The sequence below is a fragment of the Streptomyces melanogenes genome, from assembly GCF_014649795.1.
GTDB classification, from domain to species: domain Bacteria; phylum Actinomycetota; class Actinomycetes; order Streptomycetales; family Streptomycetaceae; genus Streptomyces; species Streptomyces noboritoensis.
The window spans coordinates 1-55,707 of the sequence record NZ_BMTS01000006.1; the positions used below are offsets into that span (position 1 = coordinate 1).

56 protein-coding genes (1 of these 56 only partly in view) are annotated in these 55,707 nt (G+C 71.5%); 30 read left to right on the plus strand and 26 right to left on the minus strand.

Annotated features, from left to right (window positions below):
* The coding region (locus IE252_RS43950; RefSeq protein WP_184742946.1) for a biotin carboxylase N-terminal domain-containing protein at window positions 1-102 on the minus strand (102 nt) is incomplete at its 3' end.
* A gap of 404 nt (window positions 103-506) precedes the next feature.
* Here IE252_RS43950 and IE252_RS14635 point away from each other — a divergent pair.
* Window positions 507-956 (plus strand): hypothetical protein, encoded by a 450-nt coding sequence (locus IE252_RS14635; RefSeq protein ID WP_229848363.1) that lies wholly within the window; start codon window positions 507-509, stop codon window positions 954-956.
* A gap of 91 nt (window positions 957-1,047) precedes the next feature.
* Here IE252_RS14635 and IE252_RS14640 read toward each other — a convergent pair whose 3' ends face one another.
* The 4 genes from IE252_RS14640 to IE252_RS14650 all read right to left on the minus strand — a co-directional run bounded on the left by IE252_RS14640 (window position 1,048) and on the right by IE252_RS14650 (window position 3,708).
* Complete coding sequence (locus IE252_RS14640; protein ID WP_190089837.1) at window positions 1,048-1,653, minus strand: Maf family protein; 606 nt, start codon at window positions 1,651-1,653, stop codon at window positions 1,048-1,050.
* Window positions 1,654-1,700: 47 nt separating this feature from the next.
* A complete protein-coding gene (mmpB, locus tag IE252_RS43955; protein WP_257583798.1) occupies window positions 1,701-1,829 on the minus strand; it encodes a morphogenic membrane protein MmpB in 129 nt (42 codons plus the stop codon).
* 70 nt (window positions 1,830-1,899) lie between these two features.
* A complete protein-coding gene (locus tag IE252_RS14645; RefSeq protein WP_190089838.1) occupies window positions 1,900-2,106 on the minus strand; it encodes an acyl-CoA carboxylase epsilon subunit in 207 nt (68 codons plus the stop codon).
* A 9-nt stretch (window positions 2,107-2,115) separates the two neighbouring features.
* Window positions 2,116-3,708 (minus strand): acyl-CoA carboxylase subunit beta, encoded by a 1,593-nt coding sequence (locus IE252_RS14650; protein ID WP_190089839.1) that lies wholly within the window; start codon window positions 3,706-3,708, stop codon window positions 2,116-2,118.
* Between the two features lie 135 nt (window positions 3,709-3,843).
* On the opposite strand from IE252_RS14650, the gene IE252_RS14655 reads away from it, so the two are divergent.
* From IE252_RS14655 to hutH, 5 genes are all read left to right on the plus strand, one after another.
* On the plus strand, window positions 3,844-4,704 hold the full coding sequence (locus IE252_RS14655; RefSeq protein ID WP_190089840.1) for a biotin--[acetyl-CoA-carboxylase] ligase: 861 nt from the start codon (window positions 3,844-3,846) through the stop codon (window positions 4,702-4,704).
* Between the two features lie 165 nt (window positions 4,705-4,869).
* Entirely contained in the window at window positions 4,870-6,027 is a 1,158-nt protein-coding gene (locus tag IE252_RS14660) for an adenylate/guanylate cyclase domain-containing protein (RefSeq protein WP_101389772.1), read from the plus strand.
* A gap of 163 nt (window positions 6,028-6,190) precedes the next feature.
* A complete protein-coding gene (locus tag IE252_RS14665; RefSeq protein WP_190089841.1) occupies window positions 6,191-6,991 on the plus strand; it encodes an enoyl-CoA hydratase/isomerase family protein in 801 nt (266 codons plus the stop codon).
* 69 nt (window positions 6,992-7,060) lie between these two features.
* A complete protein-coding gene (locus IE252_RS14670) occupies window positions 7,061-8,215 on the plus strand; it encodes a GGDEF domain-containing protein (protein WP_190089842.1) in 1,155 nt (384 codons plus the stop codon).
* A gap of 272 nt (window positions 8,216-8,487) precedes the next feature.
* Window positions 8,488-10,029 (plus strand): histidine ammonia-lyase, encoded by a 1,542-nt coding sequence (gene hutH, locus IE252_RS14675; RefSeq protein WP_190090166.1) that lies wholly within the window; start codon window positions 8,488-8,490, stop codon window positions 10,027-10,029.
* Window positions 10,030-10,114: 85 nt separating this feature from the next.
* Here hutH and IE252_RS14680 read toward each other — a convergent pair whose 3' ends face one another.
* Window positions 10,115-10,390, minus strand: coding sequence for a hypothetical protein (locus IE252_RS14680; protein WP_190089843.1), 276 nt, complete (start codon window positions 10,388-10,390; stop codon window positions 10,115-10,117).
* A 109-nt stretch (window positions 10,391-10,499) separates the two neighbouring features.
* Here IE252_RS14680 and IE252_RS14685 point away from each other — a divergent pair, with 109 nt between their 5' ends.
* From IE252_RS14685 to IE252_RS14700, 4 genes are all read left to right on the plus strand, one after another.
* A complete protein-coding gene (locus tag IE252_RS14685) occupies window positions 10,500-10,850 on the plus strand; it encodes a hypothetical protein (protein WP_190089844.1) in 351 nt (116 codons plus the stop codon).
* Window positions 10,851-10,973: 123 nt separating this feature from the next.
* Window positions 10,974-12,239 (plus strand): L,D-transpeptidase, encoded by a 1,266-nt coding sequence (locus tag IE252_RS14690; protein ID WP_190089845.1) that lies wholly within the window; start codon window positions 10,974-10,976, stop codon window positions 12,237-12,239.
* A 201-nt stretch (window positions 12,240-12,440) separates the two neighbouring features.
* The gene (locus IE252_RS14695; protein ID WP_190089846.1) at window positions 12,441-13,895 is read left to right on the plus strand and encodes an ABC transporter permease; all 1,455 of its coding nucleotides are present in this window, start codon (window positions 12,441-12,443) and stop codon (window positions 13,893-13,895) included.
* A gap of 51 nt (window positions 13,896-13,946) precedes the next feature.
* Window positions 13,947-14,633 carry an ABC transporter ATP-binding protein gene (locus tag IE252_RS14700; protein WP_190089847.1) on the plus strand — a complete coding sequence of 229 codons (687 nt, stop codon included), beginning with the start codon at window positions 13,947-13,949 and terminating at the stop codon, window positions 14,631-14,633.
* On the opposite strand, the gene IE252_RS14705 is transcribed toward IE252_RS14700, so the two are convergent.
* Complete coding sequence (locus tag IE252_RS14705; RefSeq protein WP_190089848.1) at window positions 14,608-15,510, minus strand: helix-turn-helix domain-containing protein; 903 nt, start codon at window positions 15,508-15,510, stop codon at window positions 14,608-14,610. The genes IE252_RS14700 and IE252_RS14705 overlap by 26 nt on opposite strands.
* Window positions 15,511-15,673: 163 nt before the next feature.
* Here IE252_RS14705 and IE252_RS14710 point away from each other — a divergent pair, with 163 nt between their 5' ends.
* Together IE252_RS14710 and IE252_RS14715 are read left to right on the plus strand one after the other, a co-directional pair.
* On the plus strand, window positions 15,674-16,711 hold the full coding sequence (locus IE252_RS14710; RefSeq protein ID WP_190089849.1) for an NAD(P)-dependent alcohol dehydrogenase: 1,038 nt from the start codon (window positions 15,674-15,676) through the stop codon (window positions 16,709-16,711).
* Window positions 16,712-16,821: 110 nt separating this feature from the next.
* A complete protein-coding gene (locus IE252_RS14715; protein WP_190089850.1) occupies window positions 16,822-17,175 on the plus strand; it encodes a DUF1330 domain-containing protein in 354 nt (117 codons plus the stop codon).
* A 194-nt stretch (window positions 17,176-17,369) separates the two neighbouring features.
* Here the strand turns inward: IE252_RS14715 and IE252_RS14720 are convergent, their stop codons facing one another.
* Complete coding sequence (locus IE252_RS14720; protein ID WP_190090167.1) at window positions 17,370-18,983, minus strand: DUF8823 domain-containing protein; 1,614 nt, start codon at window positions 18,981-18,983, stop codon at window positions 17,370-17,372.
* A gap of 187 nt (window positions 18,984-19,170) precedes the next feature.
* On the opposite strand from IE252_RS14720, the gene IE252_RS14725 reads away from it, so the two are divergent.
* Window positions 19,171-20,340: an AAA family ATPase gene (locus tag IE252_RS14725; RefSeq protein ID WP_190089851.1), complete on the plus strand. Its 1,170-nt coding sequence runs from the start codon at window positions 19,171-19,173 to the stop codon at window positions 20,338-20,340.
* Window positions 20,341-20,719: 379 nt separating this feature from the next.
* On the opposite strand, the gene IE252_RS44145 is transcribed toward IE252_RS14725, so the two are convergent.
* From IE252_RS44145 to IE252_RS14750, 6 genes are all read right to left on the minus strand, one after another.
* Window positions 20,720-21,169, minus strand: a complete 450-nt coding sequence (locus IE252_RS44145) for a Scr1 family TA system antitoxin-like transcriptional regulator (RefSeq protein WP_308434541.1) — start codon at window positions 21,167-21,169, stop codon at window positions 20,720-20,722.
* Window positions 21,052-21,561, minus strand: a complete 510-nt coding sequence (locus tag IE252_RS44150) for a Scr1 family TA system antitoxin-like transcriptional regulator (protein WP_308434537.1) — start codon at window positions 21,559-21,561, stop codon at window positions 21,052-21,054. Before IE252_RS44150 ends, IE252_RS44145 begins: the two co-directional genes overlap by 118 nt.
* Window positions 21,558-22,073 (minus strand): DUF6879 family protein, encoded by a 516-nt coding sequence (locus IE252_RS14735; RefSeq protein WP_190089852.1) that lies wholly within the window; start codon window positions 22,071-22,073, stop codon window positions 21,558-21,560. Before IE252_RS14735 ends, IE252_RS44150 begins: the two co-directional genes overlap by 4 nt.
* Window positions 22,057-22,266, minus strand: a complete 210-nt coding sequence (locus IE252_RS14740) for a hypothetical protein (protein WP_190089853.1) — start codon at window positions 22,264-22,266, stop codon at window positions 22,057-22,059. The genes IE252_RS14735 and IE252_RS14740 overlap by 17 nt, the downstream gene beginning before the upstream one ends.
* Before the next feature lie 158 nt (window positions 22,267-22,424).
* Window positions 22,425-23,090 carry a peptide-methionine (S)-S-oxide reductase MsrA gene (gene msrA, locus IE252_RS14745; RefSeq protein ID WP_190089854.1) on the minus strand — a complete coding sequence of 222 codons (666 nt, stop codon included), beginning with the start codon at window positions 23,088-23,090 and terminating at the stop codon, window positions 22,425-22,427.
* Between the two features lie 130 nt (window positions 23,091-23,220).
* Complete coding sequence (locus tag IE252_RS14750; RefSeq protein ID WP_190089855.1) at window positions 23,221-24,327, minus strand: hypothetical protein; 1,107 nt, start codon at window positions 24,325-24,327, stop codon at window positions 23,221-23,223.
* A gap of 209 nt (window positions 24,328-24,536) precedes the next feature.
* On the opposite strand from IE252_RS14750, the gene IE252_RS14755 reads away from it, so the two are divergent.
* On the plus strand, window positions 24,537-25,691 hold the full coding sequence (locus IE252_RS14755; RefSeq protein ID WP_190089856.1) for a cystathionine gamma-synthase: 1,155 nt from the start codon (window positions 24,537-24,539) through the stop codon (window positions 25,689-25,691).
* Window positions 25,692-25,760: 69 nt separating this feature from the next.
* Here the strand turns inward: IE252_RS14755 and IE252_RS14760 are convergent, their stop codons facing one another.
* The 3 genes from IE252_RS14760 to IE252_RS14770 are packed head-to-tail and all read right to left on the minus strand — an operon-like array spanning window position 25,761 to window position 27,038.
* Window positions 25,761-26,012 carry a hypothetical protein gene (locus tag IE252_RS14760; protein WP_190089857.1) on the minus strand — a complete coding sequence of 84 codons (252 nt, stop codon included), beginning with the start codon at window positions 26,010-26,012 and terminating at the stop codon, window positions 25,761-25,763.
* Entirely contained in the window at window positions 26,009-26,503 is a 495-nt protein-coding gene (locus tag IE252_RS14765; RefSeq protein ID WP_190089858.1) for a sigma factor-like helix-turn-helix DNA-binding protein, read from the minus strand. Before IE252_RS14765 ends, IE252_RS14760 begins: the two co-directional genes overlap by 4 nt.
* 31 nt (window positions 26,504-26,534) lie before the next feature.
* Window positions 26,535-27,038, minus strand: coding sequence for a MarR family winged helix-turn-helix transcriptional regulator (locus IE252_RS14770; RefSeq protein ID WP_101389790.1), 504 nt, complete (start codon window positions 27,036-27,038; stop codon window positions 26,535-26,537).
* Window positions 27,039-27,193: 155 nt separating this feature from the next.
* Here IE252_RS14770 and ilvA point away from each other — a divergent pair, with 155 nt between their 5' ends.
* The 3 genes from ilvA to IE252_RS14785 all read left to right on the plus strand — a co-directional run bounded on the left by ilvA (window position 27,194) and on the right by IE252_RS14785 (window position 30,456).
* A complete protein-coding gene (gene ilvA, locus IE252_RS14775; RefSeq protein WP_190089859.1) occupies window positions 27,194-28,423 on the plus strand; it encodes a threonine ammonia-lyase in 1,230 nt (409 codons plus the stop codon).
* Window positions 28,424-28,627: 204 nt separating this feature from the next.
* The gene (locus tag IE252_RS14780) at window positions 28,628-29,608 is read left to right on the plus strand and encodes an ATP-binding cassette domain-containing protein (protein ID WP_190089860.1); all 981 of its coding nucleotides are present in this window, start codon (window positions 28,628-28,630) and stop codon (window positions 29,606-29,608) included.
* A complete protein-coding gene (locus tag IE252_RS14785) occupies window positions 29,605-30,456 on the plus strand; it encodes an ABC transporter permease (RefSeq protein ID WP_190089861.1) in 852 nt (283 codons plus the stop codon). The genes IE252_RS14780 and IE252_RS14785 overlap by 4 nt, the downstream gene beginning before the upstream one ends.
* Window positions 30,457-30,526: 70 nt before the next feature.
* Here the strand turns inward: IE252_RS14785 and greA are convergent, their stop codons facing one another.
* Both greA and IE252_RS14795 read right to left on the minus strand, forming a co-directional pair.
* Entirely contained in the window at window positions 30,527-31,024 is a 498-nt protein-coding gene (greA, locus tag IE252_RS14790) for a transcription elongation factor GreA (RefSeq protein ID WP_190089862.1), read from the minus strand.
* Between the two features lie 236 nt (window positions 31,025-31,260).
* Window positions 31,261-31,662, minus strand: coding sequence for a DUF4307 domain-containing protein (locus tag IE252_RS14795; protein WP_190089863.1), 402 nt, complete (start codon window positions 31,660-31,662; stop codon window positions 31,261-31,263).
* A gap of 126 nt (window positions 31,663-31,788) precedes the next feature.
* On the opposite strand from IE252_RS14795, the gene mca reads away from it, so the two are divergent.
* Together mca and IE252_RS14805 are read left to right on the plus strand one after the other, a co-directional pair.
* On the plus strand, window positions 31,789-32,670 hold the full coding sequence (gene mca, locus IE252_RS14800; RefSeq protein WP_190089864.1) for a mycothiol conjugate amidase Mca: 882 nt from the start codon (window positions 31,789-31,791) through the stop codon (window positions 32,668-32,670).
* 1 nt (window position 32,671) lies between these two features.
* Entirely contained in the window at window positions 32,672-32,917 is a 246-nt protein-coding gene (locus IE252_RS14805; protein ID WP_190089865.1) for a hypothetical protein, read from the plus strand.
* Window positions 32,918-33,018: 101 nt separating this feature from the next.
* Here the strand turns inward: IE252_RS14805 and IE252_RS14810 are convergent, their stop codons facing one another.
* Complete coding sequence (locus IE252_RS14810) at window positions 33,019-36,231, minus strand: tetratricopeptide repeat protein (protein WP_190089866.1); 3,213 nt, start codon at window positions 36,229-36,231, stop codon at window positions 33,019-33,021.
* Between the two features lie 135 nt (window positions 36,232-36,366).
* Here IE252_RS14810 and IE252_RS14815 point away from each other — a divergent pair, with 135 nt between their 5' ends.
* Window positions 36,367-38,370, plus strand: a complete 2,004-nt coding sequence (locus IE252_RS14815; RefSeq protein WP_190089867.1) for a thioredoxin domain-containing protein — start codon at window positions 36,367-36,369, stop codon at window positions 38,368-38,370.
* Between the two features lie 72 nt (window positions 38,371-38,442).
* Here the strand turns inward: IE252_RS14815 and IE252_RS14820 are convergent, their stop codons facing one another.
* Entirely contained in the window at window positions 38,443-38,832 is a 390-nt protein-coding gene (locus IE252_RS14820; protein WP_190089868.1) for a hypothetical protein, read from the minus strand.
* A 299-nt stretch (window positions 38,833-39,131) separates the two neighbouring features.
* Between IE252_RS14820 and IE252_RS14825 the strand changes: the two genes are divergently transcribed.
* Window positions 39,132-41,510, plus strand: a complete 2,379-nt coding sequence (locus IE252_RS14825; protein ID WP_190089869.1) for a glycoside hydrolase domain-containing protein — start codon at window positions 39,132-39,134, stop codon at window positions 41,508-41,510.
* A 31-nt stretch (window positions 41,511-41,541) separates the two neighbouring features.
* Window positions 41,542-42,249: a hypothetical protein gene (locus tag IE252_RS14830; RefSeq protein WP_190089870.1), complete on the plus strand. Its 708-nt coding sequence runs from the start codon at window positions 41,542-41,544 to the stop codon at window positions 42,247-42,249.
* A 194-nt stretch (window positions 42,250-42,443) separates the two neighbouring features.
* Here the strand turns inward: IE252_RS14830 and IE252_RS14835 are convergent, their stop codons facing one another.
* The 3 genes from IE252_RS14835 to trhA are packed head-to-tail and all read right to left on the minus strand — an operon-like array spanning window position 42,444 to window position 45,382.
* Complete coding sequence (locus tag IE252_RS14835) at window positions 42,444-43,079, minus strand: TetR/AcrR family transcriptional regulator (protein WP_229848365.1); 636 nt, start codon at window positions 43,077-43,079, stop codon at window positions 42,444-42,446.
* 10 nt (window positions 43,080-43,089) lie between these two features.
* Entirely contained in the window at window positions 43,090-44,643 is a 1,554-nt protein-coding gene (locus tag IE252_RS14840) for an MFS transporter (RefSeq protein ID WP_190089871.1), read from the minus strand.
* A 58-nt stretch (window positions 44,644-44,701) separates the two neighbouring features.
* Complete coding sequence (gene trhA, locus IE252_RS14845; RefSeq protein WP_190089872.1) at window positions 44,702-45,382, minus strand: PAQR family membrane homeostasis protein TrhA; 681 nt, start codon at window positions 45,380-45,382, stop codon at window positions 44,702-44,704.
* 271 nt (window positions 45,383-45,653) lie between these two features.
* Between trhA and IE252_RS14850 the strand changes: the two genes are divergently transcribed.
* From IE252_RS14850 to IE252_RS14880, 7 genes are all read left to right on the plus strand, one after another.
* Window positions 45,654-47,489: a phosphoenolpyruvate carboxykinase (GTP) gene (locus tag IE252_RS14850; protein WP_190089873.1), complete on the plus strand. Its 1,836-nt coding sequence runs from the start codon at window positions 45,654-45,656 to the stop codon at window positions 47,487-47,489.
* Between the two features lie 215 nt (window positions 47,490-47,704).
* A complete protein-coding gene (locus tag IE252_RS43165) occupies window positions 47,705-48,700 on the plus strand; it encodes a serine/threonine-protein kinase (RefSeq protein WP_308434538.1) in 996 nt (331 codons plus the stop codon).
* On the plus strand, window positions 48,687-49,145 hold the full coding sequence (locus IE252_RS14860; protein ID WP_190089875.1) for a hypothetical protein: 459 nt from the start codon (window positions 48,687-48,689) through the stop codon (window positions 49,143-49,145). Before IE252_RS43165 ends, IE252_RS14860 begins: the two co-directional genes overlap by 14 nt.
* Window positions 49,146-49,252: 107 nt before the next feature.
* Complete coding sequence (locus IE252_RS14865; protein ID WP_190089876.1) at window positions 49,253-50,254, plus strand: hypothetical protein; 1,002 nt, start codon at window positions 49,253-49,255, stop codon at window positions 50,252-50,254.
* Window positions 50,255-50,291: 37 nt separating this feature from the next.
* Window positions 50,292-51,056, plus strand: coding sequence for a vWA domain-containing protein (locus tag IE252_RS14870; RefSeq protein ID WP_190089877.1), 765 nt, complete (start codon window positions 50,292-50,294; stop codon window positions 51,054-51,056).
* Window positions 51,057-51,063: 7 nt separating this feature from the next.
* Window positions 51,064-51,867, plus strand: a complete 804-nt coding sequence (locus tag IE252_RS14875) for a PP2C family serine/threonine-protein phosphatase (protein WP_190089878.1) — start codon at window positions 51,064-51,066, stop codon at window positions 51,865-51,867.
* Window positions 51,864-53,003 (plus strand): hypothetical protein, encoded by a 1,140-nt coding sequence (locus IE252_RS14880; RefSeq protein WP_190089879.1) that lies wholly within the window; start codon window positions 51,864-51,866, stop codon window positions 53,001-53,003. The genes IE252_RS14875 and IE252_RS14880 overlap by 4 nt, the downstream gene beginning before the upstream one ends.
* Window positions 53,004-53,278: 275 nt before the next feature.
* On the opposite strand, the gene IE252_RS14885 is transcribed toward IE252_RS14880, so the two are convergent.
* Window positions 53,279-53,650 carry an SCO4983 family protein gene (locus tag IE252_RS14885; RefSeq protein WP_190089880.1) on the minus strand — a complete coding sequence of 124 codons (372 nt, stop codon included), beginning with the start codon at window positions 53,648-53,650 and terminating at the stop codon, window positions 53,279-53,281.
* Window positions 53,651-53,735: 85 nt separating this feature from the next.
* Window positions 53,736-54,947, minus strand: coding sequence for a pyridoxal phosphate-dependent aminotransferase (locus IE252_RS14890; RefSeq protein WP_101389812.1), 1,212 nt, complete (start codon window positions 54,945-54,947; stop codon window positions 53,736-53,738).
* Window positions 54,948-55,473: 526 nt separating this feature from the next.
* Between IE252_RS14890 and IE252_RS14895 the strand changes: the two genes are divergently transcribed.
* Window positions 55,474-55,707 carry the start of an alkyl sulfatase dimerization domain-containing protein gene (locus IE252_RS14895; protein WP_190089881.1) on the plus strand. The gene runs 1,644 nt beyond the window's last position, so only the first 234 of its 1,878 coding nucleotides appear in the window; it begins with the start codon at window positions 55,474-55,476; its stop codon lies off the right edge, out of view.

Consider the following 55,707-nt stretch of genomic DNA (forward strand, 5'->3'; position numbering starts at 1 on the left):
CGGATCGGCGTAGACGGCTACGCTCCCGATCCCGGCGTCCCGGCAGGCACGGGCGACACGGACAGCGATTTCGCCACGGTTGGCGATGAGCACCTTGCGCACGATGGCTCCCTCCTTGAAAACAAGCTGAGTTTAGGGAAGCCGTACACCGGCCCACGACCCGTCCCCCGTGGTGAGCTTGCCCACACGGAGTGTGACCCGCGGCTCGCTCATGTCGCGAAATCCCTTGTCGCACCACGGTACGCCGGGTCCCTGCTCGGCACATTAGCGTTCTGGTGTGGTCAAGGTCTCTGTCCCCGAGGCCAGCGGGTCCCTCACATTCTTTGTGGAGTCCCTACGAATGGCGGAATGATTCTTTGCGAGTGGAAGATCCTGCTCACCGTGTCGTCGGGACCCTTGCCCAAGGGTTTACCCGTTAGTAGCGTTCGGGATGTCAGACGTACTACCGGTAACAGGGGCTGGGTGTAAGCAGGGGGTGGTGCGCCGTGGCGCGCAGACCGGTGGCTGTGGTGGCCGCGATCGTTCTTCTGGCCGAAGCCGTCGGCATCGTCCTGATCAACTGGTTCTTCGGGCACGCCGTCCATCGGCAGAACATGTCCCTCGGCGGGGTCGACTCCGACACGATGTCCAACACGACGTACGCGATGGGTGGCGTCTTCGGGTTCTACCTGGCGGTCTGCGGGGTCGTGCTGCTGCTCGCGGGCGTACGGGACCGGGCGCCCGGGCGGTTCGGGCGGATCGTGCTCATCACGTGTGCGGTGACGCATGGGGTGCTGGGGGCGTTGACGGTGGGGCTTGTGGGGTGGGTCGCGTTCGCGTTCATGATGGTGGTGCTGGCGCTGATCGTGCTGGTGCTGCTGATGTATGCCCCGCGTTTGCCGGCGGAGCCGGCGGATGGGGAGCCTGTCGAAGCCCCGCCGGGCAATGGCACCCCGCCTGAGCCTGCTGCCGCCTGAGCGATTTCGTCTGCGGGCCGTGGGTGGCTGGGCGCGCAGTTCCCCGCGCCCCTAAAGGGGCGCTGTGGCGCACGGGGATGCCAAGCTCAGCTCAGTCCCACAGGTCCGTGATCCCGATTCCCAGCTCCGCCAGCAGCGTGCGCAGCAGCGGCAGCGACAGGCCGATCACGTTGCCCGGGTCGCCGTCGATGCCGTTCACGAACGGGGCCGAGCGGCCGTCCAGGGTGAACGCGCCCGCCACGTGGAGGGGTTCGCCGCTCGCCACGTACGCGGCGATCTCCGCGTCGCTCGGCTCGCCGAAGCGGACCGTGGTGGACGCCGTCGCCGAGGCGCGGCGGCCGTTCGCCGTGTCGATCACGCAGTGGCCGGTGCGCAGCACCCCGGCGCGGCCGCGCATGGACTTCCAGCGGGCCGTGGCCTCCTCGGCGTCGGCGGGCTTGCCCAGCGCCTCGCCGTCGAGCTCCAGGACGGAGTCGCAGCCGATCAGCAGGGCCCCGGCGGCCTCGGGGCGGGCGGCGACCGCGTCGGCCTTGGCCTCGGCCAGGACGAGGGCGAGCTCGCCGGGGGTGGGGGCGGTGAGGGCGTCCTCGTCGACCCCGCTGACGATGACCTCGGGGGCGAGGCCGGCCTGGCGCAGCAGACCGAGCCGGGCGGGCGAGGCGGAGGCGAGGACGAGGCGGCGAGCGGCGGCAGTCATACGGGTCATCGTAGACAGCGCGGGGCGCCGCCCGGCCGGGGCGTACGTCAGTGCAGGCTGACCACGAACATCCCCAGCACCATGAGCAGCGCCAGCACCAGGCCCGCGCGCCGCATCATCGCCTGGGCGTCGCGCAGTTCCTTCGGCGGCTCGTTCTTCGGGTCGGACCACAGCATGCCTTCGATACTGCGGCCGTCGCGGTCCCGGCGCCTGAGTACCCGTACTCAAGCGCCGGGGGCCCGGGGACTACGCCGGCCAGTACGTCCGCGCCCAGGCCCGCGGCCCCGGCCGCGGCACCGGATGCCGTGCGATGCGGGCCGGGGTCGACCACTCCTCGGGGGGCAGTGGCGCACCGGACGACGTGGAGGCCGTCGCCGCGGCGCGCGCCTGGACCACCGCCAGTGCGGCGGCCAGCTCCTCGGGGGTCGGGTTGCCCCGTACGACCTTGATCACAGCGGCTCCTTACAGGGGGATGTTGCCGTGCTTCTTCGGGGGGAGGGATTCCCGCTTCGTCCGCAGCTGACGCAGGCCCCGGACGATGTGCGCACGGGTCTCGGACGGCATGATCACGGCGTCCACGTAGCCGCGCTCGGCCGCGATGTACGGGTTGAGGAGCGTGTCCTCGTAGTCCGCGATCAGCTCGGCGCGCGTCGCCTCGACGTCCTCCGCGGCCGCGATCGTGCGGCGGTGCAGGATGTTCACCGCGCCCTGCGCGCCCATCACCGCGATCTGCGCGGTCGGCCAGGCCACGTTGAGGTCGGCGCCCAGGTGCTTGGAGCCCATGACGTCGTACGCGCCGCCGAACGCCTTGCGGGTGATGACCGTGATCAGCGGGACGGTCGCCTCCGCGTACGCGTAGATCAGCTTGGCGCCGCGCCGGATGATGCCGCCGTACTCCTGGTCCACGCCCGGCAGGAAGCCCGGCACGTCCACGAAGGTGATGACGGGGACGTTGAAGGCGTCGCAGGTGCGCACGAAGCGCGCGGCCTTCTCGGAGGCGTTGATGTCCAGGCACCCGGCGAACTGCATCGGCTGGTTGGCGACGATGCCGACCGGGAAGCCCTCGACGCGGCCGAAGCCGGTGATGATGTTCGGCGCGAACAGCGCCTGGGTCTCCAGGAACTCGCCGTCGTCCAGGACGTGCTCGATCGCCGTGTGCATGTCGTACGGCTGGTTCGCGGAGTCCGGGATGAGCGTGTCCAGCTCCCGGTCGGAGTCCGAGGGCTCCAGGTCGGCCTCCTCGGGGAAGGCCGGGGGCTCGCTCAGGTTGTTCGAAGGCAGGTACGACAGCAGGGACTTGACGTACTCGATCGCGTCCTTCTCGTCGCCCGCCATGTGGTGCGCCACGCCCGAGGTGGTGTTGTGGGTGCGCGCGCCGCCCAGCTCCTCGAAGCCGACGTCCTCGCCGGTGACCGTCTTGATGACGTCCGGGCCGGTGATGAACATGTGCGAGGTCTGGTCGACCATCACCGTGAAGTCCGTGATGGCGGGGGAGTAGACCGCGCCGCCCGCGCACGGCCCGACGATCAGCGAGATCTGCGGGACCACGCCCGAGGCGTGCACGTTGCGGCGGAAGATCTCGGCGAACAGGCCGAGCGCGACCACGCCCTCCTGGATGCGGGCGCCGCCGCCGTCGTTGATGCCGATGACCGGGCAGCCGGTCTTCAGCGCGAAGTCCATGACCTTGACGATCTTCTCGCCGTAGACCTCGCCGAGTGAGCCGCCGAAGATGGTGAAGTCCTGGGAGTAGACGCACACCGGGCGCCCGTCGACCGTGCCGTAACCGGTGACGACACCGTCTCCGTACGGGCGGTTCTTCTCGATCCCGAAGTTGGTCGAGCGGTGCCGGGCGAACTCGTCGAGCTCGACGAACGACCCCTCGTCGAGGAGCAGGTCGACCCGCTCACGGGCGGTCAACTTGCCCTTGGCGTGCTGCTTTTCCACAGCCCGCTCGGAGCCGGCGTGCGTCGCCTCCTCGATGCGGCGCTGCAGATCCGCGAGCTTTCCCGCGGTCGTGTGGATGTCAGTCACGTCTTGCTGCTCCGGCTCGGACATCGGGATGCGGCTCCCTGCCTGGTCACGGGTTTCGGCTGGCTACTGACTCGTAGGGTAGTGGCGCGGATACCGTTCGGCAGTGCGTCGTTTGCCACACCGGGGTGCGCTTGCGCCCGCGCGCCTAACCTGGCTCGTATGACGCCCCAGGACGCATCCGAAAGCCGCTGGTCCGACCTCGGCCGGCCCCCTCTCAACGCCTCCGCCCTGCGCCACGCCCTGGTGCGGCCGGGCGCCCTGTGGACCTCCCTGGACGTGGTCCAGGAGACCGGTTCGACCAACTCCGACCTCACCGCCCGGGCCAAGGAGCTCCCCGAGGGCGCGGTCCTGGTGGCCGAGGAGCAGACCGCCGGGCGCGGCCGCCTCGACCGCAGCTGGTCGGCGCCGGCCCGCTCCGGCCTCTTCTTCTCCGTGCTGCTGCGGCCCGGCGCGGGCGTCCCGGTGGACCGCTGGGGCTGGCTGCCGCTGCTCACCGGGGTGGCCGTCGCCACCGGACTGTCCCGCGCGGCGGGCGTCGACACGTCGCTGAAGTGGCCCAACGACCTGCTGGTCACGGTCGGCGGCGAGGAGCGCAAGGCAGGCGGGATCCTGGCCGAGCGGGCGGGCGAGGACGCCGTGGTGGTCGGCATCGGCCTCAACGTCACCCTGCGCGCCGACGAACTGCCGGTGCCCGCCGCCGGTTCGCTGCTGCTGGCCGACGCGATCTCGACCGACCGCGAGACGCTGCTGCGGGCCGTGCTGCGCTCCCTGGAGCAGTGGTACGTGGACTGGCGCGAGGCGGGCGGCGACCCGGCGGCGTCCCGGCTCCAGGAGACGTACGCGGCGGGCTGCGCCACGCTCGGCCGGACCGTGCGCGCCGAACTCCCCGGCGACCGCTCGCTGACCGGCGAGGCGGTCGCGGTGGACGCGGACGGACGGCTCGTCCTCGCCACCGAGGGGGGCGGACGGGAGCCCGTGGCGGCGGGCGACATCGTCCACCTGCGCCCGGCGGCCGACTGAGCCGGTGGCTTCGCCCGCGCACCGCCTCCGAGTGACTTCGCGCGACGTCGAGCGACAAGGCAACGGGTGCGAGGACGTGAGCTACGGCACACCTGCCGTATCGTGGAGCCCGATCCAGCGACAGATCGGCAGGGAAGTGCGCAGGGAACGGGCAGGAGGCGGCTGGTGACCGTCGACGACACGCAGTCCGGTGAGGGTGCCGGCCCCCCCTCGGAGCCGGCGCCCTCCGCGTACCCGACCCCGCACCACGTCGTGGACCACACCGCCGAGCCCACCGCCGATCCGCTCGCCATCCGCCTGGAGCAGCTGATCCTGGGCGCGGACCGCCGGTACACGCCGTTCCAGGCGGCCCGGACCGCGGGCGTCTCCATGGAGCTGGCCTCGCGGTTCTGGCGGGCCATGGGGTTCGCGGACATCGGGCAGGCCAAGGCGCTCACCGAGGCCGACGTGCTGGCGCTGCGGCGCCTGGCCGGTCTGGTCGAGGCGGGGCTGCTCAGCGAGCCGATGGCGGTGCAGGTGGCCCGCTCCACCGGGCAGACCACCGCCCGGCTGGCCGAATGGCAGATCGATTCCTTCCTGGAGGGCCTGACCGAGCCGCCCGAGCCCGGCATGACCCGCACGGAGGTCACGTACCCGCTGGTGGAGCTGCTCCTGCCGGAGCTGGAGGAGTTCCTGGTGTACGTGTGGCGGCGCCAGCTGGCCGCCGCGACCGGGCGCGTGGTGCAGGCGGCCGACGACGAGGAGATGGTCGACCGGCGGCTCGCCGTCGGCTTCGCCGACCTCGTCGGGTTCACCCGGCTCACCCGGCGCCTGGAGGAGGAGGAGCTCGGCGAGCTCGTCGAGGCCTTCGAGACGACCGCGGCCGACCTGGTCGCGGCGCACGGCGGCCGCCTCATCAAGACCCTCGGCGACGAGGTCCTGTTCGCCGCCGACGACGCCGGTACGGCCGCCGAGATATCGCTCCGGCTGATCGAGACCATGGGCCACGACGAGACGATGCCCGCGCTGCGCGTGGGCATCGCCTTCGGCACGGTCACCACCCGGATGGGCGATGTCTTCGGCACGACCGTGAACCTCGCCAGCCGACTCACCTCGATAGCGCCCAAGGACTCGGTCCTGGTGGACGGCGCCTTCGCGGAGGAGCTGGCGCGTACGGGCGACGCACCGGTGTCGGAGACGCAGGCCGCCGAGGAGGCGGCGAAGGCGGAGAAGGAGGGCGAGGAGCCCCCCAAGTACCGCTTCGCACTGCAACCGATGTGGCAGCGGCCGGTGCGCGGCCTTGGCGTGGTGGAGCCCTGGATGCTGCACCGTAGAGGAGCCTGAGCGCTCCGCTTTGGGGGCCGCGATTCGTCTGCGGGTCGTGGTGGGCTGGTCGCGCCCACGCGGCGGAGCCGCAGGTGTCACAGCCCCGCGCCCCTTACGGGCGCTGACGCGCCCACCTAGGATCTCCCGACGTAACGTTCGTTAACGTCGTCGGGAGGGTCTCATGGGTACGGGTGAGCAGCGGTACGGGGAGTTCGTCGGCGTCAAGCGGCACGGGTACGTCGCCGAGCTGGTGCTCGATCGGCCCAAGGCGATGAACGCCGTGTCCACCGAGATGGCCCGCTCGATCGCCGCCGCCTGCGACGCGCTCGCAGCCGACCCCTCGACGCGGGCGGTCGTGGTGACCTCCACGCACGAGCGGGCCTTCTGCGTGGGCGCCGACCTCAAGGAGCGCAACTCCTTCACCGACGCCGAGCTGGTGCGCCAGCGGCCCACCGCACGAGCCTGCTACACCGGCGTCCTGGAGCTGCCCATGCCGACCGTGGCCGCCGTGCACGGCTTCGCGCTCGGGGGCGGGTTCGAGCTGGCGCTCGCCTGCGACCTGATCGTGGCGGACGCGACGGCCGTCGTCGGGCTGCCGGAGGTCTCGGTCGGCGTCATCCCCGGCGGCGGCGGTACGCAGCTGCTGCCCCGGCGCGTGGGCGCGGCCCGGGCGGCCGAACTGGTCTTCACCGCACGGCGGGTGGAGGCGGGCGAGGCGCGCGAGCTCGGCCTGGTCGACGTGCTCGTGGGCGAGGGCGAGGACCGTGACGAGGCGTTGGCGCTGGCCGCGCGGATCGCCGCGAACTCGCCGGTCGGGCTGCGCGCGGCCAAGCGGGCCATGCGGCTGGGGCACGGGCTCGACCTGCGGGCGGGCCTGGAGGTCGAGGACGCGGCGTGGCGGTCGGTGGCGTTCTCGGGGGACCGGGCGGAGGGCGTCGCGGCGTTCAACGAGAAGCGGAAGCCGCAGTGGCCGGGCGAGTGAGCTGATCTTGTAGTCGGTCCGGGCCCGGCCAACTGATCAAAACGGGGCAAACCTCCCTAAGCTGGAGGGATGCGCGGTGAGGGTGAGGGTGTCGGCGGGACCGAGGACGTACGGCTGCGGGCCGTGGTGTCGCTGGCACAGGCCATGGCGGCGGCCCACACCCCGCGCGAGTCCTGGCGGGCGGCGGCGCTCGGCGCGCGGGACGCGCTCGCCGGGAACTTCGCCGCGCTCTCCACGTGGGAGCGGGAGCTGGGGCGGCTGCGGGTCCTGGTGAACGCGGGCGAACGGGCCGAGGGGGAGGAGGAGTTCCCGGAGGACGAGACGTATCCGGTGCACCAGTTCCCCGAGATCACCGAGTTCCTGCACGAGCGGTGGGCGGGCGGGGGTGAGCCCAACGCCTGGGTGGAGACGGCCGCCGGGCCCGGGGATACGGCGGGCTACTGCCACGAGCGGGTCACCGCGCTGCGGCGGCGCGGGCGCGGCTGCTGCGTGGTCGCGCCGATCGTGCTGCACGGGCGGGCGTGGGGCGAGCTGTACGTGGCCCGGCCGGTGGGCGCGCCCGTCTTCGACGCGGCGGACGCGGACTTCGCGACAGTGCTGGCGTCGGTGGCGGCGGCCGGGATCGCCCAGACCGAACGCCTGGAGGAGGTCCGCCGCCTCGCCTTCACCGACCCGCTGACGGGTCTGGCCAACCGCCGGGCGGTGGACGTACGGCTCGACGAGGCGGTCGAGAGCCACCGCCGGGACGGGGCGGTGGTGAGCCTGGTGGTGTGCGACCTGAACGGGCTCAAGCGGGTCAACGACACGCGGGGCCATGCGGTGGGGGACCGGCTGTTGGAGCGCTTCGGCTCGGTTCTCTCCCTTTGCGGGGCGAAGCTGCCGGGGGCGCTGGCGGCGCGGCTGGGCGGGGACGAGTTCTGTCTGCTGTCGGTGGGGCCGCCGCCGGACGACGTCGTCGAGGTCGCGTCCGAACTGTGTCTGCGGGCGGGGGAGTTGGAGCTGGGGGAGGGGGTCGCCTGCGGGGTGGCCTCCACGGGCGACCCCATCGGTCCGGTGCGCTCGGCCCGCCGCCTGTTCCGCCTCGCGGACGCCGCGCAGTACCGGGCGAAGGCGGCGCGCTCGACCACGCCGGTGGTGGCGGGGCGGGACGGGGCGGTGGTCCAACTCGCGGACATGCCGCAGCCGGAGCGGGCGGAGCGGCGGCGGTTCCGGGGCCGGGGGTAATCACCCCGCCCCGCCCCTTCCCGAAAGCCTCCGGCGGTAGTCGTTCGCCCGCGGACCGTGGATGGCTGCTCGCGCAGTTCCCCGCGCCCCTAGGTATTTAGGGGCGCGGGGAACTGCGCGAGCAACCCACCACGGTCCGCAGGCGACGCACCCGGCCGCCCGCCCAGGCCACGCGGCGGAGCCGCACAGTGTCACAGCCGGGAAGGGGCGGGGTGGGGGAACTCCGGCTAGTGACACACGCCGATTCAATCCGTACGCTGCTGAATATGGATATGCACACTGTCGTGGTGGGGACGTCCGGGACGACCCCGGAGGACGTCGTCGCCGTCGCCCGCCAGGGCGCCCGCGTCGAACTCTCGCCCGAAGCCCGGGACGCCCTCGCCAGAGCCCGCGAGATCGTCGACGCCCTCGCCGCCAAGCCGGAGCCCGTGTACGGCGTCTCCACCGGCTTCGGCGCCCTCGCCACCCGGCACATCAGCCCGGACCTGCGCGCCCAGCTCCAGCGCAACATCGTGCGCTCGCACGCGGCCGGCATGGGCCCGCGCGTGGAGCGCGAGGTCGTGCGCGCGCTGATGTTCCTGCGGCTGAAGACCGTCGCCTCCGGCCACACCGGCGTACGCCCCTCCGTGGCCCAGACGATGGCGGACATCCTGAACGCCGGCATCACCCCGGTCGTCCACGAGTACGGCTCGCTCGGCTGCTCCGGCGACCTCGCCCCGCTCTCGCACTGTGCGATGACCCTGATGGGCGAGGGCGACGCCGAGGGCCCCGACGGCGTCGTCCGGCCCGCCGGCGAGCTCCTCGCCGAGGCCGGCATCGAGCCCGTCGAGCTGCGCGAGAAGGAGGGCCTGGCCCTCCTCAACGGCACCGACGGCATGCTCGGCATGCTGGTCATGGCCCTCGCGGACCTGAAGAAGCTCTACACCTCCGCCGACATCACGGCCGCGCTCTCCCTGGAGGCGCTGCTCGGCACCGCCAAGGTCCTCGCGCCCGAGCTGCACGCCATCCGCCCGCACCCGGGCCAGGGCGCCTCCGCCGCGAACATGCTGGCCGTGCTGAAGGGTTCCGGCCTGACCGGGCACTTCCAGCAGGACGAGGCCCCGCGCGTCCAGGACGCGTACTCGGTGCGCTGCGCCCCGCAGGTCGCGGGCGCCGGCCGTGACACCATCGCGTACGCTCTCACCGTCGCCGAGCGCGAGCTCGCCTCGGCCGTCGACAACCCGGTCGTTCTGCCGGACGGCCGCGTGGAGTCCAACGGCAACTTCCACGGCGCCCCGGTCGCCTACGTCCTGGACTTCCTGGCGATCGCCGCCGCCGACCTCGGCTCCATCGCCGAGCGCCGCACCGACCGCCTGCTCGACAAGAACCGCTCGCACGGCCTGCCGCCGTTCCTCGCGGACGACGCCGGCGTCGACTCCGGCCTGATGATCGCCCAGTACACCCAGGCCGCCCTGGTGAGTGAGATGAAGCGGCTGGCCGTCCCGGCCTCCGCCGACTCGATCCCGTCCTCCGCCATGCAGGAGGACCACGTCTCCATGGGCTGGTCGGCCGCCCGCAAGCTGCGGACCGCGATCGACAACCTGACCCGGATCATCGCCGTCGAGCTGTACGCGGCGACCCGCGGCATCGAGCTGCGCCACGGCCTCACCCCCGCGCCCGCCTCCCAGGCCGCCATCAAGGCCGCCCGGGAAGCCGGTGTCGGCGGCCCCGGCCCGGACCGCTTCCTCGCCCCCGACCTGGCCGCCGCCGACGCGTTCGTGCGCAGCGGGCAGCTGGTCGCGGCGGTGGAGCCGGTGACCGGCCCGCTGGCCTGACACCCGTACGCGGTACGTGAAGGGGCGCCCGGGAACCTCCCGGGCGCCCCTTCACGTACGAGCGCTTCAGTACTTCCGCAAAGCTTCAGTACTGCTGGCGCGCCCTGCGCACCGAGAAGGCGACGAAACCGGCGCCCAGGCCCAGGAACAGCGTGCCGCCGAAGAGGTACGGGGACGTGTCCACGGTGCCCGTGTCGGCGAGCGCGAGATCCGCCTCCGTGCCCGCCGTGGCGGCCGTCGAACGGGCCGGGGCCGACGGTGGCTTCCCGTCCGTGGCGTTGGCCGATGGGACGAACCACAGAGCGCAGAGCAGCGAGCCCGCCGCGGTGGCGGTGAGCAGAGGCCGGCGAGCGACGGACACCTAGTCGATCCCCCTTGTGGATACGGCGAATTGGTGGTGTGGACCGATGCTAGTGAAAGCAGCGGGTCGCAGGAAAGTCGCGGCGGCCTTGAGCCCTACGCTCCGTCGCATGACGACAGAAGAGACACCACGCTATGTCCGCCTCCGGGTGGATTTGGTACTGGAGATCGATGACCCGGAGGCGCTGACCGGCGCGGCTCTGGAGCGCATCGCGGCGGACGAGCTCCTTCCGGACCAGGAACGCGCGCATGCCCGGTCGGCGGTGCGGGAAGACGAGGCGGAGGCCCTGGCGTATCTGGTCGACCCCTTCGACCTGGTCGCCGAGGTGCCGGGGGTCGAGCTCGCACAGGCCTCCTGGAGCAGCGAGGAGATCGAGTACGACCCCGACGACGAGGACTGGGACCTCGACGAGGAAGATGAGGGCGACGAGGAGGACGGAGACGACGGCCCGAGGCCGTGACGTCCGAGGAGCCACGGGGCCGGTTTGTCCGGCCCGGGTGGTGTTTCCCACACCTCCTCCGCAAAAGGAACCACAGCCTCAGTGGCTATGTTGTTCAGTCGATGGCTTGGGGGACCGGCAACGATGGAGAAGCGTGTGATAACGGAGAGTAAGCGCCGCAAGGGTCTCGTGGCCGCGTCCGCGGTGCTCGGCGGCGTACTGCTGCTGTCGGCATGCAACGACGACGGCAAGGACAAGGGCGGCGCCGACGCATCGAAGACGTCGCAGTCCCAGGTCGACAAGGCGGCCGAGAAGGACACCTCCGACGCGAAGATCACCATCACGCCCAAGAACGGCGCCGACAACGTCGGCATCAACAACGACACCAAGGTCTCCGTCGCCGACGGCAAGCTGACCTCCGTCGTCATGACGTCCGCCGAGGGCACCCCGGTCGCGGGCAAGATCTCCGCGGACGGCCTGAGCTGGGTGCCGGACAAGGCGCTGAAGCGCTCCGCCAAGTACAAGATCACGGCGACCGCGCAGGACGCGAAGGGCCGCGAGGCCCACGAGAACGCCTCGTTCGCGACGGTCTCGCCCGCCAACAGCTTCATCGGCAACTTCACGCCGGAGTCCGGCTCCACGGTCGGCGTGGGCATGCCGGTGTCGGTGACCTTCGACAAGGCGATCGCCAACAAGAAGGACGTCCAGTCCCACATCACGGTGACGTCCAGCAGCGGCCAGGAAGTCGTCGGGCACTGGTTCGGCGCCCAGCGCCTGGACTTCCGCCCGCAGGACTACTGGAAGTCCGGCTCGACCGTCACCATGAAGCTCGACCTGGACGGCGTCGAGGGCAAGCCGGGCGTCACCGGCGTGCAGGAGAAGACGGTCACCTTCAAGATCGGCCGCAACCAGGTCTCCACGGTGGACGCGCAGACCCACCAGATGACGGTCACTCAGGACGGCAAGACCGTCAAGACGATCCCGATCTCGGCGGGCGCGCCCGACCACAAGACGTACAACGGCACCATGGTGATCTCCGAGAAGTTCAAGGAGACCCGGATGAACGGTGCGACGGTCGGTTTCACCGACGGTGACGGCAAGGGCGAGTACGACATCAAGGACGTCCCGCACGCGATGCGGCTCTCCGCGTCCGGCACGTTCATCCATGGCAACTACTGGGGTGCGAAGTCCATCTTCGGCACCGCCAACACCAGCCACGGGTGTGTGGGGCTTTCCGACACGAAGGGCGCGGGGGACTCGGGGACCGCGGGGGCGTGGTTCTACGAGCACTCGATCGTGGGTGATGTTGTCGTCGTGAAGAACACCGGTGACAAGACCATTGCGCCTGACAATGGGTTCAGTGACTGGAACATGAGCTGGGCGGCCTGGAAGGCCGGGTCTGCGGTCTGAGGTTTCGGTCGTCGGCCGACTGCGGGTTGTTCGTGGCTGGTCGCGCCCACGCGGCGGAGCCGCAAATGTCACAGCCCCGCGCCCCTAAGGGCTCGGCACCACGAAGGGGGCGTCCCATAACGGGGCGCCCCCTTTCGCGTTCTCATTCGCCTCTCATCGTCGCCTTAACCCACCATCACCGCGCCCCCCTACCTTCGCGCCATGTTCTTCACCTACCTCCGGCGCGAGCTGCGCCGCCGCAGAAAGGCGGCGCTGGTCGTCGCCTCGGGGCTGGCCCTGGGTATCGCGCTGGTCATCGTGGTCAGCTCGGTGTCGACCGGGATGACCCGGGCGCAGGGCAAGGTCCTGCAGTCGCTGTACGGGCTCGGCACCGACATGACCGTCACCAAGGCCGCCGCCCCGCCCGGCAGTTCGGACGAGGGGCGGCCGCGCTTCAAGTTCGACGCCAAGGGCAGCGGCGACAGCACCAGCCAGTCCAGCGACCGGGTGATGGTGCAGGGCTTCCAGACCCTCGCCTCCTCCACCGTCGACCAGGTCGGCAAGCAGAGCGGGGTGGCGGACGCCGTCGGCGGGCTGAACCTGACCGTACTGAAGGTCAACGGGCAGTTCACCCGCGGCGAGTTCAAGCAGTTCCGGCAGGAGCAGCGCGCCAAGGGCGGCGGGGGCGGTGGCGGTCCGCAGGGTGAGGTCCAGGGCGGCGGCGCCTCCTTCGACGTCAACTCCTTCACGGTGTACGGCACGGACGTCGCCAAGCAGCAGCTCGGCCCGCTGACCTCCTCCAAGATCACCTCGGGCCGTACCTTCCGTACCGACGAGGGCGCCGCCAAGGTCGCGGTCCTCGACAGCGCGTACGCCAAGGAGAAGAAGCTGGCGACCGGCGGCAGCATCACCGTCTCCAACATCGCGTACACGGTCATCGGGGTCGCCACCGCCGACAGCGGGGACGCCGCCGCCAACGTCTATCTGCCGCTCGCGCAGGCGCAGACGCTCGCCGGTGCCAAGGACAAGATCACCACGGTCTACGTCAAGGCCGCCGACTCGCAGCAGATCTCCGGGGTGAAGTCCGCGATCCAGAAGAACGTCTCGGGGACGACGGTGACCACCTCGGCCGATCTCGCCGACACCGTATCGGGCTCCCTCTCCACCGCCTCCGACCTGGCCTCCAGCGTCGGCAAGTGGCTCTCGATCGTCGTGCTGGCCGCCGCCTTCCTGGTGGCCGGGCTGCTCACCTCGTCGGCGGTCAGCCGCCGGGTGCGGGAGTTCGGCACGCTCAAGGCGCTCGGCTGGAAGAGCGGCCGGGTCACCCGCCAGGTCGTCGGAGAAGCGCTGGTCAACGGGCTGATGGGCGGGGTGCTCGGCATCGGCCTGGGCCTCGCGGGCGCGTACGCCGTCACCGCGATCAGCCCCACGCTCACCGCCAAGCTGGGCGGCGGGGGCGGCGGGGGCGGCGGCAACGGTGGCTTTGGCGGGGGCGGTGGCTTCGGGCGGCGTACCGCGGCCAAGGCCGTCGACATCGCCCTCACCGCGCCGGTGTCCGTCACCACCATCGGCCTCGCAGTGGCCCTGGCCGTCGCGGGCGGTCTCGTCGCGGGCGGCTTCGGCGGCTGGCGCGCCTCCCGGCTGCGCCCGGCCGACGCCCTGCGCCGCGTCGAATAGCCGCCGCGCACCGCTCACTCACGTACGTACGAAAGGAACCGACCCCGAGTCATGTATGAACTCAGCGGCGTCACCAAGCGGTACCGGCGGGGCAAGGACACCATCGACGCGCTCGCCGGAGTTGATCTGACCATCGAGGACGGCGGCCGCCTGGTCATCCAGGGCCCCACCGGCGGCGGCAAGTCCACCCTGCTCCAGATGCTCGGCGGGCTCGACCGGCCCACCGAGGGCAGCGTCGTCCTGGACGGCGTCGACCTGGCGAGCCTGCCCGAGGCGCGGCTCACCAAGGTGCGGGCCGAGTCCATCGGCTTCGTCTTCCAGAGCTTCAACCTGATCCCGACGCTCACCGCCCAGGAGAACGTCGAGACCGCCCTCGTCCCGCTCGGCCTCAAGGCCGCCGACCGGCGCGAGCGCGCCGCCGAGGCGCTGGCCTCGGTGGGCCTCGGCGAGCGCCTGGCCCATCTGCCCGGCGAGATGTCCGGCGGTCAGCAGCAGCGCGTCGCCATCGCCCGCGCGGTCGTCAAGCGCCCCAAGGTCCTGCTCGCCGACGAGCCCACCGGCAACCTCGACGAGGGCATGCGCGACGAGATCATGGAGGTGCTCGAAGGCCTGTGGAAGGAGCACGGGTTGACCTTCGTCATGGTCACCCACGACACCGCCCTGGCCCGCCGCGCCCCGCGCATCGCCGTCATCCGCAAGGGGAGGGTGACGATCACGGAGAACGCGTCGGCGGCGTGACGGGAGCCGGGCGGTCGCCGGGGCCCGAGAGGTCCGGGGCGGCCGCCCAGCTCGCGAGGAGCCGCAGCGAGTCCGCCGACGGCGAGCCCGGCTCCGCGTAGTACGTCACCAGCGACAGGTCGTGCTCCTCGGGCAGCTTCAGCGTCTCGTACGACAGCGTCAGCTCGCCCACCACCGGGTGGTGGAGCCGCTTGGTGCCGTGGCCCTTCTGGCGCACGGTGTGGGCGGCCCACAGCGTACGGAACTCGTCGCTCTTGACCGAGAGTTCACCCACCAGGGCCGTCAGCAGCGGGTCGTCCGGATAGCAGCCCGCGCACAGCCGCAGCACGCCCACCACCTCGACCGCCTTGTCCTGCCAGTCCACGTACAGCTCGCGGGCGGTCGGGTCGAGGAAGATATGGCGGGCGAGGTTCCGCTCCTCCGCCGGGAGGTCGACGAAGTCGCCGATGAGGGCGGCGGCCATCCGGTTCCAGGCCACCAGGTCGAGCCGGCGGCCCAGGATGTACGCCGGGACCGCCTCCATCGAGTCGATCAGATGGTGCAGCTGCGGCCGCACCGCTGCCTGCCGCCCGCCGCCGGACTTCTTCTTCTTGGTGGCGGTCGGCTTGGCCAGGTGGGTGAGGTGCTGCTGCTCGGCGTCGGTCAGCCGCAGCGCCCGGGCGATCGCGTCGAGCACCTCGGCCGACACGTTGTGCCCGTTCCCCTGCTCGAGCCGGGTGTAGTACGCGACCGACACCCCGGCCAGCTGGGCCAGCTCCTCCCGGCGCAGCCCCGGCACCCGGCGGTGCCGCCCGAAGTCGGGCAGGCCCACGTCCCCGGGCTTGAGCCGGGCCCGGCGGGAGCGGAGGAATTCGCTGAGTTCGGCACGCTGGTCCATGACAACCCAGTATCCGCCGTCGTACGACCGCGAGCCTGACCCTGCCAGTAGTACGCACGCCAGGCGTACGTACGGCGGACGTACGCGGAACAGGGGGCTGGGTGGCGGGCGGCGGCTGCGGCACCGTGGACGGCGTACCCGAGAATCCCGAGGAGTCAAGGCAATGACCACCGTCGCCGCCTACGCAGCCCCCGCCGCCAAGGCCCCGCTGGAGCGCACCACCATTGAGCGCCGCGCCGTCGGCACGCACGACATCCTGATCGAGATCAAGTACGCCGGCATCTGCCACTCCGACATCCACCAGGCCCGCGAGGGCTGGGGCGAGGCCATCTTCCCGATGGTCCCGGGCCACGAGATCGCCGGTGTGGTCACCGAGGTGGGCCCCGGCGTCACCAAGTACGCCGTCGGCGACCGCGTCGGCGTCGGCTGCTTCGTCGACTCCTGCGGCGAGTGCGCGCAGTGCGCGGCAGGGCAGGAGCAGTTCTGCGCCCAGGCAGTCGGCACGTACAACGCCATCGGCCGCGACGGCGAGCCCACCTACGGCGGCTACTCCACCCACGTCGTCGTCTCCGAGCGCTTCGCGGTCCGCGTCCCCGACGCCCTGTCGCTGGACGTCGCCGCGCCGCTGCTGTGCGCGGGCATCACCCTCTACTCGCCGCTCAAGCGGTGGCAGGCGGGCCCCGGCAAGAAGGTCGCGATCCTGGGCCTGGGCGGCCTCGGCCACATGGGCGTCAAGATCGCGCACGCGCTCGGCGCCGAGGTGACCGTGCTCAGCCAGACGCTGCGCAAGCAGGAGGACGGGCTGAAGCTGGGCGCCGACCACTTCCACGCCACCAGCGACCCGAAGACGTTCGAGCAGCTCGCGGGCTCCCTCGACCTGATCGTCTCCACGGTCTCGGCCCCGCTGGACCTGGGCGCGTACCTCGGGCTCCTGAAGCCGGGCGGCGCGCTGGTGAACGTGGGCGCCCCCGAGGAGCCCAACCAGCTCAACATGTTCGGCCTCATCGGCGGCAACAAGATCCTCGCCGGTTCGATGATCGGCGGCATCGCGGAGACCCAGGAGATGCTGGACTTCTGCGCGGAGCACGGCCTGGGCGCGGAGATCGAGCTGATCCGCGCGGACGAGGTGAACGAGGCGTACGAGCGGGTGCTGGTGAGTGATGTGCGGTACCGGTTCGTGATCGACGCGGCGACGATCTGAGGGTCGGGTTGTTGTTGGGGGGGGGCGCTTACCTGCCAGGTAATCGACCCCCCTCCCCGCCCCCGGCAGGATCAGGTCATCCGAACGGCATCACTGACCCGGAGGCCGCCATGACTGCCTACGCCATAGCCCACCTGCGCCCCACCGACGGCCCCGTCCCCGAGGAGGTCTTCGTCTACATGGAGCGCATCCAGGAGACCTTCACCCCCTTCGGCGGCCGCTTCCTGGTACACGGGACGACGGTGGAGGTACGCGAGGGAGAGTGGCCGGGAGCCCTGGTCATGATCGGCTTCCCGAGCATGCCGGAGGCCCGATCTTGGTACGACTCCCCGTCCTACCAGGCCCTCCTCCCCTTCCGTACGAACCACATCCCGGGCGACTTGGTGTTGGTGGAGGGGGTGGGGCCGGATTACGACGCGGGGGAGACGGCGAGGGGGTACAGGGAGGCGCAGGCGGGGGCGTGAGGGGGTGCCCCGTAGGGGCGCGAGGAACTGCGCGCCCAGCCACGCACGGTCCGCAGACGACCGGTGGTTTTGGGGGCGCGGGGAACTGCGCGACCAGCCCCCACCGGGCCCGCAGACGAAAACCCGCCCCCCCGGAGGGCTACGCGGGGAACTGCGCGACCAGCCACACTCAACCCGCACTCGAAGTGACCGCCTCAACACCCGCCCCCACGGGGCCACCGGTAAGGCGAGTCCAACCGGTACACCCCAGCACGCGGCACCGTGACCCGCGTCCACTCCCCATCCCGCCCCACACACGCCCCCTCCACCCGCAACCACGGCGAATAAGCAACCCGCACCGTCACCGCCCCCGCCCCCGGCATCCGAACGACCAGCGTCGCATCATCCCCCCGCACCACCACCCCCGGCGCCGACACCAACGGCACAGCCCCCCGCACCCGGTACACGCTCCAGTGCGCATCCCCCCACACCCGCTCCAACCACGGCACCCCGCCCCGCACGAGCGCCGCCTCGGCCGTCGCGGGCCCGTCCGGCAGCCCGTCGTGGAGTACGACGAACCCGACGGCCCACCGGTCGAGCCACGCCCGGTACGCCGACGCCGAGAACGACCCGTCGTAGAACAGACGCCCCCGCTCGACGTCCAACTGCCGGTTCCACCCCCGCGCGTTGTTGACGTACGCGCCGAGCACCGCCGCCTCGCGGTGGTTGCGCGCGGGCACCACCTCCACCCGCGTCCGGTCGGCCCCAAGTCGGCGCAGCTCGTCGACGAGCCCGTCGGCGTGCGACGCCCACGCGGGCGTGACCGTGGACACGTCGGTGTCGTCGAGCGTCTTGTCCCGCAGCCAGTTGACGGAGATGAGCAGCACCACGGCGAGCACGACCCGCCGCGTACGGTCGAGCCCGGGCGCGAGCAGCGCGGCGAGCAGCACGGGCGGCCCGGCAAGCCCCACGAGCCGCTCCACGTTCGACCCGATCGGCGAGGCGACGACGTACGTGAGGACGACCCCCACCGCGTACACGGCCGCCCCGGCGCGAACGACCCGCCACGTACGGGACGGCGGCGCGGCGACCAGCAGCGCGGCGCAGACGCCGAGCGGCATCCACAACTTGCCCAACTGCATGGGCTGTTCGCCCTCGAAGGGGAAGAGGAGGGTGGTGGCGCCGACGATCACGCACGGCGGCACGCACAGGATGGCGGCCTTGCGCCACTGCCGATCGAGCCCGTACGCGGCCCCGACGACGAGCAGGAAGAGCCCGGCGACGGGGCTGGCCATGGTGGCGAGAGCACTGCTCACGAAGGCGAGCGGCAGCCCGATTCGAGAGCGCCGGACCGAACCAAGAGCGGTGCTCTCGACGAGCGGGGCGGTGGCCGACCCCACACGCCCCTGCACCACCCCACACGCCACCAGCGCGAAAACGATCCCCACCGCGAATGTCGTCCGCCCCGACACGACGTTGCACCACAGCGCCGCCGCAGCGAGCAGCGCGGGCCACACGCCCCGCCAGGGCCCGTCCCCCCGCGCGCCCTCCGCCCGTACGAAGAGGAGGGCCATCAGCCACGTACTGGCGACACCCGCCGCCACCGACACCGTGCGGACCCCGAACGCCGCCATCAGCCACGGCGTCAGCAGGCTGTAGTTGGCGGTGTGCGCGCCGCCGTACCAGGACAGGTTGTACGCGGACCCCGGGTGCCGGGACGCGAACCCGGCCCAGGCGAGCTGGGCCGCGAGGTCGCCGCCGCCGGTGGCGAGGACGAGCGCCCACACCGCGTACAGCGGAAGGACCGCCAGCGTCACGACGGCGGGCACGCGCAACTCGGGCCGCAGCCACCTCCGACGCAGTGGCGAGACGGCTGTGCCGTCGGCGGTATCGGTCCCGTCGGTCCCCAGGACCTGGCTGCTGATGCCCACGCGCCAACCCTACGATCGCCGAACGACGGGCAGACAGAGGACCGTCAGAGGGCGATTGTCAGACCCCTTCCCTACGCTCGAAGGCATGATCACCACACTCGCCGTCGAGAACTACCGGTCACTGCGGCACCTCGTCGTGCCCCTCGACCGCCTGAACGTGGTGACGGGCGCCAACGGCACCGGCAAATCGTCCCTGTACCGCGCATTGCGGCTGCTCGCGGACTCCGCGCGCGGCGGCGCGGTCGCCGCCCTCGCGCGCGAGGGCGGGCTGCCGTCGACACTGTGGGCGGGCCCGGAGAAGACGAGCCGCGCGGTCCGCGAGGGCCTGCGCCCGCTCCAGGGCACGGTCCGCACCGAACCGGTGAGCCTGCGGCTGGGCTTCGCGGGGGACGAGTTCGGTTACGCGGTCGACTTCGGGCACCCCGGAGGCGCGGCGGGCGACCCGGCCTCCCTCTTCACGCTCGACCCGGAGATCAAGCGCGAGGCGATCTGGAGCGGCCCGGTGCTGCGCCCGGCGTCGGCGCTCTCCGAGCGGTCGGGCCCGGCGGTGAAGGTGCGCGCGGCGGACGGCACGTGGCACCGCTCGTCGGGCGAGATCAGGCCGTACGACTCGATGCTGGGCGAGCTCGCGGACCCGCAGCGGGCGCCGGACGTGCTGGCGGTGCGCGAGCAGATCCGCGCCTGGCGCTTCTACGACCACGTACGCACCGACGCGCACGCGCCCGCGCGGGGGACGCACGTCGGCACGCGTACCCCGGTCCTGAGCGGGGACGGCGCGGACCTCGCCGCCGCGCTCCAGACGATCCGGGAGATCGGAGATCGGGAGGCGCTGGACGAGGCGGTGGACGCGGCGTTCCCCGGCAGCCGGGTGGAGATCGACCTGGTGGGCGGCCGCCTCGAACTCCGCCTCCGCCAGCACGGCTTGCTGCGCCCCCTGACGGCGGCGGAACTCTCCGACGGCACCCTGCGCTACCTGCTCTGGGTGGCCGCGCTGCTGACCCCGCGCCCTCCCGCCCTGATGGTCCTGAACGAGCCGGAAACAAGCCTCCACCCGGACCTCCTGGCCCCCCTGGCCGACCTGATCCGCACGGCGACGACCCACACCCAAATGGTGGTAGTCACTCACGCCCGCCCCCTGGCCCAGGCCCTGTCGCGCCGGGCCAACGTCATAGAACTGGTGAAGGAGTTCGGCCGCACGGTGGTGGAGGGCCAGGGAATGCTGGACGAGCCGCTGTGGCATTGGCCGAAGAGGTGAGGGGGGCTGGGCGGAAGGAACTCAACGCGCCCCAGCCACCACGGCCTCCGCGATCCGCACGGCAACGTGCGCCGGAACCATCCCGACATCCACCCAGGGCATCCCCCGCCCACTAACAGTGGGCCGCAACCGACCAGCCTGCCCCTCAGGCACCCCGAGCCCTTCAAGGGCCACCTTCAACGCCTGGGTGGCTTCCTGGGCCCGATCCCAGCCGCCGCGCCATTCGTGCATCTCCATCAGTGGGCCGCCTTTCGATGCTGGCGCAACAGTCTGTATTCCAGTGGTTGTTGCGTCTTCAATGTGGCCTCCTGTCATTGGCCCTGACACGGCAATGATTCCCCCAGCCATGACGGCAGCCCAGCCACATTCACGTTGTGGACTAAAGATCATCACGGCAGGACGACGACCACTCCCGTAGCTTCTCCCGGGCTGCTTCATCGAACAGGGCCTGCTCTTCGTATCCGTCGAACTCGTCCAGATAGGCCCTGATGTCCCGCGCATCTCTGAACACTATTGATCCAGTGGTCAGCTCGGCCGTGGCCATCCTGTCGTCATAGATGGTGAACGTATTCAGCGGGAGTCCCGGCGTGCGTGTACCGACGGGGATGACTCCGAGCCGTACGTTCGGCAGGTGCGTAAGTGACGCCAGTCGGTCGATCTGTACGGCCATGGCGTGAGGGCCGACGAGGGGGAACCGTACGGCTTGCTCGGTCAGGATGAACGTGAACCGTTTCGACGTGTCATAGAGAACCTGCTGGCCCGCTCCAGTTTTCCCGCTACGGCCTTGCTGGTGTCGGCCGGTGAATGCGTCAAGCTGGCCCGGACGTATTCCGGAGTGGCGAGCAGGCCGGTGATCAGCGAGAGCAGGAAGTACCGCAGATGCCCGGAGGAGGCTTCCAGGGCCTTCAACTCCGCCTGCCGAGTCCCCAGCCCCGCGCGTCGCAGACTTCGCAGGTTCCGCCACTCGGTGTTCGCGAGCCGGGCCAGGGACATGACCCGGTCGATTGCTTCCGGTGGAGCGTCAACGCCTCTCAGATACTGCTCCACGTCCACGAGGGACGGGCGCACCCTGCCGTTCTCGATCCGGCTCACCTTGGACTGGGAGATGTTCATTCGCCTGGCAAGCCGGTCCCCGGAGAGACCTGCCGCTTTGCGCAGTCCTTTCAGCGTGGCCGCCAGCTCTTCTGTGGACCGGCCGAGCTGTTCGGGCTCGAACGTCACCCGCTCACGTACTCCGAGAAGGGCACCGACTCGGTTACCGCGATGTGCTGGTACGCGATGAACGGCGCGGGATCGCCCTCGTACAGCTCGCGACCGATCTGCCTGCCATCCGACTCGTAGTGCATGAGCACGACCGTGGAGCGATCGAAGAGCCAGAAATCCTGAACCTCGACCAGCGGGTTCTCGCGGTCGGTCACATCGAGGATGCGGATGTCCTCTCCGGCCAGCACGTGAGGCTCGTAGTAGCGAGAGAACTCGAATCGCAGATACTCGGAGAGCGGGCGGGTGAGGACGCGCACACGCCCGTTCGTCCTGCCGTCCGCGCGCTGTCTCTTGATCCGGTCGGTGTAGCCGGACCTGTAGGACCCGGGGTCGATGCGCTTGCCGTCCCTGAACGCCTGGATCTCCGCCTCTTCCTGCGGCATCAGGTACTGCGGAAGCGTTTCGAGCCGCCAGGCTTCCGCGTGGAAGTCACGGAACATCGCCCGCCACTCATCACCATCCAAGAGCACGCACGGCCTCCCGCAGCACCTCTTCCGGGATCTCGACGAGCCCTTCCCCGGCCGGTGGCGTGAACGCCTGGGAGAGGCCTCCCTGGATGACGATGGAGCCGGAGGCCGTGCGGTAGACGTTCGGGCAGTCCTCTTCTCCGCACGGGCCGCCGTTGCCGTTGCCCGTGAGCCGGGTCAGTTCTTCCCGCGCCATTGCCAAACCCCCTGTGCCGGGGCCCTGGTTGGGGCCTGTTCACCACGACGGTACGAGGGGTGGGCGCGGCCGTCCACGCGCGAACGCGGCTATGCGCGTCTTTGCATAAACCCGTGTCGTGCGCAGGCCCAGTCGCCCGGCTGCCCCGGCTCAGCCGGTCAGCCGTCCGCCCTCGCCACCCCGATCGGGCAGGAAACCCCCGTCCCCCCGATCCCGCAGTACCCGCCCGGGTTCTTGTCCAGGTACTGCTGGTGGTACGCCTCCGCCGGGTAGAACGTGCGGCCCTCCGCCGGCAGCACCGTCGTCGTGATGTCGCCGTGGCCCGAGGCCGTCAGGACCTTCTGGTAGGCCTCGCGGGATGCGGTGGCCGCTGCTTCCTGTGACGGGGAGTGGGTATAGATCGCGGAGCGGTACTGGGTGCCCACGTCGTTGCCCTGGCGGAAGCCCTGGGTGGGGTTGTGGGACTCCCAGAAGAGCTTCAGGAGGGCGGAGTAGGAGACGACCGAGGGGTCGTAGACCACGCGGACCGCTTCCGTGTGGCCCGTCAGGCCCGAGCAGACCTCGTCGTACGTGGGGTTCTGCGTGTAGCCGCCCTGGTAGCCGACCAGGGTCGTCCACACGCCCTCCGTCTGCCAGAACTTGCGCTCGGCGCCCCAGAAGCAGCCCAGGCCGAAGTCCGCCACCTCCAGGCCCTCGGGGTAGGGGCCCTGCAGCGGGTTGCCCAGGACCGTGTGGCGGTCGGGGACGGTGAATTCCGGCTCGGGGCGGCCCTTGAGGGCCTCCTCGGGCTCGGGGAGGACGGGCGTGCGGCTGTGCGGGAACATGCTGGGCTCCTCGGCCAGGGCGGCGGCTCAGTGGCTGTGGCAATGGCGGTCGCGGCTGGTTGCCTCGAAACCGAAACCGTCAGCCCTTGCAACGTTCGGGGACTGGGTGGGATTCCCCCGGACCCCGCCCTCAGCGCGGCAGCGTCGCCGGGTTCCCCCCGTTCGCCTCGTACCCCGCCACCGCCAGCGCGCGGTATATCGCGTACTGCTCCGCCGGGTCCTGCGACAGCGTCCACGGCAGGGCGCCCACGAAGCCGTCCAGGTGGACGAACTGGTCCATCGCCTCCGACCAGCGCTCCGCGCGGACCAGGAAGAACGCCAGCAGATGGCGGACGTGGGCCAGGACCGGGTCGTCGGGGCGGGCCGAGTGGACCGCGTGCAGGGCGCCCTCCAGGGCGCGGCTCACCACCATCGTGCGGTGGAAGTCCGTGACCAGGACGATGTCGGGCATGTGCTCGTACACCGCGAACAGCGGCAGCGCCGCCAGCAGCGAGCCGTGCGGCGCCCGCGCCGCCGCCGACGTCGCGAACTCGTCCGCCAGCGTGCGCGAGCCGTGCCACTTCTCGCACCAGTAGTGCAGGGCGGACAGGTGCGCCCCCATGTGGTGCGGGGCGCGGTCGATCACCTTCGCCCAGAGCTGCTCGAATTCGGGGTGGGGGTAGGCCAGTCCTCGGGCCACCGCCAGTTCGACGATGTAGGGGATCGGGTCGCCGGGGGCCAGCAGTGCCGCCTCCGCGCAGACCGCGCGGGCCTCCTCCAGGATGATCCGGAAGTCGTCCTGCCCGGCCGACGACGAGCGCCAGGCCTGCTGGACCAGGAACTCCGCGTGCACCTGCGCCGCCCCCGCGTCCTTGGGCGACTCCGAACGCCACTTGCGCAGCCACGCGCCGCCGACGCCGGGGCGTTGCGCCAGCTCCAGCGAGGCCGCGCCCGCGAAGGCCTGGACGCGCTGCCAGCGCAGCTCGCCCTCCTTGGGCGTGCCCGCGAGCAGCTGCGCCGCCGCCCGCCACTCCTGGGTGGCCTGCACCACGTCCAGTACGTCCAGGAGGTCCTGGTCCGGGCCCGGCAGCCGCACGTCCAGCTCCTCCTGGCGCGCGAAGCCGTACTCCGCCGGGTCCGCGGCGTCGGGCGCGCCCGGCTCGGCCAGCTGGATGCCGGCCCGGCGCCGCCGCATCACCCACGGGCCCAGGGCCATCGTCAGCATGCACGCGGCGATCAGGATCCAGAGAATCTCCATGCCTCAAGCGAAGCAGACCCCACCGACTTCTGGCCAACCCGCACCCGGGCCTGTGGATAACCCGCCCCGGCCGCACCCCCTTCCGCGCCCGGCCTCACGAAGCCCGGCCTCACGAATCCCCCGCACCCGAATCTCACGTATCGGCGACCCGGATCTCAGCAACCGGCGAGCACCCCCACCCCCGCCACATGCGAACTAGGCTCTGGACCATGAGCCACGAGCACCTCGACAAGAGCTTCGAGACCATCGCGATCCACGCCGGTAACACCGCGGATCCGCTGACCGGCGCGGTCGTACCCCCGATCTACCAGGTCTCCACCTACAAGCAGGACGGCGTCGGCGGGCTGCGCGGCGGCTACGAGTACAGCCGCAGCGCCAACCCGACGCGCACCGCCCTCGAAGAGAACCTGGCGGCCCTGGAGGGCGGTGTGCGCGGGCTCGCCTTCGCCTCCGGCCTGGCCGCCGAGGACTGCCTGCTGCGTACGCTGCTGGTCCCCGGCGACCACGTGGTCATCCCCAACGACGCGTACGGCGGTACGTTCCGCCTCTTCGCCAAGGTCGTCTCCCGCTGGGGCGTGGAGTGGTCGGTCGCCGACACCTCCGACCCGGCGTCGGTGCGGGCCGCCGTCACCGACCGTACGAAGGCCATCTGGGTCGAGACGCCCTCGAACCCGCTGCTCGGCATCACCGACATCGCGGCGATCGCGGCGGTCGCCAAGGACGCCGGTGCCAAGCTCGTCGTCGACAACACCTTCGCCAGCCCCTACCTCCAGCAGCCGCTCGCGCTCGGCGCGGACGTCGTCGTGCACTCCCTGACCAAGTACATGGGCGGTCACTCGGACGTCGTGGGCGGCGCCCTCGTCACCAACTCGGCCGAGCTGGGCGAGGAGTTGGCGTACCACCAGAACGCGATGGGCGCGGTCGCCGGGCCGTTCGACTCCTGGCTGGTGCTGCGCGGCATCAAGACGCTGCCCGTCCGCATGGACCGGCACAGCGAGAACGCCGGGAAGATCGCGGAGATGCTGACCCGCCACCCCAAGGTCTCGCAGGTGCTCTACCCGGGGCTGCCCGAGCACCCCGGCCACGAGGTCGCGGCCAAGCAGATGCGCGCCTTCGGCGGAATGATCTCCTTCCGGGTCACCGGCGGCGAGCAGGAGGCGGTCGACCTGTGCGCCCGCACCAAGGTCTTCACCCTCGGTGAGTCGCTGGGCGGCGTCGAGTCGCTGATCGAGCACCCGGGCCGGATGACGCACGCCAGCGTCGCCGGGTCCGCCCTTGAGGTGCCGGGCGACCTGGTGCGCCTGTCGGTCGGCATCGAGAACGTGGACGACCTGCTGGCCGACCTCCAGCAGGCGCTGGGCTGAGCCCCCACACGTCACGCCTCGTACGTCACGTATATGACCCCGTAGGGGTCCCGGGTCGCCCGGGGCCCCTCACAGGCCCTCCACCGGTGGCGCCACCGTCGACGGCGGCGCCACCCACGGATGCACCCGCGCGGCCCACACCGTGAAGGCGACCGCCGCCGCCCAGAGCACCAGCCACATCAGCCACCGCGCGGCCCGGCGGCGGCGCAGCAGCCGCAGGCCCAACTCGGTGGCCCGTACGGTGAGTTCGGGCGGCACCGGCGGGTGCGGGCCCTCCAGGAGGCGGCGGACCTCCGCCTCCTTGCGGTCGGGCAGGCTCATGTCACCCCCTCCGCGCCGGCCCGCGGACGTACGCGGCGGGCGCCCGCCGGGGCGCTGCGCATCGTCGCGATCGCGCGCGTGCAGATCACCCGGACCCGCTCGGACGGCAGCCCGATCAGCGCGGCGACCTGCTCCTCGGCGACGCCCTCGGACAGCCGCAGCACCAGCACGAGCCGCTCCTGCGGGGTGAGCCGGGCCAGGACGCCCGTCGCCCGGTCGCGGTGGCGGTGGTAGCGCCAGGCGGTGCTCGCGAACCGGGCCACCAGCTCCTGGCGGGTGCGGTCGTACGGATCCTCGCCGCGCTCGGGGTCCCAGTGCGCGTACGTCCGCGCCAGGGCGGCGGTCAGCAGACGGCGGGCCCGCTCGTTGTGCTCGGGCGGCTCGCCGGTGAGCAGGGTGGCCGCATGCAGCAGCCGGCCCCCCGCGCCCGCCACGAACGCCTCGAACTCGCGGGCGCTGCGGCGCTGCCGTTCCGTCTGCCGCTCGCGCATGGCCTCATATGAAGCCCGTGCGCGCGGCAGGTCAAGAGGTCGGTGCGGCCGGGTCCTGGGCGGCCGACTGGCGGGCCGACAGAGCGGAGTTGAAGCGGGTCAGGAGGGTGCAGAAGGACTCCCGTTCCTCCTCGGACCAGCCGTCTGTCACCTGCGCCATGAGCTCGCGGCGCGAGGAGCGCACCTCTTCGAGGCGGGTCTGGCCGCGCGGGGACAGCTGGAGCACGACCGCGCGGCCGTCCTCCGGGTGCGAGGTCCGTTTGACCAGGCCCGTGTCCACGAGCGGGGCGACCTGGCGGGTGACCGTCGACGAGTCGATGCCCATGCCCGCGGCGAGCGCCTTGACGCCCATCGGGCCTTCCTGGTCGAGCCTGTTGAGCAGCAGATACGCCGCGCGGTCCATCGAGTTGCGGACCTGGCCGACGCCGCCGAGACGGGTCTGCTCCGCGCGGCGCGCGAAGATGGCCACCTGGTGCTGGAGGGCATCGAGGAGACCTGGGTCGAGATGGGAAGTCATGTCCTGAGTAGTGGGCATGGCCGGGGCTCTCTCGTGCGGCGGTCGGTGTGGTGGGGGACAGAGTACGCGGCCGGACCGGTACGCGTACCGGCCCTGCACAAAGCTGTGGACAACTGCCGGGAGGATCCGGCGCGGAGCGGCCGCCGGGCCCATGAGCTGCGAGACTTGCGGTCATGAGCTTCAGTACGCCTGACCCCTTGCGTCCCCTGATCCTCGACGACGTCCGCGGCGCGCAGAAGATGCTCGCGGGGGTCGCCAGGATGACCGCGATGGAGGGCTCCCGGCATCTGACGCAGCTGGTCGGCGCCCCGGTCCACCTCAAGTGCGAGAACCTCCAGCGCACCGGCTCCTTCAAGCTCAGGGGCGCCTACGTACGGATCGCGGGGCTGCGCCCCGAGGAGAAGGCCGCCGGGGTGGTGGCCGCCAGCGCGGGCAACCACGCGCAGGGAGTGGCGCTGGCCTCCTCGCTCCTGGGCGTGCGCTCCACGGTGTTCATGCCGGTCGGCGCGCCCCTGCCGAAGGTCGCCGCGACCCGGGAGTACGGCGCGGAGGTCGTCCTGCACGGCACGGTCGTCGACGAGACACTGGCGGCGGCGGAGGCGTACGCGCGCGAGACGGGCGCGGTCTTCATCCACCCCTTCGACCACCCGGACATCATCGCGGGCCAGGGCACGGTCGGCCTGGAGATCCTGGAGCAGTGCCCGGAGGTGCGCACGATCCTGGTCGGGATCGGCGGCGGCGGTCTGGCCGCGGGCATCGCGGTGGCGGTGAAGGCGGTCCGCCCCGACGTGAAGGTGATCGGCGTGCAGGCGGCGGCCTCGGCGTCGTATCCGCCCTCGCTGGCCGCCGGGCACCCCGTGGCGATCGACCCGGCGCCGACGATGGCCGACGGGATCAAGGTGGGGCGGCCGGGGGACGTGCCGTTCGCGCTGGTCAAGGAGCTGGTGGACGAGGTCCGCACGGTCACCGAGGACGAGCTCTCCAGCGCGCTGCTGCTCTGTCTGGAGCGGGCCAAGCTGGTCGTGGAGCCCGCCGGGGCGAGCCCGGTGGCGGCGCTGCTGAGCGATCCGGGGGCCTTTAGGGGCCCGGTGGTGGCGGTGCTGTCGGGCGGCAACGTGGACCCGGTGCTGCTCCAGCGGATCCTGCGGCACGGGATGGCGGCGGCCGGGCGCTATCTGAGCCTGCGGCTGCGTCTGCCGGACCGGCCGGGGGCGCTCGCCGCGCTTCTCAGGTCGTTGTCAGTGGTCGACGCTAACGTCCTCGATGTGAGCCACGTACGGACCGACCCGAGGCTCGGACTCACGGAAGTGGAGGTGGAGTTGCACCTGGAGACGAAGGGGCCGGAGCACTGCCTGGAGGTCGGGTCGGCGCTGCGGGAAGAGGGATACCAGGTCATCTCCTGACCCGGTGTCAGGTCTTTCCCGAGGTCGCACCGATGTCCGTACCGATCTCCGTACCGATGTCGGCACCGAAGGTGCCGTATCTCTTGAGGAAACGCGATACATCGCGTTAGTCTGTGTTCCGCGCCACAGCTCCACCGGGCATCACATGCCCGGCAAACCTAGGATTTGTGTACGAAACGACACCCAACTCTGGGGGTACCCAACATGCCAGGCGCCATTTACGCCGAAGGCCTGGTGAAGACGTTCGGCGACGTAAAGGCTCTGGACGGCGTGGACCTCGATGTCCCCGAGGGCACGGTTCTGGGCCTGCTCGGCCCCAACGGCGCCGGCAAGACCACCACCGTGCGCGTCCTGACCACCCTGCTCCAGCCCGACAGCGGCCGGGCCACGGTCGCGGGCATCGATGTGCTCAAGCATCCCAACGAGGTGCGCCGCGCGATCGGCCTGTCCGGTCAGTTCGCGGCCGTCGACGAGTATCTGACCGGCCGTGAGAACCTCCAAATGGTCGGCCAGCTCTACCAGATGAAGGCCAAGGAGGCCAAGGCCAGGGCGGGCGAGCTGCTCGACAAGTTCAACCTCGCCGACGCGGCCGACCGCCCCGCGAAGACGTACTCCGGCGGTATGCGCCGCCGGCTCGACCTGGCCGCCGCCCTGGTCGTGTCGCCGCCCGTGATGTTCATGGACGAGCCGACGACCGGCCTCGACCCGCGCAACCGGCAGCAGCTGTGGGAGGTCATCCAGGAGCTCGTCGCGGGCGGCACCACCCTGCTGCTCACCACGCAGTATCTGGAGGAGGCCGACCACCTCGCGCACGACATCTGCGTGGTCGACCACGGCCGGGTGATCGAGCGCGGCACCGCCGACCAGCTCAAGGCCCGCACCGGCGGCGAGCGCGTCGAGGTCGTGGTGCACCAGCACGAGGAGATCGAGCCCGCCCGCGCGGTGCTCGCCGGGTTCGGCAAGGGCGAGGTCGCCGTCGCCGAGCACACCCGCAAGCTCACCGTGCCGGTCACCGGCGGCGCCAAGCTGCTCGCCGAGGTCATCCGCGAGCTCGACAACCGCGGGGTGGAGATCGACGACATCGGGCTGCGCCGCCCGACCCTCGACGACGTCTTCATCTCCCTGACCGGCCATGTGGCCGAGCAGAAGGAAGAGGAAGAGGCAGAGAAGGAGGAAGCCAAGTGACCGCCGTCGTGGACACCCCGCGCCTCACGGCCCCGCAGCCGCGCGGGGGAGTGGTGCAGTCGGTGGGCGACTCGCTCGTCGTCGCCAAGCGCAACCTCATCCGGATGATGCGCATCCCGGAGATGATCATCTTCGGGCTGATCCAGCCGATCATGTTCGTGGTGCTGTTCAGCTACGTCTTCGGCGGCTCGGTCAGCATCGGTGGCTCCCTGGACCCCAAGGGGTACCGCGAGTTCCTGATGGCGGGCATCTTCGCCCAGACCGTCACCTTCGCCACGGCCGGCGCGGGCGCGGGCATCGCGGACGACATGCACAAGGGGCTCATCGACCGCTTCCGGTCGCTGCCGATGGCCCGCGGCGCGGTCCTCACCGGTCGCACGCTGGCCGACCTGGTGCAGACGGCACTGACCGTGGTGGTGCTCGCGATCGTCGGCCTGCTGGTCGGCTGGCGCGTCCACCACGGCATCCCCAAGGCGCTCGGCGCGTTCGCGCTGCTGCTCCTGCTGGGGTACGCGTTCTCCTGGATCGGCGCCCTGATCGGCCTCTCGGTGCGTACGCCGGAGGCGGCCACCTCGGGCGGGCTGATCTGGCTCTTCCCGGTGACGTTCGTGTCGAACGCGTTCGTCGCCACCTCCGGGATGACGCCGTGGCTGCGGCACGTGGCCGAGTGGAACCCGTTCAGCGCCACCGTCCAGGCGTGCCGCGATCTCTTCGGCAACCCCGGAGTGGTGCCGTCCAACGCCTGGCCGATGCAGCACCCCGTGATCGCCTCGCTGATCTGGTCGCTGGTGATCATCGTGGTGTTCCGGACGCTCGCGGTGCGCAAGTACCGCTCGGCGACGGCCTGAGCGGTACGGCGAAGCCCCCGACGTCCAGTGGGACGGCCGGGGGCTTCGTTCACGTACGTACGGAAAGGGCTCAGCCCGTGTACGGCGTGGCCGCGATGATCTTCACCGAGGCCTTCCTGCCGTTCGGCAGCTCGTACTCGGCGTCCTCGCCGATCTTCTTGCCGTTCACGCCGGAGCCGAGCGGGGACTGCGGCGAGTACGTCTCGATCTCGGTCGACGCGTACTCGCGCGACGCGAGCAGGAACTCCAGGGTGTCGTCCTCGTCGCCGTCGAATGCGATCGTGACGACCATGCCGGGCGCCACCACGCCGTCGGCGGCGGGGGTCTCGCCGACCTTGGCGTGCTCCAGGAGCTGGGTCAGCTGGCGGACCCGGAGCTCCATCTTGCCCTGCTCCTCCTTGGCCGCGTGGTACCCGCCGTTCTCCCGGAGGTCACCCTCCTCGCGGGCCGCCGCGATCTTTACGGCGATCTCCGTGCGCGCGGGACCAGACAGATACTCCAGCTCGGCCTTGAGCTGGTCGTACGCCTCCTGGGTCAGCCAGGTGACGTTGTCGCTGGTCTGGGTCACAGGTGCTCCTCGTCGGTACTGGGAATACAAGCGCATCGCCCTACCCAGAAGGATGTGCCTTCTCGGGCGGGCGAAACCACGAGCCTAACAATTCAGGGCGCGAAGGGGGAGGACGAAAACCGTAGGGAAATCGTCAGCGCAGGTCAGCGGGGGTGAGGCCGGGTCGTCGACCGGCGGGGCCGCCGGGAGCGCGGCGCGGGCCCGAGCCGGGCGGGCGCGGCGCGCGCGGGCCCGGGTCAGACCGACTTGCAGCCGACCAGGTCGACGGCGGTCGCCCGCGAGGTGGTCTGGACGGTGACCACCTCGTCGATGCGGCCCGTCCGCTGCTCGAAGCGGACGTCCTTGCGGCCCACCTCGTCGCCGCCGGTCTCCAGGGCGCGCAGGGTGCAGACACCGGTCTCGCCCTTGTCCTTGCGCACTTCCAGGTGGACCTCGACGGCCTTGGCGGAGACCACCTTGAACTTGATGACCTCGGCCGACACGGACTGCCCGCCCACGTAGTCGTAGCCGATCCAGCCGACCACACCGAGCAGGGCGACACCCAGGACCGAGCCGATGATCTTCAGCTTGCGGTCGGCGCGCTGGTCCGCGGTGCGCCCGTAGCGCCCCTCGGGAAGCGGTCGGCTTGCCGCGGCCATGTCGTCCTCCTGCTGCTGGGGGTGCCCGGAATTTTCCGCCCCCCGATTCGGTCACTATAGAAGCCGCCCATCGCGCCGGATCACAGAGGGCAACACCCAGGGCGCCGAATCACTGAGGATCTTGTCTTGACTGAGCAGCTGCGACTGATGGCCGTGCACGCCCACCCCGACGACGAGTCGAGCAAGGGCGCGGCCACCATGGCGAAGTATGTGTCCGAGGGGGTGGACGTGCTGGTCGTGACCTGCACGGGAGGCGAGCGCGGCTCCATCCTCAACCCGAAGCTCCAGGGCGACAAGTACATCGAGGAGCACATCCACGAGGTGCGCAAGAAGGAGATGGACGAGGCCCGCGAGATCCTCGGGGTCAAGCAGGAGTGGCTGGGCTTCGTCGACTCCGGTCTGCCGGAGGGCGACCCGCTGCCGCCTCTGCCGGAGGGCTGCTTCGCCCTGGAGGACGTGGACAAGGCGGCGGGCGAGCTGGTCCGCAAGATCCGCGCCTTCCGTCCGCAGGTGATCACCACGTACGACGAGAACGGTGGCTACCCGCACCCCGACCACATCATGACCCACAAGATCACGATGGTGGCGTTCGACGGGGCGGGCGACGCGGAGAAGTTCCCGGAGTCCGAGTTCGGTCCGGTGTACCAGCCGCAGAAGCTCTACTACAACCAGGGCTTCAACAAGCCGCGCACCCTGGCGCTGCACCACGCGATGCTCGACCGGGGCATGGAGTCCCCGTACGGCGAGTGGCTGGAGCGCTGGAAGGAGTTCGAGCGCGTCGAGCGCACGCTGACCACGCACGTTCCGTGCGCGGACTTCTTCGAGATCCGGGACAAGGCGCTGATCGCGCACGCCACCCAGATCGACCCCGACGGCGGCTGGTTCCGGGTCCCGATGGAGATCCAGAAGGACGTCTGGCCGACGGAGGAGTACGAGCTGGCGAAGTCGCTCGTCGACACTTCCCTCCCCGAGGACGACCTCTTCGCGGGCGTACGCGAGAATGCCTGATATGAGCGCAAGCCTGGCACTGACGCACTTGGTCCCGCTGGCCAAGGACATCGACAACGACAAGGTGACGCCCGGCGTCCTCGGCTTCGTCGTCTTCGCGGCGCTGGCCGTGGGGGTGTGGTTGCTGATGAAGTCCATGAACCGGCACATGGGGAAGGTCGACTTCGAGGAGGCTCCCGAGTCGGGACAGACTTCCCCGGCGGCCGCCGCGGGCGCCTCCGGCAAGGGTGATCCGCAGAAGGCGTGAGCCCCGCTGGGGTGTGGTGATCGGCTGCGGGGCCGTTGTGGCTGGTCGCGCCCACGCGGCGGAGCCGCATATGTCACAGCCCCGCGCCCCTAGGGGGCGGGCTACCGCCCCGCCCCCACCGGCACCCCCATCACCTCTCGGGAGTGGCGGGTCGGGACCATGCCCAGGTGCCAGGCCTGCCAGCCGTCCTCCAGTTCCACGCCGCGCTCCAGCATGAGCGCGTACGCCTCCGCGCAGTCCTCCAGTTTGCTGTCGCGGGTGGCGTGGTGGGCGCGGATCAGCTGGGACAGCTCCTCCTGGGCCACCGCCACCCCGATCTCCGAGCCGCCCGCCGAGGCGTACGGCAGCAGGGTGCAGCGCAGGAAGCGGGCCCAGTCGCCGCCCCTGCGGTCCCCGTACGAGTCGAACAGCTCGACCGCCTCGTCGCACAGCCGCAGCGCCTGGGGAGCGCGGTTGTTGCCCGCGTCGATCAGGGCCAGCTCCAGACAGGTCCAGCCCTCGCCGTGGGCGACCCCGATGCGGTGGAAGTCGGCGCGGGCGTCGACCAGGAGCTGGCGGGCGAAGCCGGAGTTGCGCAGGTTGCCGGTCTGGGCGGCGCGCTGGTCCCGGGTGACCCGGCCGGAGTGGTGGCGGGCGCAGGCAAGGCCGTACACGTCCCGCATCCGCGAGAACATCGTGCGGGCCCGTTCCAGCTCGCGGACCGCCTGGTCGCGGTCGCCGCGCTCCTCCAGGGCCTGGCCCAGGTAGTACAGCGTCCACGCCTCGCCGCGCGCGTCCTCCATCTCCCGGTGGCGTGACAGCGCCTGGCGCAGCCCGTCGACGGCCGGGCCCGGGTCGCCGTCCACGAGGCGGGCGCGGGCCAGCTGGGTCAGCGCCCAGGCCTCGCCGCGGCCGTCGCGGGTGCGGCCGTACAGGTCGAGCGCCGTGCGCAGCTCCTCGTCGGCGCGCGGCACGTCGCCCATCCGCAGGCACACCTGGCCGAGCTGGAAGTGGGTCCAGGCCTCGCCGTGCAGCGACTCGCCCTCGCGGTGCAGCGTGAGCGCCGTGTCCAGCAGGGTCAGCGCGTCCGCCAGGTTCGCCCGGTCGCGCTCGACCGCCGCCAGCGCGTGCAGCGACCACGCCCGGTCCTCGTCCTGCGCGGGCGAGGACTGGAGCTCGATCGCCTCGCGCAGCCTGGCCGCGGCCTCCGTGAGGTTGCCCTGGTGGTGCAGGGTGATGCCGAGTGAGCAGAGCGCGAGCGCCGCGCCCGCGTCGTTCTGCGCCTCCCGGTAGAGGCCGACGACCGACGACAGCGTCGTACGGGCCGTGTCGAGCTCGCCCAGCTGGCGGGCCGCGATGCCGGTGCGCCACCGTACGGAACGTTCGAGCAGGCCCTGGTCGACGGCCTGGGACAGCTCGCTGATCTCGCCCAGGCGGTAGAGGTCGCCGCGCAGCAGGCAGTAGTCGCACAGCGCGCCCAGCAGGTTGAGCACCGCCTGCTGGTCGACGTCCTCCGTGTCGCGCAGCGCGGCCGTGATGAAGCTCGACTCGTCGTCGAGCCAGCGCAGGGCCGCGTCGAGCGAGGTGAAGCCGTGGCCGCCGAACTGCCCGGCCCGGGTGGAGAGTTTGCCGTCGACCATGCGGATCACCGCGTCGGCGAGCTCCGCGTAGTTCTGGATCAGCCGCTCCTGCGCGGCCGTCCGCTCGCCGGCCTCCTCCTCGTCCAGGAGCCGGGCCCGCGCGAAGGTCCGTACGGTGTCGTGCAGGCGGTAGCGGTCGGCGCGGACCTGGTCGATCAGGCCCGCCCGCGCCAGGTCGGCGAGCAGCCGGCCCGCCTCCGCCTCGCTCGTGGCGAGCAGCGCCGCCGCGGCCGCCGCGCCCAGCGAGGCGCGCCCGGCGAGCGCCAGGCGCCGCAGCAGTCTGCGCGGCTGCTCGGACTGGTCGGTGTAGCGCAGCCACAGGGCCCGCTCGACGGGCGCCACCGGCCCGTACGCCCCGAGGTCGGCGGCGAGCGCGCGTGCGTCCCGGGACCCCAGCGAGGAGCCCGCGATCCGCAGCGCGAGCGGCAGCCCGCCACACAACTCCCGTACGAGCACGCACGCTTCGCCGTCGTAAGGCTCCTTGAAGTCCTCCTGCGCCGACTCGCGCAGCAGCTCCTCCGCGCCCGCCTCGTCCAGCGGCTCCACCGCCAGCTGGTGCACCCAGGCCGGGAAGTCGTCGGGCAGCTCCAGCGGGCGGGCGGCCGTCACCAGGACCAGGCTGTCGGACCGCTCGGGCACCAGGGTGCGCACCTGCTCGGCGTCGTAGGCGTCGTCCAGGACCACCGTGACCGGAAGGCCCGTCAGATGCTGGTGGTAGAGGTCGGCGAGCCTGCGCACCTGCTGGTCGGCCGAGGAGCGCTCGCGGAAGAGCAGCTGCTCGCGGGGCGCGCCGAGCCGGTTCAGCAGGTGCAGCAGCGCGTCCCGGGTCGGCAGCGGCGTCTGGGCGCCGCCGCGCAGGTCCACCAGGCAGGCGCCCCGGAACTGGTCCCGCAGCTGGTGCGCGGCCCGGACCGCCAGCGTCGTGCGGCCCACGCCCGCCGGGCCGTGCAGCACCACGACCGTGGGGCGGGTCTCGGTCGCGGCGCGCGCGGACTGCACCCATTGGGTGATCCTGCCGAGCTCCGCGCGCCGCCCCGCGAACGGCCCCTGCGGCTCCGGCAGATGGCCGAACGACTGCTCGAGGACCGAGCGGCGCCGGGCCGCCGCGCTCTTGTCCGTGCCGCGCAGCTGGGTGGGAACGGAGGCGCTGGTCTTCTTGCCGGTACGGGCCGCGGGCGCCGTCATGCGCTGCTGGTCCAGGAACGGGCGGATGCCCCGTACGTCCAGGGCCGTCAGCCACTGCAGGCGTAGCTGCTCGGCGCCGCCGGGTCGGCCGAGCTCGCCCGCGCGCCGGTGCGCGGCGGGCCAGTGCGCCGCCGTCACCCGCACGACGGTGGTCGCGGCCCCGGCGACGGCCACGGCCGCCCCGGCGCCCACCGCGGGCCCCGCGCCGGTCCCGAGCGCCGCGTCCGCGACGACGGCGGCGACCGCCGCGACCCCGGTCACCAGGAACGCCGTGCCCGCCTTCTCGCTCGCGAACCGGGCGCCGAGCGTGGGCTGCCCGGCCGCCGCCTCGTCCAGCGCCCGGGTATACGCCGCGTACTCCTCCTCGGCGCTCGCCGCCAGCGCGTCCAGTGCCGCCCGCCCGCGTGTCAGCAGCGCGTTGGCATCGGCCCGGCCGCCGGAGCGCCGCACCTCCTCCTCCACCGCGCGCACCAACAGCCGCTCGGCCTCCGCCCGATGGCCGTCCCGCATGTGCGTCCCCCTCCGAGAGCGTCCGCTGCGACTTGAGTCCTGGTCGAGTGTGCCGTCACTGTCAAGTGTCCTGCGTGCCGCGCGTCGGCGCGAGGGAGTCGGCGGATCATCTCGGGTGTGGGGGAGGATGGGCCCATGCCGAACCGCCTGGCCCATGAGACGTCCCCGTATCTGCTCCAGCACGCCGACAACCCCGTCGACTGGTGGCCCTGGTCGCCCGAGGCGTTCGCGGAGGCACGCGAGCGCGGGCTTCCGGTGCTGCTCAGCGTGGGGTACAGCAGTTGCCACTGGTGCCACGTCATGGCCCACGAGTCCTTCGAGGACGAGACGACGGCCGCGTACCTCAACGCGCACTTCGTCAACGTCAAGGTCGACCGCGAGGAGCGGCCGGACGTCGATGCCGTCTACATGGAGGCGGTGCAGGCGGCGACCGGGCAGGGTGGGTGGCCCATGACCGTCTTTCTGACGCCGGACGCCGAGCCGTTCTACTTCGGTACCTACTTCCCGCCCGAGCCCCGGCACGGCATGCCGTCGTTCCCGCAGGTCCTGGAGGGGGTGCGGGCCGCCTGGACGGATCGGCGCGCGGAGGTGGGGGAGGTCGCGGCGAAGATCGTGCGGGATCTGGCCGAGCGCGAGCTGGTGTACGGCGGGGGCGCCGGCGTGCCCGGTGAGGAGGAGCTGGCGGGGGCGCTGCTCGGGCTGACCCGGGACTACGACGAGCGGCACGGCGGCTTCGGCGGCGCGCCCAAGTTCCCGCCGTCGATGACGCTGGAGTTCCTGCTGCGCCACCACGCCCGTACGGGCGCCGAGGGCGCGCTCCAGATGGCCGCCGACACCTGCGAGAAGATGGCGCGCGGCGGCATCTACGACCAGCTGGGCGGCGGCTTCGCCCGCTACTCGGTGGACCGCGAGTGGGTGGTGCCCCACTTCGAGAAGATGCTCTACGACAACGCGCTGCTGTGCCGGGTGTACGCGCACCTGTGGCGGGCCACCGGCTCGGACCTCGCGCGCCGGGTGGCCCTGGAGACCGCCGACTTCATGGTCCGCGAGCTGCGCACCAACGAGGGCGGCTACGCCTCGGCCCTGGACGCCGACAGCGACGACGGCAGCGGGCACCACGTCGAGGGCGCGTTCTACGTGTGGACGCCCGCGCAGCTCGCCGAGGCGCTGGGCGAGAAGGACGGCGAGGCTGCCGCGCGCCACTACGGGGTGACCGAGGACGGCACCTTCGAGGAGGGTGCCTCCGTCCTCCAACTGCCCTCGGACGGCGGCCCGGTGTCGGCGGACGTACGGGAGCGGCTCTTCGCGGCGCGCGAGCGGCGCCCGCGCCCCGGCCGGGACGACAAGGTCGTCGCCGCCTGGAACGGCCTGGCGATCGCGGCGCTCGCGGAGACCGGCGCGTACTTCGACCGCCCCGATCTGATCGAGCGGGCGACCGAGGCGGCGGACCTGCTGGTCCGCGTCCACATGGACGACCGGGCCCGGCTGTCCCGTACGTCGAAGGACGGCCAAGTGGGCGCCAATCAGGGCGTGTTGGAGGACTACGCCGATGTTGCCGAGGGCTTTCTGGCGCTCGCGGGAGTGACGGGGGAAGGCGCCTGGCTGGAGTTCGCCGGGTTCCTGCTCGACATCGTCCTGGACCAGTTCACCGCCGAGGGCGGGGTGCTCTACGACACCGCGCACGACGCCGAACAGCTGATCCGCCGCCCGCAGGACCCCACGGACAGCGCCACGCCGTCCGGCTGGACGGCGGCCGCCGGCGCGCTGCTCTCGTACGCGGCGCACACCGGATCCTCCGCCCACCGGGCCGCCGCCGAGGGCGCGTTGGGCGTGGTGAATGCCCTCGGGCCGCGCGCCCCCCGGTTCATCGGCTGGGGCCTGGCGACCGCCGAGGCCCTGCTCGACGGTCCCCGCGAGGTGGCCGTGGTGGGCCCGCCCGGGGGCGAACTCCACCGTGCCGCGCTGCTGGGCCGCGCACCGGGCGCGGTGGTGGCGGTGGGCACCCCGCCGGGCACCGAGTTCCCCCTGCTCGCGGACCGGCCGCTGGTCGACGGCGGTCCGGCGGCGTACGTCTGCCGCCACTTCACCTGCGAGGCGCCGGTGACCAGCGCGGAGTCGCTGGCGGAGGCGCTGTCCTGAGTGCGCGCGGGTTCCCCGCGCCCGTGCGGGGCGCGGGGAACCCTGCGCGTCAGCTGTCGTTCTTGAACCGACTCAGCTGTCGTTCTTGAAGATGCCGATGTAGTACCAGTCGCCCCGGTCCGGCGCCTGCCACGCCGGGACCCACTCGTCCTGCGAGCCCAGCCACCGGCCGCCGCTCTGGCCGCAGGTCTTGTCCGTCCACTTGCTGAAGTGCATGGAGTCGCGCCACCACCAGCCGCCGAAGCGGGTCTCGTAGCCCGGCGTGGCCAGACACGCGTGGGCGGGGCGGCCCTTCTGGTCATAGCCGTCGATCTTGATGGACTCGACCTTGCGCGTGTCGTCGTGGATGACGATCTGCTGCCCGTCGGTACCGGCGAACGCGGTCCCGCCCGTCGCGGCGACACCGGCCACGGCGAGCGCGCCGGTGGCCGCGGCCATGGCGAACTTCTTGCCCATGCCCATGAGTTGTTCCCCCTGATTGAGTATCAAATGATCATGCGAGGGGAGATCGTACGACACGTCGGACCATGCTCGGTAACCAGCCAGAACGGCTGGATCCGTCAGTTATGATCACCGCATCATCGGCAGTCGACGGGGGAAACCGACGCCGAGGTGATGCGGGGAAACAGCTTCCGGAGACCGGTCGACTCGCCATGCCCACCCGGGCATCGGGCCGACCGCGCGACCACGCCGGAACGCCTCCTTCCGCCATCAGGATTCACGCACCCCCGAGTCCCGAGCCCCGCTCACCAGAGAGAAACATGGCGGACGAGAAGGTCCTTGCTGCCCAGAAGTGGGTCAACGCCACCTATTCGATGGTTCCCGGCTACACGAAGTGCCCCGAGGACGGGCGCACCGGCTGGTCGACGATGTTCTCGCTGACGATGGCGCTCCAGGCCGAGCTCACCATGGCCCCGCTGGTCGCGAGCTTCGGCCCCGGCACGCTGGCGGAGCTCGCCAAGCGCGGCGACATCGGCCCGGGCGAGCAGAACGTCAACATCAAGAAGATCGTCGAGCACGCCCTGTTCTGCAAGGGCTACTGGGGCGGCGACGGTACGGGCTCGTACGGCGCGGCCACCGACAAGTCGGTCCGGGCGCTCAAGAACGACGCCGGTGTCGACGCCTCCAACGGCCTGGTGTCGCCCAAGGTCTTCAAGGCGCTGCTCAGCATGGACGCGTACATCTCCTCGCCGACGGGCGGCACCGACAACGTCCGCGGGGTGCAGCGCTGGCTCAACGGCCGCTACGTCAACCGCTCCTCGTTCTTCATCGGCCCCGCCGACGGCGTGTACTCGCGCGATGTGCAGAAGTCGTTGATGAAGGCGATCCAGTACGAGCTGGGCATACCCGACGACCAGGCCACGGGCGCGTTCGGACCGGGCACGCAGGCGGGGTTGAAGAACCACGTCGTGAAGGAGGGCGACTCCGGGATCTGGGCGCAGCTCTTCTCGGCGGCGTGCGTGTTCAACTCGCCGATCCCCAACGCCACGGGCGAGAGCAACGTCGAGACGACGTTCCGGAGCACCTTCGACTCGAAGCTCACGCAGTGGGTCAAGGCGTTCCAGGCCTTCTCCGAGCTGGACACGCGCAACGGGACCGGCGACTACGCCACCTGGGCGCAGCTGCTGGTGTCCACGGGTGACCCCAACCGTTCCACCAGCGCCTGCGACACCCGGTTCCAGATCACCCGCCCGCGCGCCGACGCCCTCTACAAGGCGGGCTACCGCCAGGTGGGCCGCTACCTGTTCGACCCGCCGGGCAGCACGCTGGACAAGCAGATCAAGACCGGCGAGCTGGACGACATCTTCGCCGCCGGGCTGAGCGTGTTCCCGATCTACCAGGACAACGCGCGCCGTCTCCAGGACTTCACCTACGCGCAGGGCTTCGCGCACGCGATGAACGCCCACGCCTGCGCGTCGGGCTACGGCTTCAACCGCGGCACGGTCATCTACTTCGCCGTCGACTACGACGCCACCGCGGACGAGATCGCCTCCAACATCGTGCCCTACTTCCAGGGAGTCCAGGCCGGCCTCGCCAACCAGGGCATGCGGTACCTGCACGGCGTGTACGGCTCGCGGAACGTGTGCACGCAGGTCAGCAAGAAGACCGACGCGCGCTACTCGTTCGTCTCGGGCATGTCCTGGGGCTTCTCCGGGAACCTGGGCTTCCCACTGCCGCCGAACTGGGCGTTCAACCAGATCAAGGAGTTCAAGTTCATCTACAGCGGTGACTCGTTCGACCTCGACAACGACGCGCACCGTGCGGGCAGCGACGCCGGACAGAACAGCGTTCACCAGCAGGTGTACCCGTCCGGCGAGTTCATCAAGTACATGGAGAAGCTGTTCCCCCTCGCCCTGCAGTTCACGGCCGAGAAGGGCGACCCCAACGCGCTGGTCATGCAGTACGGCCGTCAGAAGAAGTACGGCGGCCCCGAGTGGGCGGCGCTCATCGGCTGGCCCAACCCCGATTTCATCAAGTTCGCCAACGCCCAGGGCGCGACGCTCCTCCCCGAGTTCAAGGACTCCAACTCCGGCTACATGCTGGACGCCCAGCACCTGCTCGCGACGGCCAACGGCCACTACGCGAAGCCGCAGAGTACGAAGAACATCCGTGAGGTCGGCGCCGGTGACGTGGGCGGCTGGGGCGGCGACCTCATGACGCTGTACGGCGAGTGGCGCCGGGACATCAAGGCCTACCCCTCCGGATACGACTACGTCCAGGCGAAGTGCGCAAGGCTCGGCGTGATCTCCACCTTCGGGTTCAACGACCTGATCGAGGACGCCGACGGATATCTGCTGGGCCGCCGGGTCCAGAACGGGGCACACATCCTCGACACCGTCCGTGAGCACTACGGGCAGGGCGAGCGTGACGCCGGGGCCCTCACCCGCTTCCGCGACTTCTTCGAGATGCGGTTCGGCGGCAGCGTGGACAACGTCGTGGCCATGGCCAAGGGGATGCTGACGATGATGAGCGATCCGGTCATCATCGGCGGCCGCGCGTACCTGACCCAGATGACCGGCGGCGACGGGATCAAGCCGCCGGAGCTGCTGGGCGACAAGGAGCTCCTGGACTTCTGCCGGGGCTTCGCCGACGTCCTGCACGACCGCGTCATGCAGGAAGCCAACGCCAAGGGCCTCTAGGTCCGGTACGAGAGTGATGAGGAACCGAACCATGAGTGATGTCATGACGCAGGCGGTACGCATCGACCGCCGCCGCTTCCTGGTGACCGGGGCCGGGGTCGCCGGTGGCGCGGCGCTGGTCGCGGGCGGGATGTCCGGCACGGCCGTCGCGGCCCCGGTCCCGGCCGTTCCCGCCGCCCCGGTGGCGAAGGAGTGGCAGGGCCGTACCTCCGCCAACGGCTGGCCGATCGTCGGTACAGCCCCGGCGCACCGGGTCGAGGGCGCCGGCGGCGTCCACTTCACGGCGCTGGACGGCGATGTGGCGACCGTGCTCACCCACGTGGTGCGCCGCTACCACTACGAGATCCACACGCTGGGCGCGGGCGAGGTCACCGGGCACACGGGGGCGCGGGCGGTGGCGGCGCCGTACGAGAGCAACTGCCTGTCGGGCACGGCGATCGCGATCCGGCCGCTGCTGTATCCGGTGCGGGCGCGGAACGGGTTCTTCCCGCAGGAGCTGGTGGTCGTCCGCGACATCCTGGCGGATCTGGAGGGTGTGGTGAAGTGGGGCGGTGACGAGCCGACCCCCAAGGAGTCGCACTTCCAGATCGACGTCCGGCCGGGCGACTCCGGGTTGCGGCGTGTCGCGGCGAAGCTGCGGGGTTGGGAGGAGCGGCCGGGGTCTGGCGCCGGCACGATCGATGCGCTGGCCCCGGGCCGGGTGCGGGCGGCGAAGGCGTTGGCTGCGCGCCAGCGGTGACGGGGTGGGGCCGGGGGCTGCGCCCCTCGGCGCCGCCCCGGCCCGGTGTTCGTCTGCGGGTCGTGGCCGGTTGCTCGCGCAGTTCCCCGCGCCCCTAAATGCGCCCGTCGGGGCGCCCAGGGGATTGCCGCGCAGCGGCATTCTTAGGGGCGCGGGGAACTGCGCGACCAGCCCACCACCCACCCGCAGACGCATCACCGCAACCCATCCCGCACCGCCGACAGCGCCCGCTCCACCAGTTCCGCCAAGTCGTCCTTGTGGTCGCGTTCCGCCCAGTACAGGGACGCCTCGTAGACCGCCCCGAGGATCGCCATCGCGTACGCCCGGACCTCCAGTTCGTCCTCCTCGCGGCCCGTGCGTTCCGCGATCACCTGGCACAGGTTGCGGCTGCTGGTCGCCAACGACTGCATCATGCGGGCGCGCAGCGCGGGGACCTGGACGAGGAGCGTCGTCCGCTGGATCATCTCCTCGTGGTCGTGCGCCAGGATCAGCCGGGTCGCCTCGACCAGGACGTGGCGTACGGACTCCAGGAACGGCTCGCCCGCCGGGCGGGCCCGCAGCCCGGCGACTATCACCGGGTCGAACTCGTCCGTGAGGACGATGTCCTCCTTCGTGGGGAAGTAGCGGAACACCGTCGACGGCGACACCTCCGCCGCCTCCGCGATCTGCTCGACCGTCGTCGCGTCGTACCCCTGCTCGGCGATCAGCCGGTACGTCGCGCGCCGGATCGCGACGCGCGTCTTGAGCTTCTTGCGTTCACGCAGCCCGAGCTGCGGCTGCATGTCCTCGGCTAGGGAGTCGAGGGACCGGGTGCGTGGCATGGCGGACATGTCGACATTCTCAGGCATCCATCGCGTCCACGGCAGCAACGGGCGCGCCCGGCACCTCGCGCGCGGCCGGTTCCGGTTCCTCCCGCCCCGGCAGCAGCGCCGCCGCGAGCAGCGCGGTGACCAGCGCCGCCACCCCGCACACCAGCAGCACCGTGTCCATGCCGTGGACGTACGCGGAGTCGGCCGAAGCGGCGAGCCGGGAGTCGCCCAGCTTCGCGGCGACCAGGTGCGCGGCCACCACCGAGTCCCCGGCCCGGTCCGCCGCGGCTCCCGGCAGACCGGCCGTGTCGAGCTTGTCCGTGAACACCCCGGCGAGCAGCGAGCCGAGGAGCGCGATCCCGATCGCGCTGCCCACCTGACGTACGGTCATCAGCAGCCCGGACCCGCTGCCCGCGCGGGCCGGCGGCAGCGTGGCGAGCGCGGCCGTCATCGCGGGCACCATCGCGAAGCCGAAGCCGAGCCCGGTCAGCGACAGCCACAGCGCGGTGAAGCCGTAGCCGCTCTCCACGGTCGTCCGGCTGCCGAGGAAGGCCGAGAAGGCGAGCACGACCAGGCCCGCGCTGATCGTGCCGCGCGCCCCGAACCGCCGCACCAGCGGCTCGCCCGCCTTGGCCGCGACCATCAGCCCGCCCATCAGCGGCAGCATCCGCAGCCCGGTGCCGAAGGCGTCGTTGCCGAGGACCGCCTGGAGGTACTGGGGCAGCACGAACATCAGCCCGGCGAGGATGAACATCACCAGCGTGGCCGCCAGCGTGTTCAGCAGGAACGGCCGGTGGGCGAGCAGTTTCATGTCGAGCATCGGACGCGGCACCCGCCGCTCCCGTACGACCAGGGCGGCGATCAGGACCGCGCCGCCCGCGAGCGTGGCGACCACCAGCGCGTCGCCCCAGCCGCGCGTCGGCGCCTCGATGATCCCGTAGATGAGCGAGCCCAGACCCGCGGCGGTGAGCGCGGTGGAGAGGGCGTCGACGCGCGGCGAGGCCGGGTCGCGGGTCTCCGGGAGCAGGAAGGCGCAGGCGGCGATGCCTATCGCGACCATCGGGACGTTGATGAGGAAGACGGAGCCCCACCAGAAGTGGTTGAGCAGGAAGCCGCCGATGATCGGGCCGAGCGGCAGGCCGAGCGCGGAGGAGGCGGTGACGATCGAGACGGCCTTGGTGCGCTCCTCGGCGGGGAAGAGCGAGGGCAGTACGGCCAGGGCGAGCGGCATCACGAACGCGGCTCCTATCCCCATGACCGCGCGGGCCGCGATGACCGCCCCGACGCTGGTGGTGAGCGCGCCGACGAGCGAGCCCGCCAGGAAGATCCCGAGGCCGGTGATGAGCATCCGGCGGCGGCCGAAGCGGTCGCCGAGGAGTCCGGCGGGGAGCATCAGGGCGGCGAAGACCACGACGTAGGCGTCGGCCATCCACTGCTGCTGGCCGGTGGTGGCGCCGAGCTGCTGGGCCATCGTCGGCAGCGCGACATTGAGGATCGTCATGTCGAAGCCGAGCACCAGCATGCTCGCGACCATCGCCCCCAGCGCCCACCAGCGCCGCGGATCGGGACCTGACACCTGCGTCATGGCACGCCTCCGTAAGAGTTACCGTCAAGTGACAGTAACTCTCAAAAGAGGGTCGACGTCAAGAATGCTGGTAGGCGACCAGGGAGATGCCGACGTAGTGGACGACGAACGCCGCCAGCGTCAGGGAGTGGAAGACCTCGTGGAAGCCGAACCAGCGCGGCGAGGGGTTGGGGCGCTTGATGCCGTAGATCACGCCGCCCGCGCTGTAGAGCAGTCCGCCGACGATGACCAGGACGAGCACCGCGATGCCGCCGGTGCGCATGAAGTCGGGCAGGAAGAAGACCGCCGCCCAGCCCATGGCTATGTAGCAGGGGGTGTAGAGCCAGCGCGGCGCGCCGACCCAGAAGACGCGGAAGGCGATCCCGGCGAGCGCCGCCGCCCACACCGCCCAGAGCAGCACCCGCCCGGTCGCGTCCGGGAGCAGCAGCAGGGTGAGCGGGGTGTAGGTGCCCGCGATGATCAGGAAGATGTTGGCGTGGTCCAGCCGGCGCAGGATCGCCTCGCCGCGCGGGCCCCAGTCGCCCCGGTGGTAGAGGGCGCTGACGCCGAACAGCAGACAGGCGGTCAGGACGTAGATCCCGCAGGCGATCCGGCCGCGGGTCGAGTGGGCGAGCGCGGTCAGCACGAGGCCCGAGACGACCACCGCCGGAAACATCCCGGCATGCAGCCAGCCGCGCAGTTTGGGCTTCAGGGGCCTTGCCGGCGCGAGGGCCGTCACCTGATCAGTCATGTCCCGCATGCTACCTACGCCTCCGTAAGTTACGGATAGGGGCGGCCCGTAATCGTATGCCCCGACCGCGTGCACCACAGATGAACGAGGAGTGGCGAGTGGTGATGCTCACGTGAGGGGGCCCCTGGACATATGGGCGATTGGCACGGATGATCAGATGAGTGCGGTCGGCACCGGATGAGCGCCAAGTACCAAAAGAAGCGTCCGGGTCGCAGCCCCCACGGGGCAACGAACGAAATTCCCCCACAAGGGGATACCGAACCCTCAACAAGGAGCGATCGTGGCGCGCGACATCGCGGCTCCCACCTCTGTCCCGACGAACCACCAGGAGCTGGTCTCCTGGGTAGACGAGATCGCAGCCATCACGCAGCCGGACAGGGTGGTCTGGTGCGACGGTTCCGAGGCCGAGTACGAGCGCCTCTGCGAGGAGCTCGTCGCCAAGGGCACGTTCAAGAAGCTGGACCCGATCAAGCGCCCGAACTCGTACTACGCCGCGTCCGACCCGACCGATGTCGCACGGGTCGAGGACCGCACCTTCATCTGCTCCGAGAAGGAGGAGGACGCCGGGCCCACCAATCACTGGAAGGCTCCGGCGGAGATGAAGGAGATCTTCGCGGGTGAGAAGGGGATCTTCCGGGGATCGATGCGCGGCCGCACCATGTACGTCGTGCCCTTCTGCATGGGCCCGCTCGGCTCGGACCTCTCCGCGATCGGCGTCGAGATCACCGACTCCGCCTACGTCGCCGTCTCCATGCGCACCATGACCCGCATGGGGCAGCCGGTCCTGGACGAGCTCGGCACCGACGGCTTCTTCGTCAAGGCCGTCCACACCCTGGGCGCCCCGCTGGAGGCGGGCGAGGCCGACGTGCCGTGGCCCTGCAACTCCACCAAGTACATCTCGCACTTCCCCGAGACCCGCGAGATCTGGTCGTACGGCTCGGGCTACGGCGGCAACGCCCTGCTCGGCAAGAAGTGCTACGCGCTGCGCATCGCCTCCGTGATGGCGCGCGACGAGGGCTGGCTCGCCGAGCACATGCTCATCCTGAAGCTGACCCCGCCGCAGGGCGAGTCGAAGTACGTGGCCGCCGCGTTCCCGTCCGCCTGCGGCAAGACCAACCTCGCCATGCTGGAGCCGACGATCTCCGGCTGGACCGTCGAGACCATCGGCGACGACATCGCGTGGATGCGGTTCGGCGAGGACGGCCGGCTGTACGCGATCAACCCCGAGGCCGGTTTCTTCGGCGTCGCGCCCGGCACCGGTGAGCACACCAACGCCAACGCGATGAAGACCCTGTGGGGCAACTCGGTCTTCACCAACGTCGCGCTCACCGAGGACGGCGACGTGTGGTGGGAGGGCATGACCGAGGAGGCGCCCGCGCACCTCACCGACTGGAAGGGCAACGCCTGGACGCCCCAGTCCGAGACCCCGGCCGCCCACCCGAACGCCCGCTTCACCGTCCCCGCCGGCCAGTGCCCGACGATCGCCCCCGAGTGGGAGGACCCCAAGGGCGTCCCGATCTCCGCGATCCTCTTCGGCGGCCGCCGCGCCTCCGCCGTACCGCTGGTGACCGAGTCCTTCGACTGGAACCACGGTGTCTTCCTCGGCGCGAACGTCGCCTCCGAGAAGACCGCCGCCGCCGAGGGCAAGGTCGGCGAGCTGCGCCGCGACCCGTTCGCGATGCTCCCGTTCTGCGGCTACAACATGGGCGACTACATGGCCCACTGGGTCAAGGTCGGCGCATCCGCCGGGGCGAAGGGGGACGCCGCCAAGCTGCCCAAGATCTACTACGTGAACTGGTTCCGCAAGAACGACGCGGGCAAGTTCGTGTGGCCTGGCTTCGGCGAGAACAGCCGTGTCCTGAAGTGGATCGTGGAGCGCCTTGAGGGCAAGGCCGAGGGCGTCGAGACGCCGATCGGCATCCTGCCGACCAAGGAGTCCCTGGACACCGACGGCCTCGAACTGCCCGAGGCGGACCTGGAGTTCCTGCTCAAGGTCGACACCGAGGTCTGGCGCGAGGAGGCGGCGCTGATCCCCGACCACCTCAACACCTTCGGCGACCACACGCCCAAGGAGCTGTGGGACGAGTACCGCTCGCTGGTCGCCCGCCTGGGCTGACCCCCGATGACTCGTGGCGGGCTGCCCCGAACACCGCCCTGACCAGTGGGGTCACGACGGTCCGCCACGACATGATCGGCCCCCGGAGCCCCCTCACGGCTCCGGGGGCCGGATCGTTTTCCCGGGATGGTTTTTCGCCAGGGCGGCTGCCGGGAGCGGGTGTTCGCGGGACACTCGGACCCGGAGCGCGTTGGGCCAGTGAGGGGGCGCGGAGCGTGCGCACACCGGTGAGTGATCCGCTGCGGGTGGGGCCGTACCGCATAGTCGGGCGATTGGGGTCCGGCGGGATGGGGTGGGTGTATCTGGGCCGCTCGCCCGGGGGCCGGGCGGTCGCGGTCAAGGTCGTACGGCCCGAACTCGCCGCCGACGAGGAGTTCCGGCGGCGCTTCGCCCGCGAGGTGGCCGCCGCGCGGCTGGTCGGCGGGGCGTTCACGGCGGCCGTCGTCGACGCCGACCCGGACGCCGAACTGCCCTGGCTGGCCACGGCGTACGTACCGGGGCCCTCCCTGTCGGAGGCGGTCGGCGCGGACGGGCCGCTCACCGGGGGACAGGCGCGGCGCCTCGGGGCCGGTCTGGTGGAGGCGCTGCAGGCGATCCACGGCGCCGGAGTGGTCCACCGCGACCTCAAGCCGTCGAACGTGCTGCTCGCCGCCGACGGGCCGCGTGTGATCGACTTCGGCATCTCGGCGGTGGCCGGGGCGACCGGGCTGACCCGGGTCGGGCAGCTGATGGGGACGCCGCCGTACATGTCGCCCGAGCAGATGACCGGCGCGCACGCCGGGCCCGCCAGTGACGTCTTCTCGCTCGGCGGGGTCCTGGTCTACGCCGTCGCGGGGTACGCGCCGTTCCGGCACGGCGCCGGGGTGGCCTACCGGGTGGTGCACGCGGAGCCCGAACTCGACGACGTACCGGGGGAGTTGCTGGACCTGGTCGCCGCGTGCCTGGCCAAGCGGCCCGAGGACCGGCCGGCCCTGGACGCGCTGCTCCAGGGGCTGATCGGCCCGGACGCGGGCGACGCACGGGCCCTCACCTGGCCGCCGCCCACGGTGGCCCGGCGCATCCGGGTCCGCACCGGCGAGCTGAAGGTCCGCCAGTCCTCCGGGGCCAAGGCGTCGCTGCCGTCCTGTCTGCTGCTGCACGCGCAGACGCTGCTGGACGCGGGGCTCAGCGACGCCATGGTGATCGAGGCGGTGGGCCGTGCGGCACTCTGAAGGGACGCCCGGCAGCGACGGGAGAGACCTGGGCGTCCAGTGGCGGTCGCTGGTGCACGGCTGGGCGGCCGGGCGCCATCTGCACTGCGAGGAGGACACCGTCTCCGTCTCGCTGCGCTTCGACCTCGCCGACGCCGGACGGGCGGTCACCGTCCGGTTCATGACCACCACCAAACTGCTGGTCGCGTTCATGACCGACGGCCGGTTCCTGCGCGGCGACCAGCTGGCGACGGCCGCCGCCGCGGCCAACGCCTGGAACACCGAACAGCTGGTCCCGATGCTGTCGGTGTGGGACGTACGGGGGCCGCGGCCCTGTATCGCCGGGGTCTGCACCTTGCCGCTCAACTGCCGGATGAACCAGCCCGAGTTCGATTCCCTGGCCGGGGACTGGGTGGAACAGGCGAGGCAGATGTTCGTCCGGTGCCACCAGGTGTTCCAGTTGTAGACGGGGTGAGCGGGAATCCTCCGGGAATGGCCAAAACCCTTACGGACGGCGGCCGGTGGCGTCATATTTGCGATGTGCTTTTCCGGGGGGCGGGGAGGTTTTCGCGCATGGGGCAGCTCCGTTGGCCGCGCGCCGCGCGCGGGCTGTGGGCGTCGGCCGGGCTGCTGGCCCTGGCCCTGCTGGCGCCGGCCGTTCCGGCCGCGGCCGACGAAGGGTCCTGTACGGGCAAGCTGGCCGAGCGGCTGGAGTGCTGGGCCGGGCGCGTCGGTGCCCAGGACGCGGCCGTCGTCACCCTGCACCGGCCGCTGGAGCTCGACGGGAAGAGCGCCGACTGGAAGCTCAAGGAGCGCGAGCCCGTGTTCGGCCGAGGCCCGCTCGTCGTCCTGGTCCCGGCCGGGCACCCCACCGGAGCGGGCGGCACCCTGCTGCTCGTCCTCGCCGGTGACCGGCTCGTCGACAAGGACGCCGAGATCACCCGGCTCGACGACCAGACCCTGGCCGACCTGCGCAAGGCGGGCGCCTGCGAGGGCAACCTGTGCGAGCTCGTCGCGGAGGCGAAGGGCAAGGGCAGGACCCTGCGCGGCAAGGAGCTCGTGGACGCGAAGCTGGCCGCCGACCTGGGCCTCAACGCCGACAGCGTCGGCGGCACCGGCGGCGGCTCCTCGCTGCTGGTCCCGGCGCTCGGCGTCGCCGCCCTGCTGCTGCTCCTGCTGACCGCTCTGGTCTTCGCCGTACGCCGCTCGCGGGGCCCGCGCCTCGCGTTCGCCGCACCCGCCGCGCCCATCGGCCGTACGGCGGTGAAGAGCACCGCGAGTGCGGTCGAGCCCCCCGGCAGGCACCGCGCCGCCGCGCCGGGCCGCGACGTCCGCAGGCCGAGCACCCCCGGCCGCGTCGCCGTCGTACGCACCGCGCTGCACCCGCAGGGGTACGTCGAGCTCGACCAGTGTCTGCGCCGGGCGGTCTGGGCCGAGCCGGGGGAGCCCGCGCCCGCCCCCGGCAGCTCCGTCGAGGTGAGCGAGGGCCGGGGCAAGGACGCCGGGATCCTGTACGCCCACGCGTGCGCGGAGGACCAGAGGACCGTCATCGACCGTGCCCGGCACGGCAGTTGACCCGCACAGCGAAGTACCGGGAACGGGGAGAGGTCAGATGCGCAGGCAGCAGCCACCCAGGACACTTCCGGCGGAGTACGCCGACATCGAGTTCGAGAACAACGCCCAACGGCTGCCGCTGGTGCTGTGCCTCGACACCTCCAGCTCGATGGCGGGCCCGCCCATCGACGCGCTCAACACGGCGCTGAGCGAATGGACCCGCGAGCTCCACGACGACGTCAGCCTCAGCTACAGCGTCGAGGTCGCCGTCATCACCTTCGGCGGCCGGGGAGTCACCGCCTGGCGCGGCGCGCAGCCGCTCGAACCGGGCTCCCCGGTCGGCCCGTTCGTCGCCGCCAACATGTTCGAGCCACCGCGCCTCGCCGCCTCCGGGGTGACCCTGATGACCGAGGCCCTGGAGCTCGCCATGCACGTGGTCGCCGCCCGCAAGGCCGAGCTGCGCGCCCAGGGCTTCCAGTACTACCGGCCGCAGATCTGCCTGGTCACCGACGGGCTGCCGACCGACGGCACCGGCCACATCAGCCGCACCTGGCAGCGGCTGGTCCCGGTGCTCGCCGAGGAGCAGGCCGCACGGCGCTTCCGGCTGTACGCGATCGGGGTCGGCGGGCTCACCGACCTGGCCGAGCAGGTGCTCCAGGCGTACGCGCCGAAGTTCAACGCCCGGCTCCAGGGCTTCCCGTTCCGCCAGCTGCTCCAGATGATGTCGGCGAGCGCCAACGCCGAGACCAAGGGCGCGGGCGACGAGGTCTTCGAGAAGATCTTCAGCCAGTTCAAGACGCAGCGCCCGGCCTGGGAAGCCTGAGCGGGCCATGGGGACGCGGGCGCACGGGAGCTGGCGGGTGCACGGTCTGAGCGTGGAGGGCTACCGGCACCGCCGGGACGGCGTCGCCTGCCAGGACGCCTGGCGGTGCGCGACGGACGGGCCCGTCACGGTCCTCGCGGTCGCCGACGGCGCGGGCAGCAGGCCGCGCTCCGGCGAGGGCTCCCTGCTCGCGGTGCGCCTGGCCGTCGAGCACTTCGGCCGGCTGCCCGCCGCGCGGACCGACGGCCCGGTCGCGAACCGGCTGCTGCGCCGCAGCTTCCAGCGGGTCGTGGACGACTTCCTGGACCGTACGGGCGAGGCGGCCGCCGACCACGCGACCACGCTCACCGTGGTGGTGCTCGCGCCCGGCTGGCTGGGGCACGCCAGCGTCGGCGACGGCTTCGTGGTGCTGCGGGCCGGGACCGAGGACGGCGAGCGGCAGTTCCATCTGCTGCCGCAGCCCGCGGCGGTGAGCGAGTACAGCAACGAGACGGTGTTCCTCAGCACGCCGGACGCCGCCCGCTGGGTGCGGACCGACTGCGTACGGGACGACGGCGTCGACGGCGTCCTGCTCTCCACCGACGGCCTGGCCCAGGCCGCGCTCTCCTGGTCGGGGGGCGCCCCGCAGGCGCCCAACGAGTCCTTCGCGGCGGCCGTGCTGCGCTCGCTGGACACGGAGGCGGTGGAGCCCGGCGACGAGGACGACCGCCTCGCCGCGCTGCTCAGGTCCGACCGGCTGACCGCGCTCAACGGGGACGACAAGACGCTGCTGCGGGCGGTACGCACGGGGCTTGCGGGAGGGGGCGCATGAGCGGGCCGAACGGGCGGACCGTACTGCTGGGCGGGGTGCCGGTGGTGCTCGCCGCCGAGCCGCTCAAGGGCGGCGGCCAGGCGGCCGTCTACCCCGTCGAGGGCGACGACCGGGTCGTCGTCAAGCTCTACCGGGACCCGCCCGGCCCCGAGCAGGAGCGCCGGCTGACCCGGATGCTCACGATGTCCCCGCTCGGCGGGCGCCCCACCGACCGCTCCCAGCGGCCCGAACTCGCCTGGCCGACCGCGCCCGCGCGGGCGCCGGGCGGCGCGTTCCTGGGGTACGCGATGCAGCGGTTCGGGGAGCCCGAACACGTCCAGCTGGTGGGCCTGTTCACGCGCGCCCAGCGCATCCGGCTCTTCCACCAGCGGGCCGACTGGCGGTTCCTGCTGGGCGTCGCGTGGAACCTGGCGTTCATGACGGCCCGGATGCACCACGAGGGCCTGGTCATCGGGGACTTCTCCAGCAGCAACGTGGTGGTCGACGCGAACGGCTTCATCACGTTCCTGGACTGCGACTCGATCGCCTTCACCGACGCGGTCACGGGGGAGCTGTTCCCGTGTCTGATGCACACGACGGACTACTCGGCGCCGGAGCGGCTGGCGGGGGGACCGGCGACGCGGGCGAGCGACGACTTCGCGCTTGCGGTGTTGGTGTACCAGCTGCTGACGGCAGGCAACCACCCCTTCGGTGGCGTCCCGCACGACAGCGCGCCCGAGTCGACGGTCCAGGACAACATCGCTGCGAGCATCTCGTACGTGGTGCGGCCGGAGCAGGTCGTGGTGCCGCGCGGGACGGTGGACCCGTCCGTGCTGCCGCCCGAGCTGCTCGGTCTGTCCCGGGCGGCGTTCGGCCCGGGCGTCCTGGACCCCGGGGCCCGCCCGTCGGCGGAGGACTGGCTGCGGGCGCTGGACCGCGAGCGGTCGCTGGTACGGGTCTGCCCGGACCGCCCGATGCACACGTACGGCTCGCACTTGTCCGGGTGCCCGTGGTGCGGCCGGGCGTCCGTGACGGGCCACGACGTCTTCAACCTGGGCCCGGTCCCGACACCCCCGCCTCCACCAACGGGAACGCGAACGGCCCTGCTGGTCGGCGTGATCCTGCTGATCCTACTGATCGTGATCGTGACGGTGTGACGGCCGTCTGCGACCCGGTGGCGGGCTGAGCGCGCAGTTCCCCGCGCCCCTTGTCAGCCCGGTTTTCGTCTGCGGGCCGTCCCCAACTGGTCGCGCAGTTCCCCGCGCCCCTAAAAGCGCCCCTCCGGGCCGCCCAGGGAGGATGCCGCGGAGCGGCACTTAAGGGGCGCGGGGAACTGCGCGAGCAACCCACCACCGGGTCGCAGACGAACTCCGGGCAAAGAAGGGGGTGGCACCCGGTCCGCGGACCTCCGCGGCGCGCGGACCGGGGCCGATCAGGGGGCCAGCGCCAGCGCGTGCGCGTCCATCCGCTCCGCAGCCAGGATCGCGGCCGCCGTGTCGGCCCGCGACGCGGCGACGACGAGGGCGCGCCCCGCCAGCGCGTGCGCGCGCCCGTGCAGCGCGGCCGACGAGCCCCCGCGCAGACCCGCGTGCCGCACCGGCGGCATCCCACCCCGCAACCGCGCGATCTGTCGCGCGATCGCGTCCCCGGCCGAGTCGAGCCCCAGCTCGTCCGTCACCGCGAGCAGCGCCGCCAGATGCCCGGCGAGCTGGATGTCCAGCTCCTCCTCACGGGAGCGGTGCGGAACGCGCACGTCGGCGGCCATCGTGCTGTGCACCGACTTCGTCCGTATCGGCTCGTACATGAGATGGCCTCCTTCAACGTCCAACGTCGCAGGAGGCCATCCTATCTTAGATTCTGTCTAAAGTTGAGCCGAAGCCAGCAGCCCGCTACATCTGGCTGTAACCGTCCAGGAAGCTGCCGATCCGCGTCACGGCCCCGGCCAGATCCTGCGCCGAGGGAAGCGTCACGATGCGGAAGTGGTCGGGCTCGGGCCAGTTGAAGCCGGTGCCGTGGACGACCATGATCTTCTCGGCCCGCAGCAGGTCGAGGACCATCTGGCGGTCGTCCTTGACCTTGTAGACCGCCGGGTCCAGACGGGGGAAGAGGTACAGCGCACCCTTGGGCTTCACGCAGGTGACGCCGGGGATCTGGGTCAGCAGGTCGTACGCCGTGTCGCGCTGTTCGAGCAGCCGCCCGCCCGGCAGCACCAGGTCCTCGATGGACTGGCGCCCGCCGAGCGCGGTGGCCACGGCGTACTGCGACGGCATGTTCGCGCACAGCCGCATGTTGGCGAGGATGGTGAGGCCCTCGATGTACGAGGAGGCGTGCGCCTTCGGGCCGCAGACCGCGAGCCAGCCGGAGCGGTACCCGGCCACGCGGTAGTTCTTGGACAGGCCGTTGAAGGTCAGGACCATCAGGTCCGGGGCGACGACGGCCGTCGGGGTGTGCGTGGCGCCGTCGTACAGGATCCGGTCGTAGATCTCGTCCGAGCAGACGATCAGGTTGTGGCGGCGGGCGATCTCGGTCAGCGACCGGAGCATCTCCTCGTCGTACACCGCGCCCGTCGGGTTGTTCGGGTTGATGATCACGATCGCCTTGGTGCGGTCGGTGATCTTGCGCTCGATGTCGGCGAGGTCCGGCATCCAGTCGGACTGCTCGTCGCAGCGGTAGTGCACGGCGGTGCCGCCGGCGAGCGAGACGGAGGCGGTCCACAGGGGGTAGTCCGGGGCCGGGACCAGCACCTCGTCGCCGTCGTCGAGCAGCGCCTGCATCGACATCTGGATCAGCTCGGAGACGCCGTTGCCGAGGTAGATGTCCTCGACGTCGAGGTCGATGCCCTTGGTCTGGTAGTGCTGCATGACCGCGCGGCGGGCGGAGAGCAGGCCCTTCGCGTCGCCGTACCCGTGCGCCCCGGAGAGGTTGCGGAGCATGTCCTCCAGGATCTCCGGCGGGCACTCGAAGCCGAACGCGGCGGGGTTGCCGGTGTTGAGCTTGAGGATGCGGTGCCCTGCCGCCTCCAGCCGCATGGCTTCTTCGAGAACCGGGCCGCGGATCTCGTAACAGACATTGGCGAGCTTGGTCGACTGGATCACCTGCATGACGGTCACCTTACGGGGGCGTTTCGGGGGCCGCGCGGTGTTTGTGGCCCGGGGCGTGTGGCCGGGCGGAGCCGTGGCTTCCATCGGAATGCGGCGCGGGGGGTGGGGCCGTGGGATTGCTGGGCGGGGCCGGGGCGCGGGCTTGGATTACGCGCGCCCCGCACCGGGGCGGTGAGATGCACCACGGTGCGTTGTCATGTGCGACCCGGTGGCGGGCTGGTCGCGCAGTTCCCCGCGCCCCTAAAAGCGCCCCTCCGGGCCGCCCAGGGAGGATGCCGCGGAGCGGCACTTAAGGGGCGCGGGGAACTGCGCGAGCAACCCACCACCGGGTCGCAGACGAAGGCCGGGCTGACAAGGGGCGCGGGGAACTGCGCGCTCAGCCCACCACCGGCCCGCAGACGAAGGCCGGGCCGCGGACATGGCCGGTTCAGAACCGGACATTGTCGGCCAAGGCCGACCCCCACACGCTTCCCACCCCCGCCCCGCAGGGATACGTTCCCGCCCCACGGACCCCCGAGGAGGCAGCATGACCAACGGCAAGCAGCGCGAGCCCGTCGAGCCGACCCCGTTCGTCGTCCGCAGCAACCGGCCCGCCGCGCAGGGCGTCCCGTCCGACGTCTCGGACTTCCGCAACGCCTCGCAGGGGCTGCTCGCACCCCCGGACCTCCCCGTGATCCCCGCCCGGGACGGCAAGGGGTACGCCTGGCACTTCGCCCGGTTCGACTTCCTGCGGGAAGTGGAGGAGATCCCGGCGGCTGTC

Bases quoted from the DNA above. Each gene is read 5' to 3' on its own strand.
- IE252_RS14870 (WP_190089877.1), top strand. From the start codon at position 50,292: ATGCGCAGGCAGCAGCCACCCAGGACACTTCCGGCGGAGTACGCCGAC.
- hutH (WP_190090166.1), top strand. From the start codon at position 8,488: ATGCACACTGTCGTGGTGGGGACGTCCGGGACGACCCCGGAGGACGTC.
- trhA (WP_190089872.1), bottom strand. From the start codon at position 45,382: ATGCGGGACATGACTGATCAGGTGACGGCCCTCGCGCCGGCAAGGCCC.
- IE252_RS14715 (WP_190089850.1), top strand. From the start codon at position 16,822: ATGACTGCCTACGCCATAGCCCACCTGCGCCCCACCGACGGCCCCGTC.
- IE252_RS14670 (WP_190089842.1), top strand. From the start codon at position 7,061: ATGCGCGGTGAGGGTGAGGGTGTCGGCGGGACCGAGGACGTACGGCTG.
- IE252_RS14690 (WP_190089845.1), top strand. From the start codon at position 10,974: ATGGAGAAGCGTGTGATAACGGAGAGTAAGCGCCGCAAGGGTCTCGTG.
- IE252_RS14780 (WP_190089860.1), top strand. From the start codon at position 28,628: ATGCCAGGCGCCATTTACGCCGAAGGCCTGGTGAAGACGTTCGGCGAC.
- IE252_RS14770 (WP_101389790.1), bottom strand. From the start codon at position 27,038: ATGCCCACTACTCAGGACATGACTTCCCATCTCGACCCAGGTCTCCTC.
- IE252_RS14725 (WP_190089851.1), top strand. From the start codon at position 19,171: ATGATCACCACACTCGCCGTCGAGAACTACCGGTCACTGCGGCACCTC.
- IE252_RS14805 (WP_190089865.1), top strand. From the start codon at position 32,672: ATGAGCGCAAGCCTGGCACTGACGCACTTGGTCCCGCTGGCCAAGGAC.
- IE252_RS14710 (WP_190089849.1), top strand. From the start codon at position 15,674: ATGACCACCGTCGCCGCCTACGCAGCCCCCGCCGCCAAGGCCCCGCTG.
- IE252_RS14830 (WP_190089870.1), top strand. From the start codon at position 41,542: ATGAGTGATGTCATGACGCAGGCGGTACGCATCGACCGCCGCCGCTTC.
- IE252_RS14740 (WP_190089853.1), bottom strand. From the start codon at position 22,266: ATGGCGCGGGAAGAACTGACCCGGCTCACGGGCAACGGCAACGGCGGC.
- IE252_RS14695 (WP_190089846.1), top strand. From the start codon at position 12,441: ATGTTCTTCACCTACCTCCGGCGCGAGCTGCGCCGCCGCAGAAAGGCG.
- IE252_RS14810 (WP_190089866.1), bottom strand. From the start codon at position 36,231: ATGCGGGACGGCCATCGGGCGGAGGCCGAGCGGCTGTTGGTGCGCGCG.
- IE252_RS14835 (WP_229848365.1), bottom strand. From the start codon at position 43,079: ATGTCCGCCATGCCACGCACCCGGTCCCTCGACTCCCTAGCCGAGGAC.
- IE252_RS14840 (WP_190089871.1), bottom strand. From the start codon at position 44,643: ATGACGCAGGTGTCAGGTCCCGATCCGCGGCGCTGGTGGGCGCTGGGG.
- IE252_RS14755 (WP_190089856.1), top strand. From the start codon at position 24,537: ATGAGCCACGAGCACCTCGACAAGAGCTTCGAGACCATCGCGATCCAC.
- IE252_RS14750 (WP_190089855.1), bottom strand. From the start codon at position 24,327: ATGGAGATTCTCTGGATCCTGATCGCCGCGTGCATGCTGACGATGGCC.
- IE252_RS14640 (WP_190089837.1), bottom strand. From the start codon at position 1,653: ATGACTGCCGCCGCTCGCCGCCTCGTCCTCGCCTCCGCCTCGCCCGCC.
- IE252_RS14650 (WP_190089839.1), bottom strand. From the start codon at position 3,708: ATGTCCGAGCCGGAGCAGCAAGACGTGACTGACATCCACACGACCGCG.
- IE252_RS14795 (WP_190089863.1), bottom strand. From the start codon at position 31,662: ATGGCCGCGGCAAGCCGACCGCTTCCCGAGGGGCGCTACGGGCGCACC.
- IE252_RS14765 (WP_190089858.1), bottom strand. From the start codon at position 26,503: ATGCGCGAGCGGCAGACGGAACGGCAGCGCCGCAGCGCCCGCGAGTTC.
- IE252_RS14875 (WP_190089878.1), top strand. From the start codon at position 51,064: ATGGGGACGCGGGCGCACGGGAGCTGGCGGGTGCACGGTCTGAGCGTG.
- msrA (WP_190089854.1), bottom strand. From the start codon at position 23,090: ATGTTCCCGCACAGCCGCACGCCCGTCCTCCCCGAGCCCGAGGAGGCC.
- IE252_RS14700 (WP_190089847.1), top strand. From the start codon at position 13,947: ATGTATGAACTCAGCGGCGTCACCAAGCGGTACCGGCGGGGCAAGGAC.
- IE252_RS14890 (WP_101389812.1), bottom strand. From the start codon at position 54,947: ATGCAGGTGATCCAGTCGACCAAGCTCGCCAATGTCTGTTACGAGATC.
- IE252_RS14880 (WP_190089879.1), top strand. From the start codon at position 51,864: ATGAGCGGGCCGAACGGGCGGACCGTACTGCTGGGCGGGGTGCCGGTG.
- IE252_RS14665 (WP_190089841.1), top strand. From the start codon at position 6,191: ATGGGTACGGGTGAGCAGCGGTACGGGGAGTTCGTCGGCGTCAAGCGG.
- mmpB (WP_257583798.1), bottom strand. From the start codon at position 1,829: ATGCTGTGGTCCGACCCGAAGAACGAGCCGCCGAAGGAACTGCGCGAC.
- IE252_RS14820 (WP_190089868.1), bottom strand. From the start codon at position 38,832: ATGGGCATGGGCAAGAAGTTCGCCATGGCCGCGGCCACCGGCGCGCTC.
- IE252_RS14685 (WP_190089844.1), top strand. From the start codon at position 10,500: ATGACGACAGAAGAGACACCACGCTATGTCCGCCTCCGGGTGGATTTG.
- IE252_RS14865 (WP_190089876.1), top strand. From the start codon at position 49,253: ATGGGGCAGCTCCGTTGGCCGCGCGCCGCGCGCGGGCTGTGGGCGTCG.
- IE252_RS14705 (WP_190089848.1), bottom strand. From the start codon at position 15,510: ATGGACCAGCGTGCCGAACTCAGCGAATTCCTCCGCTCCCGCCGGGCC.
- ilvA (WP_190089859.1), top strand. From the start codon at position 27,194: ATGAGCTTCAGTACGCCTGACCCCTTGCGTCCCCTGATCCTCGACGAC.
- IE252_RS14885 (WP_190089880.1), bottom strand. From the start codon at position 53,650: ATGTACGAGCCGATACGGACGAAGTCGGTGCACAGCACGATGGCCGCC.
- IE252_RS14655 (WP_190089840.1), top strand. From the start codon at position 3,844: ATGACGCCCCAGGACGCATCCGAAAGCCGCTGGTCCGACCTCGGCCGG.
- IE252_RS14825 (WP_190089869.1), top strand. From the start codon at position 39,132: ATGGCGGACGAGAAGGTCCTTGCTGCCCAGAAGTGGGTCAACGCCACC.
- IE252_RS14760 (WP_190089857.1), bottom strand. From the start codon at position 26,012: ATGAGCCTGCCCGACCGCAAGGAGGCGGAGGTCCGCCGCCTCCTGGAG.
- IE252_RS14815 (WP_190089867.1), top strand. From the start codon at position 36,367: ATGCCGAACCGCCTGGCCCATGAGACGTCCCCGTATCTGCTCCAGCAC.